At 56.1% G+C, this 44,931-nt stretch carries 39 protein-coding genes; 19 read left to right on the top strand and 20 right to left on the bottom strand.

Features of this window, described 5'->3' with window-relative positions; translation table 11 throughout:
* Positions 1–1,695: DEAD/DEAH box helicase (locus OXF42_00975; protein MCY4046676.1), on the bottom strand; the 1,695-nt coding region annotated here is incomplete at its 3' end.
* A 331-nt stretch (positions 1,696–2,026) separates the two neighbouring features.
* Here OXF42_00975 and bioB point away from each other — a divergent pair.
* From bioB to OXF42_00940, 7 genes are all read left to right on the top strand, one after another.
* Entirely contained in the window at positions 2,027–2,965 is a 939-nt protein-coding gene (gene bioB, locus OXF42_00970) for a biotin synthase BioB (protein MCY4046675.1), read from the top strand.
* Entirely contained in the window at positions 2,962–4,311 is a 1,350-nt protein-coding gene (gene bioA / locus OXF42_00965; GenBank protein MCY4046674.1) for an adenosylmethionine--8-amino-7-oxononanoate transaminase, read from the top strand. Before bioB ends, bioA begins: the two co-directional genes overlap by 4 nt.
* 113 nt (positions 4,312–4,424) lie before the next feature.
* Positions 4,425–5,264, top strand: a complete 840-nt coding sequence (locus tag OXF42_00960) for a polyphosphate kinase (protein ID MCY4046673.1) — start codon at positions 4,425–4,427, stop codon at positions 5,262–5,264.
* A complete protein-coding gene (locus OXF42_00955; GenBank protein ID MCY4046672.1) occupies positions 5,254–5,787 on the top strand; it encodes an NUDIX domain-containing protein in 534 nt (177 codons plus the stop codon). Before OXF42_00960 ends, OXF42_00955 begins: the two co-directional genes overlap by 11 nt.
* Positions 5,788–5,803: 16 nt before the next feature.
* Positions 5,804–6,976 carry an 8-amino-7-oxononanoate synthase gene (gene bioF, locus OXF42_00950; GenBank protein ID MCY4046671.1) on the top strand — a complete coding sequence of 391 codons (1,173 nt, stop codon included), beginning with the start codon at positions 5,804–5,806 and terminating at the stop codon, positions 6,974–6,976.
* 122 nt (positions 6,977–7,098) lie between these two features.
* The gene (locus tag OXF42_00945; protein ID MCY4046670.1) at positions 7,099–7,296 is read left to right on the top strand and encodes a hypothetical protein; all 198 of its coding nucleotides are present in this window, start codon (positions 7,099–7,101) and stop codon (positions 7,294–7,296) included.
* Positions 7,297–7,872 (top strand): hypothetical protein, encoded by a 576-nt coding sequence (locus OXF42_00940; GenBank protein MCY4046669.1) that lies wholly within the window; start codon positions 7,297–7,299, stop codon positions 7,870–7,872.
* Between the two features lie 27 nt (positions 7,873–7,899).
* Here the strand turns inward: OXF42_00940 and coaBC are convergent, their stop codons facing one another.
* From coaBC to tmk, 10 genes are read right to left on the bottom strand one after another with little or no spacing between them, the layout of a single operon-like run.
* The gene (gene coaBC, locus OXF42_00935; GenBank protein MCY4046668.1) at positions 7,900–9,111 is read right to left on the bottom strand and encodes a bifunctional phosphopantothenoylcysteine decarboxylase/phosphopantothenate--cysteine ligase CoaBC; all 1,212 of its coding nucleotides are present in this window, start codon (positions 9,109–9,111) and stop codon (positions 7,900–7,902) included.
* A 2-nt stretch (positions 9,112–9,113) separates the two neighbouring features.
* Entirely contained in the window at positions 9,114–10,799 is a 1,686-nt protein-coding gene (gene ilvD / locus OXF42_00930) for a dihydroxy-acid dehydratase (GenBank protein ID MCY4046667.1), read from the bottom strand.
* Between the two features lie 50 nt (positions 10,800–10,849).
* The gene (locus OXF42_00925) at positions 10,850–11,341 is read right to left on the bottom strand and encodes a hypothetical protein (protein ID MCY4046666.1); all 492 of its coding nucleotides are present in this window, start codon (positions 11,339–11,341) and stop codon (positions 10,850–10,852) included.
* Complete coding sequence (locus OXF42_00920; GenBank protein ID MCY4046665.1) at positions 11,338–11,742, bottom strand: hypothetical protein; 405 nt, start codon at positions 11,740–11,742, stop codon at positions 11,338–11,340. Before OXF42_00920 ends, OXF42_00925 begins: the two co-directional genes overlap by 4 nt.
* Positions 11,743–12,372, bottom strand: coding sequence for a prepilin-type N-terminal cleavage/methylation domain-containing protein (locus tag OXF42_00915; GenBank protein MCY4046664.1), 630 nt, complete (start codon positions 12,370–12,372; stop codon positions 11,743–11,745).
* Entirely contained in the window at positions 12,362–12,781 is a 420-nt protein-coding gene (locus OXF42_00910; GenBank protein ID MCY4046663.1) for a type II secretion system protein, read from the bottom strand. The genes OXF42_00915 and OXF42_00910 overlap by 11 nt, the downstream gene beginning before the upstream one ends.
* A complete protein-coding gene (metG, locus tag OXF42_00905) occupies positions 12,771–14,309 on the bottom strand; it encodes a methionine--tRNA ligase (protein MCY4046662.1) in 1,539 nt (512 codons plus the stop codon). The genes OXF42_00910 and metG overlap by 11 nt, the downstream gene beginning before the upstream one ends.
* Before the next feature lie 6 nt (positions 14,310–14,315).
* Positions 14,316–23,132 (bottom strand): autotransporter outer membrane beta-barrel domain-containing protein, encoded by an 8,817-nt coding sequence (locus OXF42_00900; GenBank protein ID MCY4046661.1) that lies wholly within the window; start codon positions 23,130–23,132, stop codon positions 14,316–14,318.
* Between the two features lie 2 nt (positions 23,133–23,134).
* Complete coding sequence (locus tag OXF42_00895) at positions 23,135–24,142, bottom strand: AAA family ATPase (protein ID MCY4046660.1); 1,008 nt, start codon at positions 24,140–24,142, stop codon at positions 23,135–23,137.
* Positions 24,123–24,743 (bottom strand): dTMP kinase, encoded by a 621-nt coding sequence (gene tmk, locus OXF42_00890; GenBank protein ID MCY4046659.1) that lies wholly within the window; start codon positions 24,741–24,743, stop codon positions 24,123–24,125. The genes OXF42_00895 and tmk overlap by 20 nt, the downstream gene beginning before the upstream one ends.
* Before the next feature lie 108 nt (positions 24,744–24,851).
* Between tmk and cofG the strand changes: the two genes are divergently transcribed.
* The 9 genes from cofG to OXF42_00845 all read left to right on the top strand — a co-directional run bounded on the left by cofG (position 24,852) and on the right by OXF42_00845 (position 33,530).
* Positions 24,852–26,111 carry a 7,8-didemethyl-8-hydroxy-5-deazariboflavin synthase CofG gene (gene cofG, locus OXF42_00885; protein MCY4046658.1) on the top strand — a complete coding sequence of 420 codons (1,260 nt, stop codon included), beginning with the start codon at positions 24,852–24,854 and terminating at the stop codon, positions 26,109–26,111.
* Between the two features lie 11 nt (positions 26,112–26,122).
* The gene (gene cofH / locus OXF42_00880; GenBank protein MCY4046657.1) at positions 26,123–27,364 is read left to right on the top strand and encodes a 5-amino-6-(D-ribitylamino)uracil--L-tyrosine 4-hydroxyphenyl transferase CofH; all 1,242 of its coding nucleotides are present in this window, start codon (positions 26,123–26,125) and stop codon (positions 27,362–27,364) included.
* A 123-nt stretch (positions 27,365–27,487) separates the two neighbouring features.
* Positions 27,488–27,955 (top strand): mobile mystery protein A, encoded by a 468-nt coding sequence (locus OXF42_00875; protein MCY4046656.1) that lies wholly within the window; start codon positions 27,488–27,490, stop codon positions 27,953–27,955.
* Positions 27,952–28,548 (top strand): mobile mystery protein B, encoded by a 597-nt coding sequence (locus tag OXF42_00870; GenBank protein ID MCY4046655.1) that lies wholly within the window; start codon positions 27,952–27,954, stop codon positions 28,546–28,548. Before OXF42_00875 ends, OXF42_00870 begins: the two co-directional genes overlap by 4 nt.
* A 90-nt stretch (positions 28,549–28,638) precedes the next feature.
* Complete coding sequence (gene gdhA / locus OXF42_00865; protein ID MCY4046654.1) at positions 28,639–29,988, top strand: NADP-specific glutamate dehydrogenase; 1,350 nt, start codon at positions 28,639–28,641, stop codon at positions 29,986–29,988.
* Entirely contained in the window at positions 29,985–30,179 is a 195-nt protein-coding gene (locus OXF42_00860) for a type II toxin-antitoxin system HicB family antitoxin (GenBank protein ID MCY4046653.1), read from the top strand. The genes gdhA and OXF42_00860 overlap by 4 nt, the downstream gene beginning before the upstream one ends.
* 25 nt (positions 30,180–30,204) lie before the next feature.
* On the top strand, positions 30,205–30,423 hold the full coding sequence (locus OXF42_00855) for a type II toxin-antitoxin system HicB family antitoxin (protein MCY4046652.1): 219 nt from the start codon (positions 30,205–30,207) through the stop codon (positions 30,421–30,423).
* A complete protein-coding gene (locus OXF42_00850; GenBank protein MCY4046651.1) occupies positions 30,420–30,650 on the top strand; it encodes a type II toxin-antitoxin system HicA family toxin in 231 nt (76 codons plus the stop codon). Before OXF42_00855 ends, OXF42_00850 begins: the two co-directional genes overlap by 4 nt.
* Positions 30,651–30,704: 54 nt before the next feature.
* Entirely contained in the window at positions 30,705–33,530 is a 2,826-nt protein-coding gene (locus OXF42_00845) for an FAD-binding protein (protein ID MCY4046650.1), read from the top strand.
* Here the strand turns inward: OXF42_00845 and OXF42_00840 are convergent.
* Together OXF42_00840 and OXF42_00835 are read right to left on the bottom strand one after the other, a co-directional pair.
* Positions 33,527–33,694, bottom strand: a complete 168-nt coding sequence (locus OXF42_00840) for a hypothetical protein (GenBank protein ID MCY4046649.1) — start codon at positions 33,692–33,694, stop codon at positions 33,527–33,529. The genes OXF42_00845 and OXF42_00840 overlap by 4 nt on opposite strands.
* 1 nt (position 33,695) lies before the next feature.
* Positions 33,696–34,178, bottom strand: coding sequence for a CBS domain-containing protein (locus OXF42_00835; protein MCY4046648.1), 483 nt, complete (start codon positions 34,176–34,178; stop codon positions 33,696–33,698).
* Positions 34,179–34,285: 107 nt separating this feature from the next.
* Here OXF42_00835 and OXF42_00830 point away from each other — a divergent pair, with 107 nt between their 5' ends.
* From OXF42_00830 to OXF42_00820, 3 genes are read left to right on the top strand one after another with little or no spacing between them, the layout of a single operon-like run.
* Positions 34,286–35,128 (top strand): sulfurtransferase, encoded by an 843-nt coding sequence (locus tag OXF42_00830; GenBank protein ID MCY4046647.1) that lies wholly within the window; start codon positions 34,286–34,288, stop codon positions 35,126–35,128.
* 1 nt (position 35,129) lies between these two features.
* Positions 35,130–35,567, top strand: a complete 438-nt coding sequence (locus OXF42_00825; protein MCY4046646.1) for a SufE family protein — start codon at positions 35,130–35,132, stop codon at positions 35,565–35,567.
* Entirely contained in the window at positions 35,564–35,947 is a 384-nt protein-coding gene (locus OXF42_00820) for an iron-sulfur cluster assembly scaffold protein (GenBank protein MCY4046645.1), read from the top strand. Before OXF42_00825 ends, OXF42_00820 begins: the two co-directional genes overlap by 4 nt.
* Here OXF42_00820 and OXF42_00815 read toward each other — a convergent pair.
* The 7 genes from OXF42_00815 to OXF42_00785 form a co-directional block, all read right to left on the bottom strand.
* Positions 35,944–36,735 (bottom strand): undecaprenyl-diphosphate phosphatase, encoded by a 792-nt coding sequence (locus OXF42_00815; GenBank protein ID MCY4046644.1) that lies wholly within the window; start codon positions 36,733–36,735, stop codon positions 35,944–35,946. The two genes, OXF42_00820 and OXF42_00815, sit on opposite strands and share 4 nt — an antisense overlap.
* Positions 36,722–39,481 carry an excinuclease ABC subunit UvrA gene (uvrA, locus tag OXF42_00810; GenBank protein MCY4046643.1) on the bottom strand — a complete coding sequence of 920 codons (2,760 nt, stop codon included), beginning with the start codon at positions 39,479–39,481 and terminating at the stop codon, positions 36,722–36,724. The genes OXF42_00815 and uvrA overlap by 14 nt, the downstream gene beginning before the upstream one ends.
* 12 nt (positions 39,482–39,493) lie before the next feature.
* Entirely contained in the window at positions 39,494–40,357 is an 864-nt protein-coding gene (htpX, locus tag OXF42_00805) for a zinc metalloprotease HtpX (GenBank protein MCY4046642.1), read from the bottom strand.
* Positions 40,358–40,408: 51 nt separating this feature from the next.
* Positions 40,409–40,720 carry a M48 family metallopeptidase gene (locus tag OXF42_00800; GenBank protein ID MCY4046641.1) on the bottom strand — a complete coding sequence of 104 codons (312 nt, stop codon included), beginning with the start codon at positions 40,718–40,720 and terminating at the stop codon, positions 40,409–40,411.
* Positions 40,689–43,610: an HsdR family type I site-specific deoxyribonuclease gene (locus tag OXF42_00795; GenBank protein ID MCY4046640.1), complete on the bottom strand. Its 2,922-nt coding sequence runs from the start codon at positions 43,608–43,610 to the stop codon at positions 40,689–40,691. The genes OXF42_00800 and OXF42_00795 overlap by 32 nt, the downstream gene beginning before the upstream one ends.
* Before the next feature lie 3 nt (positions 43,611–43,613).
* Positions 43,614–44,633 (bottom strand): SIR2 family protein, encoded by a 1,020-nt coding sequence (locus OXF42_00790; GenBank protein MCY4046639.1) that lies wholly within the window; start codon positions 44,631–44,633, stop codon positions 43,614–43,616.
* Positions 44,626–44,931: restriction endonuclease subunit S (locus OXF42_00785; protein ID MCY4046638.1), on the bottom strand; the 306-nt coding region annotated here is incomplete at its 5' end. The genes OXF42_00790 and OXF42_00785, both read right to left, overlap by 8 nt.

The following is a 44,931-nucleotide window of genomic DNA, read 5'->3' as shown; positions in this document are numbered from 1 at the left end:
ATGGTTTCGTATTGTGTTTGCAAGATTGAGGTAAGAAAGTCTAAAGTCATGTCCCCATTCTGAGAGACAATGAACTTCATCAATAACTGCATAGGCAATTGAGAATCTATCATTGACTCGCCTTAAATAATCTCTAAATGATTTAATTTGAAATCTTTCCGGTGTAATTAAAATGAAAAGATACTTCCCTTCTCCGAATTCTTTCATTGTTCTTTCTCTGGTTTCTGGGTCATCGTCACTTGTTATGTAGTTGGTTCGGGTAAAATATACAGAGTCCAGTTCATCTTTTTGGTCATACATCAAAGATTTGAGTGGGCAAACTACAAAGCTGATTGCCGGTTGAAGGATGGCTGACAATTGATAACAGACAGACTTGCCTGCTCCAGTAGGAAGAAGTCCAATTGTGTCATTGCACGATAGCGCGTTTACAATAATGGCGAGTTGCCCCTCTCTGAAATTGCGAGTGTCTAAATTAAGGTTTTCATTGTTTTGAAGAAAGATGTTTAGCAACAAAAACCACAAAGATGCTTCATCAGAAGATTCTTCTCCAATTTTCAGTTTATACTTTATCTTTTGTTTGTATGTAGAGACTTGAAAGTGGTCGTAGAACTCATCCAGATAGTCATTTCTTACAAATATAATACTTTCATTGTCTTGTGCGCTTTCATCGTGTCGTTGTAGGAGGCTAAAGTCAATTTTGATGGTTGCTTTTGTAGAGTGAATTTTATCATTTATCTTGTATTCTGGTTTTCTAAATTCCACTTTTTGTAAGTTTAAAAGATGCTGAAACCATTCCAAAAGGTCTTCAATTGCGAGTTCGGCAAAACCTTTCACGTCTCTTTCTATGATTTCAAATGCCCATGGTTCGTTGAAATTGATGAGTCCACGCTCAAGGAGCTCCAACAAAAGAATCTGAAAACGCATTATTGCTGTAGCCAGATAGTTATGGTCTTGCAAATCTACACCATCCTTAAATGCTTTCTTGTAATCATTCAAGGAGATAAAAGTCTTGTTTTTTGCTCTGCGATTTTCTTGCTCTCTTATGATTCTATTTCTAATGGCTTCGATTTTCTTCCAGAAAGTTTTATTTTTTGATTTCAAATCGACAGTAGTGATTCTTACTGTCTCTATTCCTCGATCTTTTGCGTGACGGTCACGTCCAGAGTCATTCTCTTGCCTATTGCCATGCGGTCTTTTGGTGTCTGGATCTATACCGTCAATTTCAATGATTAAGCGAGCTTGAGGTAAATAGAAATCGACTTGTTGTCGTAAAAACTTTTGTTCTTCTTCACCATCTTTCGGTGGGATAATTACATTGATTGAAGCCTCAGGCAAAAGCAATTGTTGGATGAATTCATAATCTGGTAGTTCGCATTCTGACAAGTATCTGGGTAAGTCTTTAAAGAATTCTTTGGCGGGATTGTAGTCCTGTTTCTCATCCCCTTTGATGGTTTTGTCCCACTTCGGCAATTTTGTGTCAATTAAGGGGTAGGGTTTTTCAAAGACATCTCTATTCTCGTGGATTGCTCCAATCTTCTCTTGAAGAAAGGTTGACAGAAGTGTTGGTTTCCCCCGTTGGAGTATGTTCTTAAGAATGCAAATTGCTGGCAAGTATTTACTTTCAACCCTTTCACCCTCAAGGTTCTGGATTACAAAGTTGTGGTTGCTGTGAGAGTAGTTTGCTGTGTATCTCATCTTTACCTTCCAAGGCTTGAAGTTAACACCCCCGTGCGCGGGCTGTCAAAGGATTTACCGCACACTTCGGGCTGACGGACACCACCCTCATCCCCTCTGGATTCCGTGTCGGAGCACGGAATGACGGGCAGGTTTCCATTCCCTTACGGCGGTTTGGCATCGTATTCCGTTATCCGCATAAAACACGGATTCCGCAATATGGTCCTGTTTCTCCGCCCCGTCCCTTTGACAATCCCCCGTTTCCCTGTAACTTAAACCCCGTTTTGACGGAGGAGTCGCCATTACTCTCATAGACGACATATACACCAAAGTTGCCGTGCGCGGAGAGCCCTTGGAGTTTGAAGAGGCGCTCGCGCTTGCCGATATTCCATCGGCAAACGTGGGAGACCTTATGTGCGTTGCCCGCGATGTGACCAAGAAACACCACGGAGACGGCGTTTTTCTGCGCTCCATCATCTCCGCCCAGACCGGAAACTGCCCCGAAGACTGCTCCTTCTGCTCCCAGTCCGCCCATTACGACACAGACGTTGAAGCGCACCCGCTTATGGCGGACGAAAAGATACTTCGCGCCGCAAAACAGGCGGAAGCAATGGGCGCGATGGACTTTTGCATTGTGATAAGCGCCAAGGGGCCCACGCCGCGCATATTCAAACGCGTTCTCGGCGCGGTTGACCTGCTCGTGAGGGAAACGGGGCTGAAAGTGGGCTGCTCGCTCGGAGAACTTACCGAAGAACAGGCAATACTGCTCAAAGAACACGGCGTCTGGAGATACAACCACAACATTGAGACTTGCAGAAGCCATTTCCCGAACATTGTTACGACACACTCCTATGACGACCGCGTCAACACGGCGAAACTTGTTAAAAAAGTGGGCATGAACCTTTGCTCCGGCGGGATTTTAGGGATGGGCGAAAGTGTGCGCCAGAGAGTTGAATTCGCCTTTGAGTTAAGGGAACTTGACCCGAACTGGGTCCCCGTCAACTTCCTCAACCCGCGCCCCGGAACGCCGTTTTCCGCATTTGAGCCGGTTCAGCCGCTTGAAGCGGTGAAGATGATCTCAATATGGCGGCTCGTGCTTCCCGACAAAATACTGATGATATCCGGCGGCAGAGAAGTAACCCTCAGAGACCTTCAGTCCATGGGCGTATTCGCGGGCGCAAACGCCATGATAATCGGCAACTACCTGACCACGCCCGGCCGTTCCCCCGAAGAAGACCTGAGAATGCTGGAAGACCTCCAGATGCCGGTTCGCACCCACATAGAAAACTGAAAGAGAAGCCGGTGTCCCCCGCGCGTAAAAACATCTGGCACCCCTTCACTCAGATGAAGGAGCATGAAGAGTCCGCCCCGCTCATGATAGAAAAGGGCGAGGGCTCATACCTTACGGACTCCGACGGCAACCGCTACATAGACGGTGTTTCCTCCCTGTGGGTCAACATCCACGGGCACGGCGTTACGGAAATAGAGGACGCCATTAAACAACAACTTGAAAAACTGGGGCACAGCACACTGCTCGGGTTGTCAAACTCCGCCGCCGAGGGGCTTGCGGAAAAACTGGTCGCCGCCGCGCCGCCGGGGCTCTCAAAGGTTTTCTTTTCGGGAGACGGCGCGTCCGCCGTTGAAGTGGCGATTAAAATGGCGTTTCAGTATTGGAAGCACAAGGGAGAGGAGGGCAAAACCAAGTTTGTGTGCCTTGAAAACGGCTATCACGGCGACACGCTGGGGGCGGTGTCGGTGGGGGGGATTTCGCTGTTTCACGACACCTTCAAGCCGCTGCTGTTTGAGTCGTTCAAAGCCCCCTCATACTACTGCTACAGATGCCCGCTCTCAAAAAGTTACCCGTCCTGCGGGGTCGCCTGCGCGGACGAGATTGACGCTATATGCGCCGCCCATCCGGGGGAGATAGCCGCCATAATAGTTGAGCCGTTTGTTCAGGCGGCGGGCGGGATGATAGTGTCGCCGCCGGGCTACCTTGAGAAGGTCGGAAAGATAGCCGCAGAGCGCGGCGCGCTTCTTATAACCGATGAGGTCGCCACGGGGTTCGGCAGAACGGGAAAGATGTTTGCGTGCGAGCACGACGGCGTTACACCGGACATGATGGTTGTCGGCAAGGGGCTCACGGGCGGATACACGGCGCTTTCCGCCACCCTGACCACGGAGCGCATATACGAGGCGTTCCTCGGCGACTACGAGGAGTTCAAAACTTTTTTTCACGGGCACAGTTACTCCGGCAACCCGCTCGCCTGCGCCGCCGGTCTGGGCAATTTTGCCGCGTTTGAAAACAGAAAGACACTTGAAAAACTGCCGGAAAAAATAGAACTGTTTGAGAGCGAACTCAGAGAGTTTGCCTCGCTTGAAAATGTGGGAGACATAAGAAACAAGGGGCTTATGGCGGGCATTGAGATAGTGAAAGACCGGCGCACGAAGGAGCGCTATCCGGCGGCTGAGAGGATGGGCAAACGGATAACGGACAAGGCGATGGAATACGGCGTTCTTCTGCGTCCGCTCGGCGATGTGGTGGTTCTGATGCCCCCGGTGGGCATTGAGACGGAAGACTTGAGGAAACTTATGAAGGCGACCTACCGCGCCGTGCGGGAGGTGACGGACGGCGGGTAGCGCGGTTTGACGCGCCGCCCGCCCTTGTGTTAGTTTTACGGGCGGAGTCGGGGGGCTTCATTTACGGGAGCTAATTGGCTGTGCTGGACTGTATTAAAAATGGTTGCGCGGGTGTGAGGAAATCCGGAAAGAGCAAGGCGCGCGCGCCGGACACCCCTTATACGGGGATAACCGCGCCGACTTATCAGATTGAAAAACGGCGGCTTCAATACGAACTTCTCAAAATTCAGCAGGATGTTGTGAAAAAGGGACGCCGCCTTGCCATACTGTTTGAAGGCAGGGACGCGGCGGGCAAGGGCTCAACCATCAAGCGGTGTGTTGAGCACCTTATGCCGATGCACTACAAGGTGGTGGAACTCGGCGTGCCCACGCCGCAGGAGTCAAAAAACTGGTTTCGCCGCTACAAAAAACACCTGCCCGCGCCGGGCGAGATGGTCTTTTTTGACCGCTCATGGTACACCCGCGCCCTTGTGGAGCCCACCATGGGATACTGCACAGAGGCCCAGTACAAGTATTTCATCAAAAAAGTGCTCGGATGGGAGGAATCCCTTCTGAGGGAGGGGTTTGAGATAGTGAAGTTTTACCTCTCCGTTGATATTGAGACCCAGTTGATACGTTTTAACGAGAGGATTAAAGACCCGCTGAAATTCTGGAAACTGTCCAAAAACGACCTGAAGGCGCGGAAGAAATGGGAGCGTTTTTCCGCATACAAAGAGCAGATGTTCTCCCGCACCTCGTCCGGGCGGCTGCCGTGGGTTGTGGTGAACTCAAACTCAAAGAATGAAGCGGTGTTGACTTGTATGCTTTATCTGACTTATCTTAACAAAACGGGATTTGTTCCGCTCACCGGGGAGATGGTGGAGACACGTTACGACATTGAGCTTGACGGAGTGGCATTCAAGGGGTTGAGCGCAAAGCAATACGCCGTTATGGCGAACCTGATTGCCGACTGAGCGGGTTTTGGAAGACTCATACGAAAACGGATTTGTGGAAGCGGCGGGCCTTGGCAGGATTGAGGCTGCGGGCGGCCTGATAGTGAATCCGTCCGGCGGCGTGCTGTTCATAGCAAAGGGCGGCAAGTGGGACCTTCCCAAGGGCAGGGTTGAGCGCGGCGGGGGGTATGAGGAGACCGCCCTGCGGGAGGTGGTGGAGGAGACCTCCATTGAAAAAGACCTCATAAGGATAGCAAACCCCCTTTGCCACACATGGCACACCACTTCCTACGGCGGCAAAATCTACATCAAAAAGACGGTTTGGTTTGTCATTGAATACGAGGGGAAGGGCGAAAATCTGCGTCCGCAGGTTGAAGAGGGGATAACGGAATGCCGCTGGATTCATCCCGGCAATTTCAAGGCGTACAGGGGGGGGATGCGCCCCCGCATAGACTATGTGACAAACCTGTGGAAAAAGGTGTTTTTTGAAGCAAACTCCCACAGGTTTCCCGTTACGGATTCAAGGGCGCGGGAGGCCGTTTAGCGCGCGCTCTCCGGCAATGGAAACACCGCTGGGCTGGCTTGAAGGCGAACTGTCCCTGATACGGGAGAGGGGGCTTTTCCGCGAACTGACCGCGATTGAGACGGGGCAGACGCCGGAGGTTTTAATCGGCGGCAGGCCTTATGTTCTTCTCGGCTCAAACGGGTATCTGGGGCTTTCCACCCGTCCGGAGGTCAGGCGGGCGGCGTCCCGCGCCCTTGAGAAATACGGCGCGGGCAGCGGCGGCTCGCGCCTTGTAAGCGGAACAACCGACCTTCACGCCGAACTTGAGGAAAGAATCGCCGCATTCAAAAAAACCGAGGCGGCAATAGTGTTCAGTTCGGGATACCTTGCCAACACGACAACCATACAGGCGCTTGCCGGGCCGGGGGATGTTGTTTTCAGCGATGAGTTGAATCACGCCTCAATCATTGACGGCTGCCGGATATCGGGCGCGGAGGTGAGGGTTTTTCCTCATCTGGATTTTGACGCTCTCGCCGCCCTTTCGGCGCAAAGCCCCCCCGGTGTGAAAAAACTTATAGTCACCGACACGGTTTTCAGCATGGACGGCGACCTTGCCGACCTTTCCGCGCTTTGCGGGGTTGCTGAAAAATACGGCTGCGCCCTGATGGTTGACGAGGCGCACGCCACGGGCGTTCTCGGCTCTCGCGGCAGCGGGGCGACCGAGCATTTTGGCGTTGAGAACAGGGTCTCCGTCGCCATGGGGACGCTTTCCAAGGCGGTGGGCTCAAGCGGGGGATACATAGCCGGAAGCCGGGCGCTTGTTGAGTTTCTAAGGAACAGGGCAAGGGGGTTTATCTTTGACACTTCCCCCGCCGCGCCCGCGCTTGCGGCGTCTCTTGCGGCGTTGGAGATAATAGAGGGGGACACGGAGTTGCGCGACCGTTTGTGGAGGAATGTCGGTATGTTCAAAGACGGCCTTGCCGCGATGGGGCTTAATGTTCTGCCCTCGCAATCGGCGATTGTTCCGGTTTTGGTCGGGGAGCCGGATGAGGCGATGAGGTTTGCGTCCGTTCTGCGGGACAACGGCGTTTACACCCCCGCCGTCCGTCCGCCGTCCGTTCCGCCGGGCAAATGCAGAATACGGGCGACAATAATGGCAACCCACACAGAAGCGCACATTGAAAAAGCGTTAAAGGCGTTTGAGAAGGCGAAGGCGGCTTTGCGTTAACGGTTTTACAGAACTGCTCTGCTTTGTGTCTATTGTGTGGTTATAATCTTTTGTTATTGATTAGTTGATTAGCATTCGGGAGGCGGTAAAATTGTATACCCGTTGCAAAAGGAGAGTTGCCAATGGCCAAGACTAAAAATGAGCGTTCCAAAGTAGTGTATGCAGGCCCTCTGACTATGGAGGATGCCAGAGAGTTCAAAAAAATTGCCAAGGAATGGGGTCGCAAGGCTTGCAGGACAAAGGAAACTGCCAGAGCGGAGCTCCGCAAGATGGGCATACTCAGGGCTGACGGCCGCCTGACCAAGAGATACTCCAGATAAATGGACCGGCTGGTATCCAGTTTTATTCTCGGCTACCACGGTTGCGACAAATCCGTTGCTGACCGGCTCGTTAAGGGAACAGAGTCTTTCAAGCCCAGCAATAACGATTACGATTGGCTGGGTTCTGGGATTTACTTTTGGGAGGCAAATCCCCGGAGAGGGCTTGATTTTGCTCGTGAGTTGGAGAGTCGCAGAGAAGGCAATATTAAAACCCCCGCTGTAGTGGGCGCTGTGATTGAACTGGGATTGTGTCTGGACTTGACGTCTAATGCGGGGATTGAGCACTTTGTGGATGCCTATAAGCAAATTGAGGCCATATCCAAGAAAGCGGAAATGCCACGGAACAGTCAGGATTTGTTACAGCGCAAATTGGATTGTGCAGTCATAAAGAAGGTTCATGAAATGCGGGAAGAAGACGGCAAACCCCCTATTAACACTGTTCGCGGGGTTTTTATAGAGGGCAAACCGGTGTTTTGCGGGTCCGGTGTTTATGAAAAAACCCATATTCAGATTGCTGTGCGCGACTTGGATTGTATCAAAGGAGTTTTCCAAGTGCCGCCCCGGTTTCTAACATAGCGGGACGGTTTCAGTGAATTATCTGTTTTAGTTGTTTTTCTCCCCGTAAATCCGCAAAGCCGCATCCAGAATTTTATGTCCGAGTTCGTCTTTTGTCATAAGAGGTAATCTTTCCGGTTTTTCTCTCTCCGTTATGAAAACCGCCCGGTTTGTGTCCGTGCCAAAGCCCGACCCTTCGGACGACACATCGTTTGCCACTATCAGGTCGGCGTTTTTCTTCCTGAGTTTTTCCCGCGAGTTTTTAACCAGCGACTGCGTTTCCACAGAAAAACCAGCGACAACGGCGTTTTTCCCGCGCCTTTTGCCGACCTCTTCAAGTATGTCGGGAGTTCTTTCAAGTCGCAGGCTCATGGTTTTGCCCGTTTTCTTTATCTTTTCCGCCTCCTCGCTCGCGGGCGCGTAGTCCCCGACCGCCGCCGCTTTAACAATGAAGTCCGCCCCCGGCAGGTTTTCCATAACCGCGTCAAACATCTCCTTTGCCGTTTCCACTTCCACAAGCCGCATTCCGGGAAGTTCCATGCCCGCTCCCGCGCCCGAAACCAGAACCACCTCCGCTCCCCTCATCCACGCCGCCCGCGCAACGGCGCGCCCCATCTTTCCGGTTGACGGGTTGGAGATAAAGCGCACGGGGTCTATTCTCTCGCGGGTCGCGCCCGCCGTAACAAGCAGTTTCTTTCCGGCAAGGTCGTCCGGCGCAAACACCTTTTCCACCGCAGCGACTATGTCCCCGGTTTCACTCAGCCGCCCCTTGCCCTCCCATCCGCACGCGAGGTCTCCCTCGGCGGGGCCTACCAGAATGATTCCCGCATCCTGAAGTTTTTCCAGATTGCCGCGCACAATCGGGTTTGAATACATGTTCACATTCATTGCGGGGCACACAATCACCGGGGCGCGGGTGGCAAGCATCACCGCCCCCGGCAGGTTGTCCGCAATGCCGGCGGCCGCCTTTCCGATGAATGATGCGGTTGCCGGAGCCACCACAACCGCGTCCGCCCCGTCCGCAAGGGATATGTGGCCTATTTCAGATTCCCACTCAAGGTCAAACGGGTCGGAGGCGACCCTGTTTCCCGACAGCGTTTGAAGCGTGAGCGGGGAGACAAACTCGCGGGCGTTTTTTGTCATAACGACACGCACCCGCGCGCCGAGACGGATGAACTCCCTTGTAAGTTCGCAGGACTTGTAAGCCGCTATGCCGCCGGTAACGGCCAGAACTATGGTTTTTCCCTCAAACGCTCCCATGCCTACAAGTCCGTTACCGCTCCCTCGGACGCGGACGCGACAAGTTTTGCGTATTTGGCGAGCGCGCCGGTCTTTTCCTTCGGGGCGGGCTCTTTCCACGCGGCGGCCCTGCGCTTCATCTCCGCCTTTGAAACCGGGGTGTTTATTTCCCTTTTTGCCGCGTCTATGACGATTGTGTCGCCGTTTTTTATCAGGGCAATCGGGCCGCCCACGGCGGCTTCCGGCGTTACATGCCCCACCACAAAGCCGTGGCTGCCGCCGGAAAATCTGCCGTCCGTTATAAGTGCCACATCGTCTCCGAGACCCCTTCCCACGACCGCCGCCGTGGGTCCCAGCATTTCCCTCATTCCGGGCCCGCCCTTCGGCCCCTCATACCGCACCACAATCACATTTCCCTTTTTGATTTTGCCCGCGAGTATCGCTTTCATGCACTTTTCCTCGGAGTCAAAAACAACCGCCTTGCCGCTGAACCTGCTTCCCTCCTTGCCCGTTATCTTGGCGACCGCGCCGTCCGGAGCCAGATTTCCGCGCAGTATCACGAGGTGGCCGTCTTTCTTGAGGGGAGTTTTGAGGGGAGCCACGATCTTCTGGCGCGCGGGATATTTTTTCACTCCGCGCAGATTTTCCTTGACCGTCCGCCCCGTTACGGTCAGGCAGTCTCCGTGGAGAAGCCCGCCGTCCAGCATGTTTTTCATCAGCGGAATCAGCCCGCCTATGCGGCAGAAGTCCGCCATCATGTATGTCCCGCTCGGCTTGAGGTCCGCCACGACCGGAGTGCGGCGGCCTATTTTTGTGAAGTCGTCAATGGAGAGTTTCACCTCCGCCGCCTTTGCCATCGCAAGAAGATGAAGCACGCTGTTGGTTGAGCCGCCCAGCGCCGTTACGACCGCTATGGCGTTTTCAAACGCTTTCTTTGTCATTATGTCGCGGGGTTTTATTCCGGCCTTCATCATGCGGACAACCGCCTCTCCGGCAAGCGAGCAGTCGCGGCTTTTATCCCGCGACACGGCGGCCTGAGCGGAACTGTTCGGCATGCTCATTCCCATCGCCTCAATGGCGCACGCCATTGTGTTGGCGGTATACATGCCGCCGCACGAGCCGGGACCCGGTATCGCCGCAGACTCTATTTGCTTTAGTTCGCGGTCTCCAATTTCCCCGCTCGCGTGAGCGCCCACGGCTTCAAAAACGGAAACTATGTCCACGTCCGCGCCCTTGTGACAGCCGGGCATTATCGTCCCGCCGTAAACAAAAACCGCCGGGCGGTTGAGGCGCGCGATTGCCATCATGCAGCCGGGCATGTTTTTGTCGCACCCGCCTATGGCAACCAGCCCGTCAAAACCCTCCGCCGCCGCAACCGTCTCTATTGAGTCCGCTATCACCTCGCGCGAAACAAGGGAGTATCTCATTCCGGGAGTTCCCATTGAAATGCCGTCCGAAACCGTGATGGTGTTGAAAATGACCGCCTTGCCGCCCGACCGGTTCGCCCCGGCGGCGGAATGAACGGCGAGTTTGTCTATGTGCATGTTGCACGGGGTTACCATGCTCCATGTTGAGGCAATTCCCACGACCGGCTTTGAAAAATCGGCGTCTTTGAAGCCGACCGCCCTGAGCATTGCGCGGCTCGGAGCGCGGTCGGGCCCTTCAACGTAAATTGACGAAAACCTTCTTGAATTGCTGTTTTTTGCCATAAAGCGCCTCCTCTCAAGCGCTTTTCATTGTATACGGATGCGAAAAGCAGTCAATCACACGGGTTTTCAGACGCCGGGGTCACCGTGATTCTGGCGAAATTGGAAACGGTGATTTTTTTCCACCGCGTGCCCCGTTTATTCCGTATGCAGAAGGATTTGTTGGTTGACGTTCCCCTGCGGTGAAACCATATCTTGCGCACTTCGGTTTTTCCGCTTTTCTGAAAAACTTCGTAGTCTATCGCGGTGTCAATAACCGCTTCGTCCGCCGCGCCGCAATTTCCCCCTTCCGCCACCGTGAAAAACCTCCATCTGTTTTCCCGGTTTGCCTCTCCCATCGGGACGCAGACGGCGTGGCTTTTTCCCTTTGCTACGGCGAGCATTTTGGTTCTTCTCATCTGAAAAACCACCCGCCGCGCCGCGCTTTCAAATTTGGAGTTTTCCGCATACCGGATGAGAAAGGGAACCGAAACCCCGACCGCCCCCGCCGCGAGCGCGAGCACAAGCAGCATCTCAAAAAGCGAGTATCCGCGCTCTCTTTTCACCGGTTTTCACCGTCCGCATGCCGCCAGTTTCTGATCTTTACCGCCCCGTTTTGCGCCGAATAAACCGCCTCAACAACGGTTGAAAAATTTCCCGCCTTTCCTTCCGCCCTGAGCAGAAAACCGTCCGGCAGGGTTTCCGCCCCCGTTACGCCCGCCACCGAGGTTTCCACTTCGGACACGCAGTCCGCAACGCCGTCTTCCGCCATGCACAGTTCCATTTCCATCTCGGCCTCGGCGAGAATTCTTTCCGTTTCCCGGAGTGATTTGGCGTCTTGCAGCCGGTTGAATAAAATTTTCAAATCCGAAACCGATATAAAGAACGCGGTTGCCGCGACCGCGGATGTTATCGCCACAAAGAGAAGGGACACAATCACCGCAAAACCTTTTTCCCGTTTTTTCATCTAAATGTTTCTGGGGCTGGCAACCGCCGAATAGGTTTTTATTTCCGGCGCGCTCCCGAAGCCGTGAAGGCTCAGGGTCAGTGAAACCTTTACCGCTTCAACGTCTTCCATGTTTTCCGGCATGTCCTGAAAATCACTTTTCCCGCTCTCAAAAAATCCGATTTGGAAATCCTCAACCTTTACCCCGGCGTCAGCCGATGTCAGCGACTGGGTTCTGGAACTGTCGCTGTTGCGAATTTTCAGGACGCCGCCGTCAACGAAAAAAGTTTTTTTCACGGCTTCCGAGCCGTCGTAGGAAACGCTCTCAAATGTTATGCAGTCCGTCCCGTCCTTTTTTGCCAGCAGGGGGTCGCACCCGTTTCCGTCTTTCCGGACGCCCCCGCCCCCGTCAACGAAAACAATAGGCGGCGCGCTCCCTCCAAACCCGCCGGCGCTTCTGATCTCCCGTGAAATTATGGCGAGAATGGAATATGCCGCATGGTCCATCTCGCTTGAGGTTTTCTGCGTCAGGCCGCTCTTTGACTGATGACGCAGGACGAAAAGCCCCGCGGTCGTCAAAACCGCCAGAAGGAAAGAGGCGAAAAGAAATTCCAGCAGGGTGAACCCGCGCGCTTCATCTCTACGGAACATAGATAAACTGCTCGCTCCTGAAAGAGTGTTTTCCGGCGCATGTTATGTATTTTATTTTTACCACGCCGCTTGCGGCTTCGGGAGCGCGGCAAACCCTGCCGGATTTTTCCCCGAAATCCCGGCATTCCGTTCCCGAAAGATTTGAGCACGAAAGCCGGGACGCCCGCGTGTGCCTGAACAATGTTTCAACCGCGTTTGCCGCGCCGGATTTTATAAGAGACCTGAGCCGCCCCCGGTCGGTCTCCATCAGCGACTCAATTTCATTTTGCGCGAGTGAAAACTCTTCGGCGCGGGCGCGGTTTTGAAGGGTGAGCGAGTTAATTTCAAGCGCGGCGGCTATCCCCACCGAGGCGATAAGCATTGCGAAAAGCGCCTCCAGAAGAGTAAATCCTTTTTCGTCAGACTTCATTTACCCTGGAAAATAAATTGTCCCCTTTTTTGACCCGCGCCCCGCTTCCGAGCGCGCCCCACTCAAAGGAGGTTTCTTTCCCGCCGGACCGCCCGATGGTATTTTCAAACCCCAGTTTTTCCCAGAGCCGTCCGGCGGCGGCGGGCATAAAAGGGTGGGAGTGAAGGGCGACAATTCTCAGTATTTCGCAAAGCGTCCACAAAACCCGCGACAGTTTTTCTTTTTCCCCTTTTTTGTGCATCTCCCACGGTTTTGTCTCTTCAACAAATCTGTCCGCCTCGCCTATCAGTTTCCACAGGGAGGCAAGGGCTTTGCCGGGAGCCACGCCGTCCATCGCGGCGGAAAAGTCCCGTGTCATCTCCCCGGCCTGCCGCCGCAGCGGGGCGTCTTCCGCAAGCGCCTCCCCCGGCTCCGGAATCGCGCCGTCAAAATACCGCTCAACCATTCCAAGGGCGCGGCTTGCAAAATTCCCCAGACCGTTTGCCAGGTCGGAATTGATGCGCGCCGCGAGCGCCTTCCGGGAGAAATCCCCGTCGCTTCCGAAGGGGATTTCCCTCATCAGAAAATACCTGAAGGCGTCAACGCCGAACTCGTCCGCAATCTCCGGGGGGCTTACGACATTGCCGAGGGATTTGGACATTTTCTCCCCCTCAACCGTCCACCATCCGTGGGCGAAAACCCTTTCCGGCGGGGCAAGCCCGGCGGACATCAGAAAGGCGGGCCAGTAAACGGCGTGAAATCTCAATATGTCTTTGCCGACCAGATGCAGGCTGGCGGGCCATGTTTTCGCAAATCTTTCGGGGTCGGATTCGTATCCCGCCGCGGTCAGGTAGTTGGAAAGCGCGTCAAACCACACGTACATAACGTGGCGGGGGTGTCCGGGAACGGCAATTCCCCACGAGAAGGTGGTGCGGCTTATGCTCAAGTCCTTCAGACCGGACTCAACAAAACTCCGCACCTCGTTCATCCTCTCTTTCGGCATGACAAAGCCGGGATTTGTTTCGTAGTGTTCAAGCAGCCTGTCCCGGTAGGCGGAAAGGCGGAAGAAAAAGCATTCCTCTTTGATTTTTTCAAGAACGGGGCGTTTTTCGGGCGGCAGTTTGTTTATCTCGTCAAGCCGGGTCGCCGTGATAAAACTCTCCTCGCGCACGTCATACCAGCCCTCATACTCTCCCGGATATATGTCGCCGTTTTCAAAGGCGGCGCTGAAAAGTTTTTGGGCGCATCGCTTGTGCCTTTCCTCGGTGGTGCGGATAAAGTCATCGTTTTCTATGCGCAGCAGGCCCCAGAGAGAGTGAAACCTCTCCACGACCTCATCGGCGAGTTCCAGCGGCGTCCGCCCCGCGCGCGCGGCGGCCTGTTCTATCTTTCTGCCGTGTTCGTCCGTTCCGGTCAGGAAAAAAACATCGTCTCCGCACAGCCGCCGCCAGCGCGCGAGCGCGTCCGCCGCCACGGTTGTGTAGGCGTGCCCGATGTGAGGCAGGTCGTTCACATAGTAAATGGGGGTGGTGATGTAATGTTTCTTCATACCGGCTCAAAAACGGATATGGAACTGCCCGGAACCTATGTAGGAGCGCATGCCGTTCCAGAAGTCAACCCTGTAACCCACCCTGAAGGCAAGATTTCTGTGGTCCGACAGAATCAGTTTTCCGCCGACAAAATAACGTATGTCATCCGCCGTCTGCGGACGCAGCACCGTGTAATCCGCCCCAAGCATGGAGGCGGCCACATTCTCTTCATCCGCCGCCGCAAAGTCGTAGTAAACGCCCGCCTCTATCTCCGGCTGGACGATTGTCCTGAGCCCCGCCTTGAGAGGGTTGAAAGCGGCGTTTATTCTTGCGCCCGCTTCGGCGGAAGTCATGGTTGACCGCCCGAACGAGATATTCATCCCGCCGTTTTCGGAATAACCGTCCGCGCTGACCTGCGACAGGGTGAAGGAGATGTCGGGCTTTATCCTCACGGGCAGGTTGCGCAGGATCTCAAGCCCCGCGGACACGCGCCCGCCGTAAACCAGTATGTCGGTTTTTCCCGTGATGGTTTCACCGAGGGACAGCAGAGCCGAACTCCTTTCGGAATCGTATTCGTGCGTTCCCGCCGCAAGCACCGCCCTCAGAGACAGCCCGCCCGATTCGTAGTTGGAATAAAGGGCTCCGTGGAAGCCGCTGGTTTTTTCGGTCACGCGCTCGCGTCTGGTTTCAAGGAAGGTGGCGGCGCCTGAAATTCCCACTCCCATTTTTGAGTCAAACAGGGCTCTGTAAACCCCCGCCGAGTATCCGCGCGAACCCGTTTTGTAGAGGCCGCCCGAAGAGGTTTTCTCAAACCCGGACGCAAAAACGCGGTGTGTGTCATTCTCCGAGCGCTCATCCCACGGCATAAGCCGGACGGCTTCCACCGCCTTTTCCTCTATGGAATCAAACAAAACCCTCTGCAAGTCAATTATTTCGTAGTTGACCCCCGCGTGCTCGCTCGGAACAAGAGAGCGGACGGCCCCCTCAAGAACCGTGCGGCCGTCCAGCTGGCTCACCACGCCCCCCACATCCGAACCGGTCTCCACGCGCCTGTTCCGGAGCGCGCGGTGCACCGCCACGAGAAGTTCGCGCGAGTTGTCATTTTCAAATCTTTCCTCTATCTCTTCGCGCGCCCCCTCCTCGGAGTCCAGCGCGAGGAGGATATTGTCCGGGCGGACGACAATGTCCGTAAACAGGCCGGGGTCTGAGAAGTTGGCGCTCTCCGTGTTTGCGGTGTCGCCCGTGAACAGGGTGATGGCGGAGTCGTTAATGTGCGAGAATCTGACCACGTCAAAGTCTCCCACCGCAATGGCGGCGTTGGGGCCGGCGTGAATTGCGTCCGCCGTTATCGCGCCGGAGTTGGCGCCGGTCTCCATGCCGCTTGCCGTTTCAATGTTTATGCTGAAGGCGACCGCCCCTTCGTCAATCCGCACGTCTCCGCCGCTTTCAAGGTTCAAGGGACGCTGAACAAACAGAGTTCCCTCTCCGGTTTTGCGCAGGGATTCAAAGTTTCTGTAAAGTTCCGTGTCGCCCACATTTTCCCCGTTAAAGGACATGAACGAATTTGCGCCCACATCAAACAGCATCGTGTCCGTCCCGCCGAGCCCGTCCACATAATCCACATGGTCGCCCTCATCACCGGCAACCTCCCATGTGTTCACCCCGCCTGAAAGAAGGGCGTTCTCAAAATTTGTGTATCGCGCAAGCGCGTTTCCGCCGTGGTCGCCGTCTCCGAAAACAATGGCGTCCTCCCCGGCACGCCCGTTTATTTCAATCAGGCCGTCTTCGCCGCCCGCAACTTCCCACCTGTTGTCCGTGTCCGAAAGGGAGGCGCGTTCAAAGTTTCTGTAAAACCTTTCCGCGCCGACATTCGCCGCGCTGTGATTCCCGTTTCCAAAGGAAAGGGTGTCCGTTCCCCCCCTTGCGTTTATCCACCGCCACCCGTTCATTGCGTTCATGTCCGCCGCCGAGTTCACCGTCCATGTGTCGTCCCCGTTTCCGGTTCCGACCGCGACTTGCTCAAAATTCGCATAGTTGGCGTAATCGCCCGACCCGATGTCGCCGGGCGAGAACGATGAGTCCGAGGCGTTGAAAATGCCGTCTCCTCCGGCGTCGGCAAGCAGGTCTTCCAGTGTGTCCACTCCTCCGAGCGCGTTAATTGAGAGCAGTTCCGTGTCTCCCCCGCTGACAAACCACGCATTGTTTCCCGCAGACATCTCCACGCGCTCAAAGTTTCTGTAAAGGGCATTCGCGCCGATGTTTGCCGCGCTGTGGTTGCCGTCTCCCAGCAGGAGCGTGTCCGAGTCCGAGCCGTCCCCGGCGTCCAGCGCGTCTATGGCTACAAGCCCCCTTTCGTCCGCGGCGTTGGCCGTCCATTCGTTGTTTCCCACCGAAAGCGCGGCGACCTCAAAGTTTCTGTAGAACATGTTCGCGCCGACATTTGCCGCGCTGTGGTTTCCATCGCCGAATATAAGCGTGTCGGGCCCGCCGCGCGCATCCACAAAGTCAACATTGCTGTCTCTCTCCGTGATTGTCCACGAATCCTGTCCGCCCCCCAGTTGCACGCGCTCAAAGTTTCTGTATCTGGCTTCCGCGCCGATGTTCACCGCGCTGTGGTTTCCGCCGAGAACCCTTCCCGCCGGATTGAGTTGCTCAAACCTCAACACATCCGTTCCGGCAAGCGCGTCTATGTAGGAGAGGCCGGAATCAGCCGCGCTGACAGTCCAAACGTCTTCTATTGCGGAGAGGCGCGCCCTCTCAAAGTTTCTGTATCTCTCAAGCACCGACCCGTCGTGACTGCCGTTTCCGAACTCAAGGGTGTCAAACCCGCCGAGCGCGTCAATCTCGTCAATGCCCGAATCGTTCTCGGTGATGGTCCACGTGTTGCTTTCCGTTGAGAGCCCCGCGCGCTCAAAGTTTCTGTAAAACCTGCGCGCGCCGATGTTTGAGGCGTCATGGTTGCCGTCTCCCAGCGAGAGCGTGTCATATCCCTCCCTCGCGTTTATCCATGCCCAGTCTTTGCCGAAGTCATCGTTTGACGCCGTCCACAGGTCATCTCCGTTTGTCGTTCCGACCGCCACCCGCTCAAAGTTTTGGTATTTTGCGTAATCGCCCCCTCCGAGGTCGCTTTCGGAGAAGTCCGAGTCCGAGGCGTTGAAAATGCCGTCCCCCGTGTCCGGCAGCTGGTCTTCCAGAAAGTCGGTTCCGCCCAGCGCGTCTATTTCCGTAAGGTCGATGTCTCCGTCCGTCCTTTCCCATGAGTCGTCAAAACCCGAAAGCCGGGCGTTTTCAAACCCCCTGTAGCGCGCATTATCTCCCGTGTCCGAGGCGGTGCCCCGGCCCTGTGTGAACTCAAGGGTGTCTGTGCCGCCGAGCGCGTCTATGTATTCAAGGTTTTCATCCGTTCCCCGAACCGTCCAGACGTTTGCCGTGTCCGAGAGGCGGACTCTTTCAAAGTGCGCGTATTTGCCCCGTATGTGCACCTGCCCGTAGTTATCGGTGTTGCCGCCCAATACGATGGTGTCCCGGTTTCCGCCCATGGCGTCCACGTGTTCAATCCCGCTGTCTCTGGCGGTAACCGTCCACCAGTCGCCGTTTTCCGCGCCCGAAAGGCGGACGCGCTCAAAGTTTCTGTAAAGCCGGTCGTTGCCGATGTTCCGCGCGTCATGGTTTCCGTTTTCAAAGACGATGGTGTCAGCTCCGTTGAGCGCGTCTATCCACATAAGCCCGCCTTCACCGGCGGTGGCAGACCACACATTGTCTCCGGCGGACAGTTCGGCCCTCTGAAAGTTTCTGTATCTTTTGCCCGTGCCGATATTTGCCGCATCGTGGTCTCCGCTTCCCAGTATGAGGGCGTCCTCTCCTCCGAGCGCGTCTATGTAGGTGAGGTCGGAGTCATTCGCCCCGGCCGCCCAACTGTCGTCCCCGCCTGAAAGGGTGGCGCGCTCAAAGTTTGAGTATCGCGCAAGCGCGCTTCCGTCATGGTTGCCCGCGCCGAAAGCAAGGGTGTCCGTCCCTCCGAGCGCGTCTATTGTTTCAAGCCCGCCTTCGCCTACGGTAACAGACCAGATGTTGTCGCCGCCTGAAAGGGTCGCCCGCTCAAAGTTTCTGTAGAATTCGCCCGCGCCGACATCCGCCGCGCTGTGGTCGCCGTCTCCAAAGGCGAGCGTGTCAACCCCGTTCCTTCCGCTTACCCATTGCCAGTCTTTCGCCGCGTCTGCCGACCGGTCAACCGTCCAGACTTCATTGCCGCTTCCCGTTCCGACCGCCACTTGGTTAAAGTTCTGGTATCGCGTGTAAGCGCCCGTTCCGGGGTCGCTTGAGGAGAAGACTGAGTCCGAGGCGTTGAAAATGCCGTCCCCTCCGGCATCGGCAATCAGGTCTTCCAGCGTGTCCGTTCCGCCGAGCGCGTCTATTTCCGCAAGGCCGGTGTCCCGTCCCGTAACTGTCCACACATTGTTTCCGGCGGACAACTCCGCCCGCTCAAACTGCCTGTATTTCCCGTCCGCGCCGACATTCGCCGCGCTGTGGTCGCCGTTTCCAAATGCAAGCGTGTCTGTTCCCGCCATGGCATTCACATACTCAAGCCTCCCGTCCAACCCCGTAACCGTCCAGATGTTTTCCCCGGCGGAGAGATTTGCAAACTCAAACCCGGCGTATTTCGCCGTCATCTCGTGGTTTCCGTCCCCGAATTCAAGGGTGTCCGCGCCGCCGAGCGCGTCTATTGAGACCAGTCCGTCATCTTCCCCGCCGACCGTCCATGAGTTGTTTCCGGCGGACAGTTCGGCGCGCTCAAAGTTTCTGTAAAACAAGTTGTTGCCGATGTCTTGCGCGTCATGGCTTCCGTTTCCAAAGACAATGGTGTCCGTCCCGCCAAGCGCGTCTATCCACTCAAGCCCGCTTGAGCCTTCGCCCGCAGTAACAGACCACACATTGTTTCCGGCGGACAGTTCGGCGCGCTCAAAGTTCTGGTATTTTCTGCTCATGCCTATTTCCGCTGCGCTGTGGCTTCCGGCTCCGAAGCTGAGAAGGTCCGTCCCGTCAAGCGCGTCTATTTCTTCAAGTCCGGCGTCGCCCGCTCCGGCAAACCACGTGTTGTTCCCCGCGGACAGCTCGGCTCTCTCAAAGTTTCTGTAAAACCTGTTCGCGCCGATTGCCAGAGAGCTGTGGTTTCCGCTTCCCAGCAAAAGCGTGTCCTTTCCCTCTCTGGCGTTTACCCACTGCCATCCTTTCCCTGTGTCATCCGCGGCATTCGCCGTCCATGAGTCAGCCCCGTTTGTTGTTCCAATCGCAACCCGCTCAAAATTCCTGTATTTTGCGTAGTTGCCACTGAAGACTTGATTAGCGGAGAAGTCCGAGTCCGAAGCGTTGAAGATTCCGTCATCCCCGCCGTCCGCTATAAAGTCTTCCAGCGTGTCCGTCCCTCCGAGCGCTTCTATGCGGACAAATGCGTCATCCCCCTCAGTCACAGACCATGCGTCATCCCCGTCCGAGAGGGCGGCGCGTTCAAAATTCGCATACCCCACGCTGTTGTGATGTCCCGTGCCGAAGGCGAGCACATCGTCTCCGCCCATCGCGTCTATAAGCATCAGGTCGGAGTCGTTCGCCCCGGCCGCCCACCTGTCGTTCCCGTCTGAAAGCGTGGCGCGCTCAAAGTTTGAGTATCGCGCAAGCGCGCTTCCGTCATGGTTGCCCGCGCCGAAAGCAAGTGTGTCCGTCCCTCCGAGCGCGTCTATTGTTTCAAGCCCGCCTTCGCCTCCGGTGACAGACCAGATGTTGTCGCCGTCTGAAAGCGTGGCGCGCTCAAAGTTTCTGTAGAATTCCCCCGCGCCGACATTCGCCGCGCTGTGGTCGCCGTCTCCAAAGGCGAGCGTGTCAACCCCGTCCCTTCCGCTTACCCATTGCCAGTTTTTCGCCGTGTCAACCGGCGGGTTAACCGTCCAGACCTCATTGCCGCTTCCGGTTCCGACCGCGACTTGATTAAACCTCGCATAGTTGGCGTAATCGCCCGACCCGATGTCGCCGGGCGAGAAAGATGAGTCCGAGGCGTTGAAAATCCCGTCCCTTTCGCTGTCGGAAAGCAGGTCTTCCAGCGTGTCCGTTCCGCCGCCCGCATTCACACTGTCAAACTGGGCGTCTCCTGCGGTAACAGACCAGATGTCATCCCCGGCGGAAAGGTTTGCAAACTCAAAGTTTCTGTATCTTCCGCTGTTGTGGTGTCCCGTGCCGAAGGTCAGCGTGTCCGTTCCGCCGAGCGCGTCTATCTCCGCAAGGCCCGCGTCTCCGTCCGTGAACTCCCATGAGTTGTCTCCGTCCGACAACTCCGCCCTTTCAAAGTTTCTGTATTTCCCCTCCGCGCCGATGTTTGCCGCATTGTGGCCGCCGTCTCCCAGAGAGAGGGTGTCCGTTCCGCCGAGCGCGTCTATAATCTCAAGTTCGTCATCCTCCGCGCCGGCAGACCATGCGCCATCCCCGTCCGATAGTTCCGCCCTTTCAAAATTTCTGTAGAACCGGGCCGCGCCGGCATTTGCCGCGCTGTGGTTTCCGTCTCCAAAGGCGAGGGTGTCCGTCCCGCCCCTTGCGTTAATCCACCGCCACCCTTTCGCCGTGTCGTCCGCGGAGTTTACCGTCCATGTGTCGCTCCCGTCGGATGTTCCGACCGCCACCCGCTCAAAGTTCAGGTATTTCCGGTAATCGCCCGTTCCGGGGTCGCCGCTTGAGAAGTCCGAGTCCGAGGCGTTGAAAATGCCGTCTCTCCCGATGTCGGCGAGCCCGTCTTCCAGTGTGTCGCTTCCGCCGCCGGCATCTATTGACTGAAGCGCCGCATCATCGTCCGTGATTGTCCAGATGTCGGCGCTTGCCGACAGGTTTGCGCTCTCAAAGTTTCTGTATTTTCTTTCCGCGCCGATGTCTGCCGCGTTGTGGCTTCCCCCTCCCAGCGCGAGGGTGTCCGTTCCGCCGAGCGCGTCAATGATTTCAAGTTCATCATCTCCCGCGCCGACAGACCACGAGTTGTTTCCCGCAGACAGTTCCGCGCTCTCAAAGTTTCTATATTTTCCGCCAATCCCCGCGCCCGCCGCGCTGTGTCCGCCGTCTCCCAAAACAAGGGTGTCCGTTCCGGCAAGGGCGTCTATCGCCGTAAGGCCGGTGTCTCCGCCCGTAATTGTCCACGTATTGCTTCCGGCGGACAGTTCGGCGTTTTCAAAGTTCCTGTACAGTCTGTTCGCGCCGATGTCCGCCGCGTTGTGGCCGCCGTCTCCGAGAACAAGGGTGTCCGTTCCGCCGAGCGCGTTTATCGCCACAAGACCTTTGTCCACCTCCGTGGCGGTCCAGACATTGTCTCCGGCGGAAAGGTTTGCGAACTCAAAGCCCCTGTATTTTCTGGTCATTGTGTGATTTCCGTCTCCGAAGACAACCGTGTCCGTTCCAGCGAGCGCTTCTATGCGCTCAAGGTCGGCGTCTCCGTCCGTAACCGTCCAGATGTTGCCGCCCGCCGAAAGCAGGGCGCGCTCAAAGTTTCTGTAGAATCTGTTCGCGCCGATGTCCGAGGCGTCATGGTCGCCGTCTCCGAGATTGAGCGTGTCAAAACCGTCCCTTCCGCTTATCCACTCCCAAGTCTTGGTTGTGTCCGCCGCGCCCGCCGTCCATGTGTCGCTCCCGTCAGATGTTCCGACCGCAACCTGCTCAAAGTTCTGGTATTTTGCCGTGATGTCGCCCGCCGAAAAGTTAGAGTCCGAGGCGTTGAATACGCCGTCATCCCCGGCGTCCGCTATCATGCCCTCCAGCGTATCGGCGGTTCCGCCGCCCGCGTCTATCGCCGTGAGTTCATCGTCGTTTTCCGTAACAGACCATGAGTCATCCCCGTCCGACAGCGAGGCGCGCTCAAAGTTTCTGTACAGCCTCGCGCCGCCGATTTCCCTTGCGCTTCTTGCGGCCGCGTTTTCAAAGGCGAGCGTGTCGCCGCCGCCGTCCAGCGCGTCTATGTATTCAAAATCGGCGTCCCCGTCCGTTACCGTCCATGTATTGTCGTTGTCCGACAGCCGGGCGCGCTCAAAGTTTCTGTAACCCTCCGAGTTGTGGTTGCCGTCTCCGAACACAAGCAGGTCGGTTCCGGCAAGCGCGTCTATCTCCCGAAGCCCCGCATCTCCGTCCGTGAATTCCCACTCGTCATCGCCGTCGGAGAGGGTGGCGCGCTCAAAGCCCCTGTATCGTCTGTTTGCGCCGATGTCCGCCGCATTCCCGCTCACGTTTCCGAGAGCAACGGTGTCCGCTCCGCCCAGCGCGTCTATCCACTGAAGAGACGTGTCCGCGTCCGTTGCCGTCCACACATTGTTTCCGGCGGAAAGGTTTGCAAACTCAAAGTTTCTGTATTGCCTGTTCGCGCCGATGTCCGAGGCGTCATGGTCGCCGTCTCCGAGTATGAGGCCGTCCGTGCCGCTGAATGCGTCTATCCGTTCAAGGGCAAGGTCCTGCACGCTGATTGTCCACGCGTCATCTCCGACGGAAAGCATCACCCTCTCAAAGTTGCGAAACCGCCCGCCGGGTCTTATCCGGCTCGCGTTGTAAGAGCCGTTTGTTGTCAGAATTACGGTGTCCGTGCCGCCGCCGAAGTCCGCAAAAACTCCCTCCTCAAAAACATCAAGGTTGTCAATGACGAGTTCGTCCGCCGCATTTCCGGTCTGAATCAGGTTTTCCGTAACCGGAATGTCCGGCCTTACGACAACGGCTTCCGCCTCCGGGCACAGCAAGAACAGGGCGGCGGCAAACGCCGCGAGCCGATGGAAAAATTTTGTTGTGAATGCCTGCAAGAAGAAGATGGAAAAACCCTTCCGTATTTCGGGCAATTCTACACCTCAACAACTTTGAAAACAAATGTTTCAAGCGCCAGACGGCAGTTGAGGTTTCCCCGCCTGACACCGGCAACGGCCTCTTCCAGAGCGAATGCCTTGGACGCTATGGATGCGGCGCTTCTCCCGTCCGCAAAATCCTTTGAAGCGCCCTCCAGTTCGCCATACGCTGCCTCTCCCGTTCCGGCGCCCGCCCGAAGCAGATCCCGTATCCACAGGGAGGCCCAGTCCGCAAATTTTTCCGCCTCGGCCCTTTGCCCCGCGGTTGTTTTTTCTTTGCCGACAACTTTCTCCACAAGGGAAAAGACCCCGGCGGGGTCTTCGGGGCCGAGGCGGGCGAGCGCGCCGATGGTTTCAAGCATTGCGCCCGCCTCGCCGGGCGTTATCCCAAGGGCTTTTCCGGGGCTTCCGCCCGCCACGGCGACCGCAAGCGCGGCCTCCCGCTCCGAAAGTTCCCCCTTCTCAAGCAGTTTCTCCCGCGCCACCCTTCCGTCCAAGCCGCCAAAAGACACCGTCTGGCATCGGGAGCGTATGGTGGGCAGTATGAGAGAGGGCAGGTGGGTTATCAGGATGATAACCGAGTAGGCGGGCGGCTCTTCAAGCGTTTTCAGAAATGCGTTCTGGGCGCTTGAGTTCATCCTTTCCGCGCCGTCAACGATGAAGATTTTGTGTTTTGATTCAAACGGCTTGAGAAAAACCCTCCGCTCTATTTCCCCGCGCGTGTTGTCAACCGTTATGACACTGCTGCCGGGGTATTCAAACACCGAAACATCCGGGTGTACCCCTCTGCCGATTCTGTCGCATGCGGGGCAGTCGCACAGGTCATCCGCTCCGCCCCGTTCACAGTTCAGTTTTTTGGCAAACTCAATCGCGGTGAGTTTCTTTCCCACCCCGTCCGGCCCGCTGAACAGATAGGCGTGGGCGGTTTTGCCGTCCCGCAATGCGCGGCTGAGAGTCTGCTTTGCCGCCGTGTGTCCGTCTATGGAGTCAAACATCCGCCCGCTCAAACGCCGCCACCACTTTGCCGTGCGTCTCCCGTTCCTCTCCGCGCGCGTCTATGACTTTAATTCTGCGCGGCTGTTTTTCCGCCTCCGCGATGAAGCCCTCCCTGATGCGGTCGTAAAATTCTCCGGCTTCCCTGTCCATTCTGTCCGCCCCTTCCCCGCGCCGGTTTTCAAGCCGCCGCAGGCAGACTTCAACGGGAGCGTCAAGGAAGAAGGTTATCGCGGGCTCAACGCCGAGGGCGGAACGCCGCGCGGCGGCGGCGGCAAAATCTATGTCTATCCCGCGCCCGTAGCCCTGATAGGCCACGGTGGAGTCAAAAAATCTGTCCGAGATAACGGTTTTGCCCTGCTCCAGCGCGGGGCGGATGACCGTTTCAACATGGTGAACCCTGTCGGCGCAGAACAGAAAAAGTTCGGCCAGCGGGTCTATGTTTTTCATCCGTTCAAGCAGGATGGTTTTTCTTATGGCGCGGCCTATGTCCCCGCCGTCTCCGGGCTCGTGGGTGAGCGCCGTCTCCGCGCCCTTTGCCGAAAGGTGGTCGCGGAAGAGCGCCGCCTGAGTGGATTTTCCGCAACCGTCTATTCCCTCAAAAGTTACAAGCATGACCGTGTCCGCCGGTAATGATACTTGAGCGGCGGTTCTTGACAATTACCGCGTGTAATATGACACTATCAGGCCTGTCGGCTTGCGTCGGCCGCGCGGAGGCCCGTAGTGGCGTTTGAGTGCTCAGAAACAGAACTGTTTGACCGTTCACGTCTTGAGGAGATGGCGCGTGTCGCGGGGATAGCGCCCCCGACCGCGCCGCCAAGCCCTGAGGTTGCGCGCATATGCGAAGGCGCGGTCTCCGGGGGCGGCGTTTCTCCCGATGACGCCCTTTTTCTTGCGGAGGTCTCCGGAGACGGAGTTCCGGCGCTCTTGAGCGCCGCCTCTTTTCTTGCCGTCCGCTCTCACGGAAAGCGGCTCACCTATTCCAAAAATGTGTTTGTGCCGCTGACGCGCCTGTGCAGAAACCACTGCGGATACTGCACTTTCAAGATTGAGCCCGGAGAGGCGGAGTTGCTTGTTCCGCCCGGAGAGGTGGACGAGATAGCCCGCAAAGGGGCGGAACTCGGATGCACCGAGCTGCTTTTTGTTCTCGGCGACAAGCCGGAGGCGGTTTACGGGCAATACAGGGATATGCTCTCCGGACTGGGCTGTTCAACAACCGCGGAGTATCTTGCGGAGGTGTGCGAATCGGCGATTGAGCGCGGCATATTTCCCCACTCAAATCTCGGCCTTGCGACCGAAGACGAGTTGCGCCGCCTCCGGCGCAGCAATCCGAGCATGGGGCTTATGCTTGAAAACATCAGCCCGCGCCTGCTGAAGAAGGGCGAGGCGCACCACCGTTGCGCGGACAAAGTTCCCAAACTGAGAATGGAGACTATGGAAACCGCGGGCAGGCTGAGAATTCCGTGGACGAGCGGCATACTTGTCGGCATCGGGGAGACCGTGCGGGAGAGGGTGGACTCTCTTTTCGCCCTCAGAGACATGGCGGAGCGGCACGGCCATATTCAGGAGATAATAGTTCAGAATTTCAGCCCCAAAGACGGCATAGCGATGGAGCAGTTTCCGCCGCCGTCTTTTCTTGAGATGCTGAAAACGGTCGCCGTGGCGCGCCTTGTTATGGGTGGCGAAATGAATCTTCAAATTCCGCCCAACCTCAACGGGGAGACCTATTCAAAATTCATACCCGCCGGAATAAACGACCTGGGCGGGGTGTCTCCGCTCACCATTGACTATGTAAACCCCGAAGCGCCGTGGCCCGCCCTTGAGGAGATGAAAAAACAGGTAGGCGCGCTGGGGTTTGATCTCAGGGAGCGTCTTCCGGTTTATCCCGAATACATCACGGACGAGTTTATAGACCCGGCGGTTCTTGAGATGGTCAGGGCGCGAGCCGATGCCGGGGGTCTTGTGCCGGAGGCGAATTCCTGAGGGCGGTTGTCATGGCGGAAAACCTGAAAGTGAAGGAACTGGCGGGGATGGTCAACGAGAGGAGGCCGGACGGGGTGTCCGCATGCCTCGGACGCGCAAATCCCGAACTTGCGGCAATCGTTGCAAAGGCCCTTGAGGGCAAAGAGATAACCGTGCCGGAGGCCGACATACTGTTTGCCGCCGGGTCTCCCGAAGACATTGCCGCGCTGGCAATCGCCGCCGACCATGTGAGAAAAGAGGATGTGGGCGATGTCGTAACCTATGTTGTCAACAGGAACATAAACTTCACCAATATCTGTGATGTTTATTGCGGTTTCTGCAATTTTATGGCTCCCGAAGGCGATGAAAAAGCCTACTTTCTCTCCATGGAGGAGATAGCGGACAAGACAAAAGAGGCGTGGGAAATCGGGGCGACCGAGGTGTGCATGCAGGGCGGCATGCATCCCCGCATAAACGGCGACTACTATGTTGACCTTATAAAAAATGTGAAGAAAGCCGTCCCCGGAATGCACACTCACGCCTTCTCTCCCTATGAGGTGTGGTATGGGGCGAATACTCTCGGCATTGAGGAGACTGATTTTATCAACATGCTCAAAGACGCCGGGCATGACACTTTTCCCGGCACGGCGGCGGAGGTGCTTGTTGAGGATGTGAGAAAGAAGATTGCGCCGCGCAAGATTCCCACCGAGGTCTGGATAAGGGTGGTGGAGAAGATTCACAACGCCGGAATGAGGACCACCTCAACCATCATGTACGGGCATCTTGACGAGCCGAAGCACTGGTCAATCCACCTGAATGTTCTGCGCGACATACAGAAGCGCACGGGCGGTTTTACGGAGTTTGTGCCGCTCCGTTTCATTCCGTGGGAGACGCGCATTTACAAAAATTCCAAGGGCAAGGTTCACGAGGGCCCCACGGACATTCACCAACTCAAGATGTATGCGGTTTCGCGGCTTTTTCTGCGCGGGTGGATAGACAACATTCAGGTGTCGTGGGTAAAGCAGGGGCCGGAGTTTGCCCAGTTTTCGCTGACCGCCGGGGCGAATGATTTCGGCGGAACGCTTATGGAGGAGCAGATCTCCCGCCATGCGGGGGCGAGTTACGGGCAGTATTTCCCGCCCGAAGAGTTTCGCCGCCTGACAAGGGAGATAGGCAGGATTCCCGCCGAGCGCAACACGGTTTACGGGATTCTGAAACGGTTTGACGGGGAAACGGAGACGGTTCAGGGCAATGGGGCGCAAGATGCCGGTTAGGTTTCCCTCGTAATTCCAAGCGAAAACATTCAACTGTTTTGTCTGTTTTTTGATTGACATTTTGCCGTTTTGGTATAGCCAAGTATTGACATATACGGCGTAATGCTAATATATTGATATACTATGAGTGTTAAGGAGACCATCAAGAGGCAGTATCAGGGGATTGTGGACGGCGCGGCTTTGCGGTTTTCCGGTGTCCGGACGCCGCCGGAGGGTTGGGTTGCCACTGTGCGGAAATCTCTGGGCATGTCCGGAGCACAGCTTGCCCGTCGTTTGGGTGTAACCCGTGCCGCCGTTTCCCAGACGGAAAGGAACGAGGCGGAGGGCGGCGTTACCATCAGGCACATGCAAACCGTTGCCGGGGCGTTGAATTGCCGTTTTGTTTACGCCATTGTTCCCGAAGAAGGCGGCATCAAAGATGTAATTCTTGCTCAGGCCGGGCGCAGGGCGGCCGGGATAGTTCGTAACGCCGGGGGGCAGATGGCGCTGGAAGAGCAGTCTCTTTCCGATGAGAAGAACAAAGAGGAGATCGCGCGTTTGCGCGATGATTTGGCGCATTACATGCCTTCCGATTTATGGGAGGAGAAATGATTGACGGCGATGCCCCGGAGGGCGCAACGCCTCTTGACCCCGATGAATGTGAGGGGCTTAAGCACAAACACATTACGACGCGCGGCGAACTGAATGAGTTGGAGCAAGCCAATGTTCAGAGCGGTCTGCGGTGGGTTTCAAGGAGTCGCCGGAGGGATATTTTGAGTGATGACTTTTTGCGCGGTCTGCATAAACGCCTGTTTGGAGATGTCTGGAACTGGGCGGGAACTTATCGCCGGACGGAAAAGAACATCGGCGTTGACCCTCTGCGTATTGGCGTTGAAATGCGAAAGTTGATTGATGATGCGCGGTATTGGGTTCAGCGCGGAACTTTCCCGCCGCTTGAAGCCGCCGCGCGGTTTCATCACCGCTTAACGCAGATACATCCGTTCCCCAATGGCAACGGGCGTCATGCGCGGATTGCGACAGACCTCTATCTGGAGCGTCATTTCGGGCATGACCCGATTGCGTGGATGCCCGGTTTTGATTTTCAGGCGGACAATGAACGCCGCAAGTCTTACATTGCGGCGCTTCGTGCGGCTGACGGCGGAGATTACGGGTTGCTTTTACGATTTGTAGGCGGAAAGGAGTGAGTGTTGCCGTCCGCTATTGTTTTGCAAGGATGACAGGAAAAGGCAGGTATAATGAAAAAAGTCAGAAATGACGGGAGGAGAGAACAGGGAATGCCAATCAGAAACCGGATAAAGATAGGCGACTTCATGCGCGGGGTGGAGCGCAGAAACCCCGGAGAGACGGAATTTCATCAGGCGGCAAGAGAAGTCGCGGAGTCTCTCGTTCCGTTCATCAAAAAGAACCCCGACTATACAAGAAACCAAATCCTTGAGCGGCTCACCGAGCCCGACAGGATAGTGTCTTTCCGCGTCTGCTGGGAGGATGACGACGGCAATGTCCGCACCAACAGGGGCTACAGGGTTCAGTTCAACAACGCCATAGGCCCCTACAAGGGCGGCCTGAGATTTCACCCGTCGGTAACGCTCAGCATAATGAAGTTTCTGGGCTTTGAGCAGATATTCAAAAACAGCCTGACCGGCCTTCCCATGGGCGGCGGCAAGGGCGGAAGCGATTTCAACCCGCGCGGAAAATCCGAGCGCGAGGTTATGCGTTTCTGTCAGGCGTTTATGACCGAACTTGCCCGCCATGTGGGCGAGGATGTTGACGTTCCCGCGGGCGACATCGGGGTCGGCGCGCGTGAAATCGGCTATATGTTCGGCCAGCACAGGCGTGTTCAGGGCAGGTTCACGGGCGTTCTGACCGGAAAGGGAATATCTTTCGGCGGCAGCCTCATACGCCCCGAAGCCACCGGATACGGCAGCGTTTACTTCATCCGGGAAGTTCTCGGCGCGGCGGCGGACGATATGGCGGGCAAGATATGCGTGGTCTCCGGGTCGGGAAATGTGGCTCAATACACGGTTGAAAAACTGACCCAACTGGGCGGCAGGGCGGTAACCATGTCGGACTCAGACGGGTTCGTCCACGACCCGGACGGGATAACCCCTGAAAAACTGGCTTGGATAATGGATTTGAAAAACAACCGGCGCGGGCGCATGAGTGAATACGCGAAGCATTTCAAATGCAAGTTTTACAAGGGCAAAAAGCCGTGGGGCGTCCGGTGTGATGTGGCGTTTCCCTCCGCGACCCAGAATGAACTTAACGGCGCGGACGCGAAAATGCTTGTGAAAAACGGCGTGAAGGCGGTGGGGGAGGGTGCCAATATGCCGTGCGACCTTGATGCGGTTCATGTGTTCGGGGATGCCGGGGTTGCGCTTGCCCCCGCCAAGGCGTGCAACGCCGGAGGCGTGGGGGTTTCGGGGCTTGAGATGACCCAGAACAGTATGAAGCTCAGATGGACCCGCGAGGAGGTTGAGGAGAAGTTGCGGGATATTATGGTGGACATTCACGAGCAGTGTGTTGAGTTCGGAAAGAAGGGCAGAAAGATTGACTATGTGGCGGGCGCGAATATAGCGGGTTTCAAAAGGGTGGCGGATGCGATGGTGGCGCAGGGGGTAGTGTGATTTACAAGATTGTTTTGAGGAAGTCGGATGAGGGATACAGCGTTTCCTGCCCGGCTTTGAAGGGATGCCATTCGCAAGGCGGGACAAGAGAGGAAGCGCTTGAGAACATAGCCGATGCGATTCGGGAGTATCTTGCTTTTTTGAAAGGTCGGCGCTTGGTTGACACTGTAAATAGGAGCGGGTTACAGTAAATCCGTCAAAGGAAAGGAGGGAATGATGAGTTCACAATCTCAATATACTGCAATCATAAGGCGTGACGGCAAGTGGTGGATTGGGTGGATTGGGGAAGTTAGCGGTGTTACCTGTCAGGAATCTACCAGAGAGGAACTTCTGGAGACATTGAAGATTACTTTGCGCGAAGTGCTGGAAATTCACCGTTCAAACGCTATAAAGTCCGCCGGTAAGGAATACGAAGAAGTTCCCATAACGTTATGAAACGAAGGGACTTAATCCGCTATCTTGAGTCCCATGGTTGCGAATTTGTAAGGGAAGGAAAGCGGCATTCTTGGTGGTTCAATCCTTCCAGCGGTAAACATGCGGCCATTCCGCGCCATCGGGAAATTGGCAGGTATCTCGCACGGGAAATCTGTAGCCAGCTTGGCATTCAAGAATTGACAAAACACACTTTTCACGAAGTGGTCGGCGAATATTTATCCGATTGATTGTTGCAATGCGTCAGGTTCACAGCCTTTCGCCGGTTAAACTCTTCCCTAACAATGCCTCTCTCAACCGAACTTGCAAAAACCCTTGCCTCCCGCACTTCCGCCGAAGTCCGCTTTCGCAAAATAGACAGAATCCTCTACGCCACGGACGCAAGCAACTACCGCGTTGAACCGCTCGGCGTTGTCCTTCCCCGCACGGCGGAGGATGTGGCGGAAACCGTCAGGATCGCGGGCGAATTCGGCGTCTCCGTTCTTCCGCGCGGCGGGGGGACGGGGCTGGCCGGGCAGTGCCTCGGAGACGGAATAGCGGTTGACATGTCCAAGTATATGGACGGCGTTTCCGCCATTGACGCCGAAAACAAGACCGCCACAGTGCAGCCGGGCGTTACCATCGGGCGGCTGAACGCTCTGGCGGGAGAAAAAGGGCTGATGTTCGGGCCCGACCCCGCAAGCGCAAAAGTTGCCACCGCAGGCGGCGTGGTGGCGAGCAACGGAACGGGCGCGCACTCCATACTTTACGGAATGGCGGGCGACAACCTGCTGTCCGCAAAGGCGGTTATAGCCACGGGCGATGAGGTTTCCCTGTCCGCTTCGGGATGCTCCGATGCGCGGCTTTCAAAAGCGCTTGAGGATTTCAGAGGCGCAAACCGCGCCCTTGTTGAGCGCGATTTCCCGCGCCACTGGCGGCGGGCTTCCGGCTACTCGCTGGACTGTCTACTTGACGACAATTTCAACCCGGCAAAACTGCTTGCCTCGTCCGAGGGAACACTCGCCCTGACTACCGAACTGACGCTCAAACTTGTTGACACACCCGCCCGCACGGCGCTCTGCGTCTTGCAGTTTGACGACCTTTTCCGCGCAATTGAAAGCGTCCCCCTTATTCTCCGGCGCGAGCCGTCCGCGGTTGAACTCATAGACGGAATGCTCATCGGACTCACGAGAAAACACGGCGGATACTCAAGGATGCTGTCTTTTGTGAAAGGAGAGCCGGAAGCCGTTCTGGCGGTTGAGTTCTTCGGCGAAACGGATGAGGACTGCCGCAAAAAGGCGGAGGGATTTGCCGGTTTTCTCACCCGTGAAGGCGTCCGGTGCGAAAAGGGATTTGCCCTCTCACAAAGAGAGCAGACTATGGTCTGGGGCGTGAGGACGGCGGGTCTGGGGCTTCTGATGAGTTCCCGCTCAGGCGCAAAGCCGATTCCGTGCATTGAAGACGTGTCAGTTCCGGTCTTCTCCCTTGCCGCCTATGTGAAAGACATATCGGAGGTGTTTTCGTCCATGGGGCTCACCGCCGGCTACTACGCCCACGCAAGCGCGGGCTGCCTGCACATACGCCCGCTGATAGACCTTTCAACCCGCGAAGGGGCAACGCTTATGGATGAGGTGTCGGACGCCGCGCTGGGGCTTGCCCTGAAACACGGAGGGGTGATGAGCGGCGAGCACGGGGACGGGCTTCAGAGGAGTCGCCTCAACGAGCGGCTTTTCGGCGCGGACATTTACGGGGCGATGAAGGACTTGAAACACATCTTTGACCCGGCGGGCGCGCTGAATCCGGGCAAGGTTGTAAGCGCGCGGCGCAACCCCGGCGCGACCCTCAGGGCGGCGGGCGCGGACTCCTCGCGCCTTGCGCCCGTTCTGGACTGGAGCGCGTCCGGGGGCCTCGCGCCGGAGGTTGCCGCATGCAACGGTCAGGGGCTTTGCAGAAAAACGGGGGACGGGGCGATGTGCCCGTCTTTTATGGCGACCCGCGATGAGGCGCACACAACACGGGCGCGCGCAAACCTGCTGCGAGCCGTTCTTCACGGCGAGGTCGGCCATGATTTCATCTTCTCCGCAGAGGCGGAGGAGGTTTTCGGCCTGTGCGTGGGCTGCAAGGCGTGCAAAACCGAATGCCCGTCTTCGGTTGACGTGGCAAAGATGAAAACGGAGTTTCTGGCGCAGAGGGGAAAACGCGCGGGTTTTTCGCTCACGGACAAAATGTTTGCCCGCGCCCATGCGGTTTCGTCCGTTCTCTCCCGCGCTCCGGCGGCGGCAAACCTGCTTGCGGACGCCGCCGCCGGAGCGGGGCTGACGGGTCTGCTCGGCATCGCCCCGCAGAGGCGGTTTCCCGCTCTGGCTCGCCGGAGGTTCAGCGACTGGTTTTCCGCGCGCGGCGTCTCCGCCCCGGCGGGCGCAAAGGCGGTTTATTTTCACGACACATGGGCGGAGTTTTACAACCCCGGAGCGGGGCGCGGCGCGGTTGAAATCCTTGAGGCTCTCGGTTTTGAGGTGGCGGTTGAAGAGCGCAGGGTCTGCTGCGGCAGGCCGATGATGAGCCGGGGAATGGTCGCGGAGGCGCGCGCAAATGCGGAAATCAACGTTTCGGTTCTCGCCCCCTACGCCGAGCGGGGCATACCGATAATCGGGACCGAGCCCAGCTGCGTTTCAATGTTCACGGACGACTATGCCGACCTGCTTCCCCAAAGCGGCGGGAGGGAGGCCGTGGGGCGGATGTTTTTCACGCTTGAGGAGTTTGTAAAACCCCGCGCCGAATCGCTTTCGGCAAAACTGGACATCCCCGCCGGAAGGGTCATCGCCCACACCCATTGCCACGGCAGGGCGGCGGGCTCGTCTCTCGGCGAGACGCTGGACGCGCTGGGGTTTGACTCCTCGGACACCGGGGCGGGCTGCTGCGGAATGGCGGGCGGGTTCGGTTATGAGAAAAAGTATTACGACGTGTCGGAGAAGATGGCTTCGGACAGGCTTGTTCCCTCCATAGAGAAAGCCGGGCGGGGCGCGCGCGTGTGCGCAACGGGGGTTTCATGCATGGAGCAGATACGCCACTTTTCCGGCGCCGAGCCCGTCCACTTCGCCCGCCTTGTCGCGGACTGCATCAGGCGTTAGCCGGTGGCAAACGCGAAAAGGGCGCTCAGAATCACGAGTACCGCGAAGATGCCCATCATGTAATACGGGTAGTTGGGGTTGTGCCCCTTCTTGATGTTCGGAACGCGCGGCTGCCCCCAAATCACCTTTTTTTCCTCTTTCGCCGTTTTTTCCTCTTCCGTCATGTCAGTCTCCCTGCTTTTCCGACTCCTTCGGGTAAGAGCCGAAAGCGTATTGCCTCGCTATTTCAAGCATTGATTTCAGCATCTCAAGCAGCCTCGCCTGCAAGTGCTTGTTTGAAATAACGCCGTAGTAGTTTCCTTTTCTGTCCTCAATCACGAGGTGGGAAATGTCGTGCCGCTCAAACAACTCAAGGCACTCCGTAAAACTGTGCCGCAGGTTGACCTTCACGACATCCGGCGTCATTATCTCGCGCACTTTTGTCTTTTCCGGGTCCATGCCCTTTGCCACCACCTTGGTTGACACATCGTAATGGCTGACAATCCCCACAAGTTTGCCGTCTTCAAGAACCCCGGTCGCCCGCAGTTTCAACCTTTTGAGCGCCTCGGACGCCTCCCTTGCGGTGTCATCCGCGCCGACCGAGTAAATGGCTTCCCGGTCTTCTATCATGTCGCGGACGACAATTTTTCCCAGGTCTTTCTCGTTCATCGCTTCAATTGTATTACAGGCGCGCCCGCCGCGCAATTGTCGGCGCGATTTAACGGAGGCGGCGCGGTGTGTTATTATGTTCAGCCATCGCGCAAAGGAGGGAAAAAATGGCTGAATACAAACACCCGGAGGTTCTTGTTTCAACGCAGTGGGTTGAAGACCACAAAGATGACAAGGACGTTATTGTGGTTGAGTCCGATGAGGATGTGCTTCTTTACGAGGTGGGGCACATTGCGGGAGCAATCAAACTTGACTGGCAGATAGAGTTGCAGGACCAGCTCGTGAGAGACTATCTGGCGGCTGAAAACTTTGAGAGGCTGATGTCCGAAAAGGGCATCTCCAATGATTCAAAGGTGGTTTTCTACGGCGACAAAAGCAACTGGTGGGCGTGCTACGCGTTCTGGACTTTCAAGGTAATGGGGCATGAGAACTGCCTCATAATGGACGGCGGAAGGCAGAAGTGGGTTGACGAGGGCAGGCCGCTTGTGCGGGATGTGCCGCAGCTTCCAGAGACGAAATACAAGGTCGGCAAAATTGACGAGAGCATAAGGGCGTTCCGCGATGAGGTCTTGGACCACATGAAAGCGGGCGGCGCTCTGGTTGACGTGCGCTCGCCGCAGGAGTTCACGGGCGAACTTACGCACATGGAGGCGTATCCGCAGGAGGGCTGCCTCAGGGGCGGGCACATACCCGGCGCGAGCAGCGTTCCGTGGGCGCGCGCGGCGAATGAAGACGGCACTTTCAAATCGGCGGACGAACTTGCCGCCATATACGGCGGCGAGCAGAAACTGAGCCCGGACGGCGAAGTTGTGGTTTATTGCAGGATCGGGGAGAGGTCTTCGCACACATGGTTTGTTCTGACCTACCTTCTCGGTTACACGAACGTCAAAAACTATGACGGCTCGTGGACGGAGTGGGGCAACCTTGTGCGCGCCCCCATAGAAAGATGACATGGGCGACTTGGCCGGAATAATCCGGCAGTTCAGGGATTCAGACCTTCAGACCACGCTTGAGATGCTGGTTGACTACTCGGACAGTCTTCCGCCTCTCCCGGACAGGTATGTCCCGCTCCTTGAGAGTTCGGACGCCAGAGTTCCCGAATGCGAGACGCCCGTTTTTCTGTGGGTTGAGGTTGACGGCGGCAGGGTCGGCATATTTGCCCAGGTGCCGGAGGAGTCTCCCACGGTGAGGGGTTTTGTCTCCATTTTGATTGACGCTTTCACGGGCGCGTCCCCGCTTGAGGTGGAGGAGGCTCCGGCGGACATACTGCACCGCCTCGGCCTTGACAAAAAAATAGGCACAAGGCGCATGTACGGGCTTGGGGCTGTTTATGCGAGGATAAGGCGCGAGGTGCGCGACAAAGCCGAAGCCTCCGAATTAAAGCAATGATACACCGGGAACTTATGGACATGCTCATAGACCACTACGAGCATCCGAGAAATTTCGGCTCTCTGGAAGACGCCGACATAGTGCGCGGCGGCGGCCATCCGGGCTGCGGAGACACCATAACCGTCTATGTGAAACTCGGCGGCGGCGCGGTGGAAACGTTCAAATTTGAGGGCAAGGGCTGCATGGTCAGTCAGGCGGCGGCGTCTCTGCTGTCTCTTGAAGTTGAGGGCATGGCGCTTGAGGATGTGTCCGCGATGGGCAGGGACAGAATGGTTGAGATGTTAGGCAAAGAGATAGTTGTGCGCCGCCCCAGATGCGCCATGCTCGCCCTTGACACCCTGAAAGGCGCGCTGACGGCGGCCTCCCGCTCCGCCGGTTAAACGAAAAACACCAGCAGCGCGAGGGCGACCGCCATTCTGTACGCCACAAAGGGCATGTAGCCGCCCCTTCTTGCAAACCTCATCAGAAACCTGACGGCAAACACTCCCGCCGCCGCCGCAATGACCGCCCCCGCCGCATCGCCGCCGTCGGGAAGCGCAAACCCGTTGTTCCAAGCCGTGCGCCCGATGGCGGCGCCTATTGCCGGAACGCCCATCATAAAGGCGAACTTTGCCGACTCCTCCCTCGTGTATCCGAGAAACATTCCGCCCGATATTGACGCCCCCGCCCTTGAAACTCCCGGCGCCAGCGCAAACGCCTGGGCGACCCCGATAACAAGGCAGTCTCTTATTGAGACATCGCGAAGACGTTTTCCCTCGCGGGGCTTTCTGTCCGCAAGGAAAAGCGCCGCGCTTCCCGCGACAAGCCCCGCGACCACCGCCTGCGGCTGGCGGAGCGCCCCCGCCACCAGATGCTCAAAGGCGAGCCCCGCCGCAACGGACGGCAGAACGGTTATTAGAAGGCCCGCGCCCATTCTCGCTTCGGGGCTGTCAAGAGAGCCGCGCGCCCCCGCGCGGGCAAGCCCCCGCGCCACTTTCATCCAGTCCTTTCTGAAGCAGAACAGTATGGACGCAAGAGTCCCCGCATGAAGCCAGACCGCCGTCCGCAGACCCGCATCCTCCCACGAAAACAGCCACGAAACTATCATCATGTGCGCCGTGCTGCTTACCGGAAAAAACTCCGTAATTCCCTGAACGATTCCCAGAACCGCAATCTCAATTTTTTCCAATTCGGGATGTTCCCCCTTTTTTCTTCTTCGGTGTTTTCAACGCCCTTTTCAGGTGAAGCCCGGTTTTGGAGTTCTTCGCTCCCGCCACCTCTTCCGGAGTTCCCTCCGCCACTATTTTGCCGCCCTCCGCGCCCCCGCCGGGGCCCATGTCTATTATATGGTCGGCGCTTTTTATTATGTCGGTGTTGTGCTCTATGACTATCACCGTGTTTCCCCGCGCGAGCAGCCTCTCCATTGCCGAGAGAAGTTTTTTCACATCGTGAAAATGCAGCCCGATGGACGGCTCGTCAAGAATGTAAAGGGTGTTGCCCGTTTCCCTGCGGGAAAGCTCCTTTGCGATTTTAATCCTCTGCGCCTCGCCGCCCGAAAGGGTGTTCGCCTCCTGTCCGAGCCGTATGTAGCCCAGCCCCACATTCTCAACCACGTTCAGCCTGCGGCTTATCTGCGGAATGTTTGAGAAAAAGTCCGCCGCTTCCGCCGCCGTCATTCCGAGAACATCGGCTATGCTTTTGCCCCTGTAGGTTGCCTCAAGCGTCTCCGTGCCGTAGCGCAGTCCGCCGCACTGTTCGCAGGTTGTATAGACATCCGGCAGAAAGTGCATCTCAACCTTCACGCTGCCCTTGCCTTCGCACAGGCCGCAACTGCCCTCGCGCACGTTGAAACTGAACCTTCCCGCTCCGTAGCCCCGTACCTTCGCCTCCGGAGTCATGGCGAACAGCTCGCGTATGGGAGAGAAAACGCCCGTGTATGTGGCGGGGTTTGACCTCGGCGTTCTGCCTATCGGCGTCTGGTCTATCTCTATCACTTTGTCCACGTTCCGCGCCCCGCGCAGTCCGCCGTCCCGCAGTGCGGGCAGCAGTATTTCATGTATGAGCGTGCTTTTGCCCGAACCCGAAACGCCCGTAACGCAAGTGAAAACCCCGACCGGAAACGATACGTTCAGCCCCGATATGTTGTGCTTCTTCGCGCCCCTTACCTCAATGAATTTTTCCGTCTTTCTGCGCTTCTCCGGCACTTCAATGGAGTGCTCGCCGCCGAGGTATTTGCCGGTGAGAGACCTCTTGTCCGCCGTCAAATCCTTCACCGTTCCGCACCCGATGATCTCCCCTCCGGCGGCTCCCGCTCCGGGTCCGAGGTCAAGAACAAAGTCGCTGCTTCTTATCGTGTCTTCGTCATGCTCCACCACCACAACCGTGTTGCCGTCATCCCTCATTGACCTGAGAGTGCGAATCAGTTTGTCGTTGTCCGAGGGGTGCAGCCCTATGGACGGCTCGTCCAGAACGTAGGTTACGCCGGTCATTGAAGAGCCCAGCTGGGTGGCGAGCCGTATCCTCTGCGCCTCGCCGCCCGAAAGGGTGGTGGCGGGGCGGTCAAACGTCATGTATCCGAGACCCACATTTTTCAGAAACCCGATTCTTGACTTTATCTCTCTTATGACTCCGCCCGCCACAGCCATTCCGTAATCGTCCAGTTTGAGCCCGGCAAAGAAACCTTCCGCGTCCGTTACGTCAAGCCGCGAGACATCGTGAATGGTTTTGCCGTCCACCAGAACCGAAAGCCCCTCCGCCCCTATGCGCGCCCCTTTGCACGAGCCGCACGAAACCGTTTCCGTGTAGGCGGAAATGCCCTCCCGCGCCCCGGCGGACGAGGTTTCGCTCATCCATTGCGAAAGCGAGCCTATCACTCCGGGGAACTCCCCCCCCGCGCCGTCCCCCTCAAGGATAAGCCGCCTGTGCCGCGCGGACAGTTTGCCGAAAGGGGCGCTTGTGCTGAAGCCGTGATACTCCGCCGCCCGCTCCATAAGCCGCCTGTGATACCGCGAGTTTTTCCAGGGGCGTATCGCTCCCGCCTCTATTGACAGGGAGGAGTCCACCAGCAGGTCGGCGCGAAACCTTGTCTCCTCGCCGAGGCCGCCGCACTTTGCGCACATTCCGTAGGGGCTGTTGAAGGAGAACAGTCTCGGGGAGATCTCCCCGTATGCCGCCCCGCAGGACGGGCATGAAAACACGGAGTTGAAATTAAGCGTTCTGCCCCCCGCCTCGCAGACCGCCGCCCCGCCGGATTTTTTGAGCGCGAGTTCAATTGAGCCCTCAACCCTCTCAAGCGCGCCGGGCTTTGAGGTGTCCGCCGTGTCAATGACCGCCAGTATGTCGTGCGCCTTGTTTCTCTCAAGTGATATGTCCTCGTCCAGGTCTCTTTCCTCCCCGTCTATGACGGCGCGCACAAACCCCTCCGCCCTTAACTCCTCAATCTCCTTGCGGTATATGCCTTTCCTTCCCCGGACGATGGGGGACATAATCCGCGCTTCGCCGCCCCGCGCCGCCGCGACCGCGCGTTTTGCCATTGCCCCGGCGCTCTGGGCGGTGATTTCCTCGCCGCAGCGGGGGCACATCGGCGCGCCCGCCCTTGCGAACAGCAGGCGCATGTAGTCGTAAATCTCGGTTATCGTGCCGACAGTTGAGCGCGGGTTGCGGTGGAAACTTTTCTGGTCAAGCGATATGGACGGCGAAAGCCCGTCAATAAAGTCCACATCGGGTTTTTCCAGTTGCTCCACAAACTGCCGCGCATAGGCGGAGAGAGACTGCATAAACCTGCGCTGCCCTTCGGCGAAAAGGGTGTCAAACGCGAGGGACGACTTTCCGCTGCCGCTCACGCCGGTGATGGTTACAAGTTTGCCGCGCGGGATTTTTGCGCTGATGTTTTTGAGGTTGTGACTCCTCGCGCCCTTTATGGTGATGAAACTCAAAGCGCGCGCGGCTCACCCCACGCCGCCCATTGCCATTTGCTCAAGGCGCTTGATGCGCTCTCCGGTGGGGGGGTGGGTGCTGAAAAGTTTGGCAAAGCCGCCGCCAATCACCGGGCTGACTATCATCATGTGCTCGGTGCTTTCCGCCGCCTGCTCGCTTACGTTAAAGGGTATCCGTTTTGCAAAGTGGTCCATCTTTCTCAGCGCGTCCGCAAGGAACATCGGGTTCATACATATTGCCGCCCCCTCCCTGTCCGCGCCGAACTCCCTTGTGCGCGATATGGCAAGGCGCACTATGGTTGCCGCCAGCGGCGCGACAATCGCCATTGCGAGCAGAACAAAAACATTGTTTCTGCCGTCCCTTCCGCCTCCTCCCCCGAAAATGGCGGCGAACTGCGCCATCCAGGCTATGTAACTGATTGCGGCGGCTATGGTTGCGGCTATTGAGCCCACCAGTATGTCGCGGTTTTTAATGTGGGCGAGTTCATGGGCGAGAACCCCTTTGAGTTCGTGCCTGTCCAGAAGTTTCACGATTCCCCGCGTTACGGCGACCGCCGAATGGGACGGGCTTCTGCCGGTGGCAAAGGCGTTGGGCGCTTCTTCGGGAACGATGTAAACGCGCGGCATCGGAAGCCCCGCATTGTGGGCGAGTTCCCTCACATCGGCGTATATCTGCGGGGCGGAGTTTTCGTCCACTTCCTGCGCCTTGTACATTTTCAGAACGATCTTGTCGCTCCACCAGTAACTTGCGAAGTTCATAACCCCCGCAACAACAAGGGCGATAACCGCCCCCTGCTGGCCGCCGAACGCGCCCCCGCACCAGACCAGTATCGCCGACAGAGCCGCCAGCAGAATTACGCTTTTCAAAGTGTTCATTGTTCGTTGTCCTCCGCCCGGGAGTTTCCCCCTTTGCAAGTCATATAATAATCACCCCCGCCCGCCGCGCAATGTTTGAGACGCTCTTATTTTGCGCCACCCCGGAATGTGGGCGCTCAGCATCTGTTTGAAAAGCCCGCCGTGATTGGGGATTTTCAGGTGCAGCAGTTCGTGCGCGATCACAAACCGCCGGAAGGAGGGCGGCTTGTCCAGCAGGTCGGAATTAAAACAGACCCCGCCGCGCGAAGAGCATGACCCCCATTTGCGCGTCATCGGTCTGACGGTTACCCGCCGGGGCGAGACCTTTATCCTTGCGCTCCACAGCGCGACTTCACCCTTGAACTTCTTTTTTGATACGCTCATCCAGTTTCATTATCTCCCCGATAACGCGGTCTTCGTTTTTCTCTCCCACCGCCGCGCCCGTCAGTTTGTAAAGCCCCGATTTGAGGGACATTTTCTGGTGCATGTTTTCGCGGTGGTCGGGAAAGGCGCTGAAAAGGTTTTCCATCTCCGCGGCGGTTTCCCCGGCGTTTGCGTCCCCCTCTTTTTCAAGCACAAGGCGGAACACAAACTCCCGCGCCGACATTCCGCTCTCCTCAAACTCGCGCCTGAGGCCGAGGTTTTCCCGCGCAATCCGGTTCAGGTTCTCCACAGTTTCCCTCGCCCCCGCCTGCCCGGTGTGAAACCTGTCTCTGACGTCCCGCGCCTTTCCCGCCATTGACGCAAGGCCCAGCGTCCTTTCAATCTCCGAGACCAGTTTCTCAACAAGTTTGAGCAGGTTGTTGATTTTCACCTTGTCGCTCTTGCCGCTTTGCAGGATTTCCTCAAGCGTCTCCGCGCTGACAACCGCCTCCGCGCCGTTTTCCTCCGGTCCGAACGCTCCCACGCTGTCCGCTATCAGTTTTTCGGTCTTTTCCAGAAACTCCCCGTATCTGACGGGAAGGTTGTCCCGTTCAAAACTTTTCATCACGACCTTGTAAACCCCGCAAATTGCCGTGTAGTCGTCAAGAAAGCCCCTCAGTTTTTCGTCCGGCGAAAGGATTTCGTAAAGCCCCTGCAATCCCCTGAAAAACTCAATAAACGCCTCCCTTTCGGCTTTGTCCGTAAACCGCTCTATAATTTTTTCGCCCTTTCCGCCGCCCGTTTCCTTCAGATACCCCCGCGCCCGCTCCATTTCCCGCCCGAACTTTTCAAACAGGATTTCAATGTCCTCTATAACGCCGCTCACATCCTTTGAATCAAAAGCGAGCGCTTTTTTCATATTGCCGAATATGCCGATGAAGTCCACTATCAGCCCGTATTCCTTTTCCTTCCCTCCCTCCCCGAAAGTGTGGGGCCTGTTGACCCGCGCTATGGACTGAAGCAGCACGTGGTCTCTCATCGGCTTGTCCAGATACATGCAGTAAAGAACGGGCGCGTCAAAGCCGGTAAGCAGTTTGTCCGTAACAACAAACATCTTCGGGTCTCTGCCCGGTTTCTGAAACTCTTTGCGGAGGGTTTTTTCCTCGTCCGCCGGTATCTGGTATTGCGCCACAAGGGGAAGGGCTTCGGTGTCATGCTGCGCTTTTGTGTAAACCGCCTTCACCGATTCCGGCGGGAGGTGTTTGTCAAACTCCCTTTTATAAAGGGCGCACGCCTCGCGGTCAACCGCCACAAAAAACGCCTTGTATCCGAGCGGCTCAACATTCTCTTTGAAGTGCCTTGCGGCAAACTCCGCCACGCGGCGCACTCTTTGCCCCGCTTTCAGAAAGTTTTTCAGGGTTACCGCCTTTTCAAGAACCCTGTTCAGTTGTTCAATGTCGCAAAGCCCTTCCGCTTCGGCAAGTCCGAGGAACTCTTTTTCCAGAGTCTCTGCGGGAACTGTAAGTTTGGCGGGGGCGAGTTTGTATTTCAGCCCCACCGTTGTGCCGTCCCTTATGGACTCCATAATGGAGTATTTGTCCAGATAGCCGGTTTTGTCCTCTTTGCCGAAAACCTTGAATGTTCCCCTTCCGTGCGCGGTTTTGTCCACCGGCGTTCCGGTGAAGCCTATAAGGGTGGCATAGGGAAGCGCTCCGGTCAGGTAGTTTCCGAGGTCTCCCTCAACGCCCCGGTGCGCCTCGTCAATAAAGACGAATATGTTTTTCCTGTCGTTCATATTTGCGGGCATGTCGTCAAACTTCTGAATGGTTGATATCACCAGCCCCCTGAAGTCCGATTCAAGTATTTCCCGCAGGTCTTTTTTGGTTTGCGCCCGCCGGATGTTCACCCCTCTTATGCCGCCCCCTGAGGAGAGGGAGGCGAGCCAGCCTTCCAGTTGCCCTTCAAGTTCGTTTCTGTCTATCATCAAAATAACGGTGGGGTCTCCGAGTTCCGTTTTGCGTCTTATGACCAGTTCCGCCGCCTTTATCATCGTAAAGGTTTTGCCCGACCCCTGCGTGTGCCATATCAGCCCGCGCGTCTTTTTTGTGTCCGCGCATCTTTCCTCTATCCTCTCCGCCGCGCGGGTCTGGTGCTGGCGGAGAACGGTCTTTCTCAGTTCATCGTCTTTCAAGTAGAAAATGACCCATTTTTCAATCAGTTTCAGAAATCTTTCCGTGTCAAAGAAGGATTTAACCTTGGCTTCAAAGTTGCCTTCCCGCTCCTCCCGCCAGTCAAACAGGTTTTTCGCTTCGGTGTTCCATGTTGCGCCGTAGTGGAATTCCGGCAGGTTTGTTATTTCAAACACTTGGGGCAGGGCGAACATTGCGGGGGTTTCGCGGTGGTATTGGCGTATTTGTATCAGCCCTTCATAGATTGCGTTTCTTTTCTTCGGGCTTTTGGTTTCCGCAACGGCGACGGGAATGCCGTTTATGAGGAACACAACATCGGCGCGGTGGGGTTTGTCTGAGGTTACCGTCCATTCGTCCGTAACCTGAAAGGTGTTGTTTTGCGGGTTTTCATAGTCAATCACGCGGATATTGCGCTCCCGCTTTTCGGTGTCCAGATAAACGCTTTTGTTTCCGCGCAGCCATTCAAGGGCTTCATTGTTGCCTCTTATGTCGTGGTGGACGTTTTCTATGTTTCGGACTACTTCCCGTACTGTTTCGGGGTTGAGGATGTCGGGGTTTAATGAGAGGAGTTTGTCCGTCAGGATAGAGGAGAAGATAATGCCCTGAGTTCCGCCGCGCAGACTCTCGGCGTCTTGGCGGGAGACGGGTTGCCAGCCGATTTGAGAGGCGTATTCAATCATCGGGGCTTGGACGGTTTTGGATTCTGTTATTGGGGTGGTCATGGGTTAGTCCCTCAAGTATTGTTTTGCTGCATAAACTGAAGAGTAATCAATATTGTTTCTTGTGGCTTTGATGTTTTGTGGGTTTTCCCAACTCCTCCAGATTTCTTTGTCTAGTATTCCATCAGGGTCTGTATCTATAATGTAGATTTCGCTTTGTGGCTTTAGATTGTTTTTTATTAAATCGTTTATATGTTCATCTCTATATGAAAATCCCATTGACAAAAAAGCATCACATTTTTGTAAACAAGCGGTGAAGTATTCATGGAATTGCTTAAAAGGTTTTTCTTTCGGTGCGCCCTTGAACCCCGGATACAGGACAGAAGATTTATCCGAGAACTCTTCAATGACTTTTTCAATTTCTCCGTTTTCTGTTAGTCTCCATTCTAAAGAGCCATGCAGTTTTGTAAGCCATATTTTCCTTGAAAAAGCTTTCTTTGTACTGTATTTATCGGTATTCAATAATGTGTTAAAGTCTGAGTTAGAGAAAGGTGATATTCTTTGAGGGGGTATTCCATTATCTTCCAATGCCTTTTCAATGGCACGGTCATAATTTGTTGTGAAAATTTCTATATTGTAATGATCATCGGATGGTTTTCCGCTGTTGATCAGTTCGTTAACCCAGTAACCTGTTTCTCTGAGATCTTGGTTTTTTATGGAAGACACCCCATAACTGCTGTGAACTATTTGATTTATTTTTTCTGTTAATTCTTTTGCCTTTCCGTAGTACTCTTGTGCCGAATGAACATTATTGCCCGGGTTATGATTGAGGTAAAACAAATAACAATTCTTATGTAGAAAGTCATTTTTGATGAGGCAGTTTTCTATAGGTTCAAGAATCTCAGCCTTGATAAACCATAAGACTCTTTCTATGTCAATTTTTTCACTTTTTGGTATTGGCTTATATATGTAATTGTTTATTACTTCATGGTTGAGGTGTTCCATAAATTCTCTGGTCGTAGGATACCCCAAGTCAACAGACGCTCCTGCTCCGGCGAATATGAGTAAGTTCTTCTTTTCAGACATGTGAATTTCCTCCTTTCATCAAGTCATTCAACGCAACCTTGAAGAAATCCTGCAAGGTTGCTTTCTTGTTTTCATGATGTTCAATCTTCCTGTCAATAGCCCGTAAGGTTTCGGCAATCCTCTTTTGTTCTGAGAGGGAAGGGCAGGGAAGGGGAATCGTTGTTAAAACTGATTTTGACAATTTCCCTCTTGCGTCTCCGGTTATAAATGGTTCAATGTTTATAAAATTCAACATATAGCAAAGAAAGTAGTTATCAGAGATTTGTGGCTTTGCCTTAACTACATGCGCGTGGTTGTT

Source organism: Candidatus Dadabacteria bacterium, from assembly GCA_026708565.1.
In the GTDB taxonomy this organism is placed as follows: Bacteria; Desulfobacterota_D; UBA1144; order Nemesobacterales; family Mycalebacteriaceae; genus Mycalebacterium.
This window is presented reverse-complemented; position numbering and strand designations above follow the sequence as displayed.

Excerpts from the sequence above, each read along its gene's own strand:
- bioF (MCY4046671.1), top strand. The coding sequence starts at position 5,804 with ATGGAAACACCGCTGGGCTGGCTTGAAGGCGAACTGTCCCTGATACGG.
- OXF42_00945 (MCY4046670.1), top strand. The coding sequence starts at position 7,099 with ATGGCCAAGACTAAAAATGAGCGTTCCAAAGTAGTGTATGCAGGCCCT.
- OXF42_00940 (MCY4046669.1), top strand. The coding sequence starts at position 7,297 with ATGGACCGGCTGGTATCCAGTTTTATTCTCGGCTACCACGGTTGCGAC.
- coaBC (MCY4046668.1), bottom strand. The coding sequence starts at position 9,111 with ATGGGAGCGTTTGAGGGAAAAACCATAGTTCTGGCCGTTACCGGCGGC.
- ilvD (MCY4046667.1), bottom strand. The coding sequence starts at position 10,799 with ATGGCAAAAAACAGCAATTCAAGAAGGTTTTCGTCAATTTACGTTGAA.
- OXF42_00920 (MCY4046665.1), bottom strand. The coding sequence starts at position 11,742 with ATGAAAAAACGGGAAAAAGGTTTTGCGGTGATTGTGTCCCTTCTCTTT.
- OXF42_00915 (MCY4046664.1), bottom strand. The coding sequence starts at position 12,372 with ATGTTCCGTAGAGATGAAGCGCGCGGGTTCACCCTGCTGGAATTTCTT.
- OXF42_00910 (MCY4046663.1), bottom strand. The coding sequence starts at position 12,781 with ATGAAGTCTGACGAAAAAGGATTTACTCTTCTGGAGGCGCTTTTCGCA.
- metG (MCY4046662.1), bottom strand. The coding sequence starts at position 14,309 with ATGAAGAAACATTACATCACCACCCCCATTTACTATGTGAACGACCTG.
- tmk (MCY4046659.1), bottom strand. The coding sequence starts at position 24,743 with ATGCTTGTAACTTTTGAGGGAATAGACGGTTGCGGAAAATCCACTCAG.
- cofH (MCY4046657.1), top strand. The coding sequence starts at position 26,123 with ATGGCGGAAAACCTGAAAGTGAAGGAACTGGCGGGGATGGTCAACGAG.
- OXF42_00875 (MCY4046656.1), top strand. The coding sequence starts at position 27,488 with ATGAGTGTTAAGGAGACCATCAAGAGGCAGTATCAGGGGATTGTGGAC.
- OXF42_00870 (MCY4046655.1), top strand. The coding sequence starts at position 27,952 with ATGATTGACGGCGATGCCCCGGAGGGCGCAACGCCTCTTGACCCCGAT.
- gdhA (MCY4046654.1), top strand. The coding sequence starts at position 28,639 with ATGCCAATCAGAAACCGGATAAAGATAGGCGACTTCATGCGCGGGGTG.
- OXF42_00855 (MCY4046652.1), top strand. The coding sequence starts at position 30,205 with ATGAGTTCACAATCTCAATATACTGCAATCATAAGGCGTGACGGCAAG.
- OXF42_00850 (MCY4046651.1), top strand. The coding sequence starts at position 30,420 with ATGAAACGAAGGGACTTAATCCGCTATCTTGAGTCCCATGGTTGCGAA.
- OXF42_00845 (MCY4046650.1), top strand. The coding sequence starts at position 30,705 with ATGCCTCTCTCAACCGAACTTGCAAAAACCCTTGCCTCCCGCACTTCC.
- OXF42_00840 (MCY4046649.1), bottom strand. The coding sequence starts at position 33,694 with ATGACGGAAGAGGAAAAAACGGCGAAAGAGGAAAAAAAGGTGATTTGG.
- OXF42_00835 (MCY4046648.1), bottom strand. The coding sequence starts at position 34,178 with ATGAACGAGAAAGACCTGGGAAAAATTGTCGTCCGCGACATGATAGAA.
- OXF42_00830 (MCY4046647.1), top strand. The coding sequence starts at position 34,286 with ATGGCTGAATACAAACACCCGGAGGTTCTTGTTTCAACGCAGTGGGTT.
- OXF42_00825 (MCY4046646.1), top strand. The coding sequence starts at position 35,130 with ATGGGCGACTTGGCCGGAATAATCCGGCAGTTCAGGGATTCAGACCTT.
- OXF42_00820 (MCY4046645.1), top strand. The coding sequence starts at position 35,564 with ATGATACACCGGGAACTTATGGACATGCTCATAGACCACTACGAGCAT.
- htpX (MCY4046642.1), bottom strand. The coding sequence starts at position 40,357 with ATGAACACTTTGAAAAGCGTAATTCTGCTGGCGGCTCTGTCGGCGATA.
- OXF42_00800 (MCY4046641.1), bottom strand. The coding sequence starts at position 40,720 with ATGAGCGTATCAAAAAAGAAGTTCAAGGGTGAAGTCGCGCTGTGGAGC.
- OXF42_00795 (MCY4046640.1), bottom strand. The coding sequence starts at position 43,610 with ATGACCACCCCAATAACAGAATCCAAAACCGTCCAAGCCCCGATGATT.
- OXF42_00790 (MCY4046639.1), bottom strand. The coding sequence starts at position 44,633 with ATGTCTGAAAAGAAGAACTTACTCATATTCGCCGGAGCAGGAGCGTCT.